This window comes from Amycolatopsis sp. NPDC058278, assembly GCF_042881395.1.
GTDB lineage: Bacteria > Actinomycetota > Actinomycetes > Mycobacteriales > Pseudonocardiaceae > Amycolatopsis.
The window spans coordinates 28,524-83,282 of sequence record NZ_JBHVXZ010000017.1 but is presented as its reverse complement, the minus strand read 5'-3'; the positions used below and the strand labels follow the sequence as shown (position 1 = coordinate 83,282).

Here is a 54,759-nt window from a genome sequence, read left to right as displayed (position 1 = left end):
GCGACGTTGTTCGCGGCGATGACCGCGCCCACCTACGCCACGCCCGGCAACGTGGACACCCCGGCGCTGTGGCCGGAGTTCACCGGCGAGGGCGTCCGGGTGCTCGACGGCGAGGTGGCGGAGATCGGCGGCCTGCGGTTCGGGTTCGTCGGCGGCGCGCTGCTGCCCGACGGCGTCGTCCCGCGGCCCCGCACGGGCGCCGTCTGGCGTCCCTACCTGCGGGATCGCGAGGACTACGACCGGAGCGTGGCCGCTCTCGAGCAGGTCGACGTGCTCTGCACGCACGGCCCGCCCGCGCTGCCGGAGCTGACCTACGACGTCGTCGCCCGCCGCAGCGAGATCGGGTCGACGGCGCTGCTGGAGCTGATCCGGGCCCAGCGGCCGCGCTGGTCGGTGTTCGGGCACGTGCACCAGCCCCTGGCGGCGCGCGCCCGGGTCGGCCTGACCGAGTGCCGTAACGTGGGTCACTTCAAGGAGACCGGGCAGCCCTACGTGCTGCGCTGGTGACCAACCGCGGCGGCTACGCTTCGACCCATGGCCGAGCAGTCCACACAGTCCATCGAGGTCGACGCCGAGCCCAGCCGGGTGATGGCCGTGATCGCCGACTTCCCCGCGTACCCGGAATGGGCCAAGGCCGTCCGGCAGACCGAGGTCCTCGACACCGACGGCGAGGGCCGGGCCAAGCAGGTCAAGCTGACCTTGGACGCGGGTCCGATCAAGGACGTCTACACCCTCGAGTACGACTGGGACGAAGACGGCCTCGGCGTCAGCTGGCACCTGGTCAAGGGCCAGATGCAGAAGGCGCAGAACGGCCGCTACGCGCTGGCCGACCTCGGCGGCCGCACGCGGGTCACCTACACGCTGTCGGTCGAGCTGGCGCTGCCGATGATCGGCCTGCTGCGCCGCAAGGCCGAGAAGATGGTCATGGACACCGCGCTGAAGGAGCTCAAGAAGCGGGCCGAGGGCTAGCGTGCGGATCCTGCTGTGCACCGGCAAGGGGGGTGTCGGGAAGACCACGCTGGCCGCGGCCACCGGCGCCGCCCTTGCCGCCCGCGGCAGGAAGACCCTCGTCGTGTCCACCGACCCGGCGCACTCGCTCGGGGACGCCTTCGCCCGTCCTCTCGGCGCCGAACCGTCCGAAGTGGACGCTCTGCTTTCCGCCGTGCAGGTGGATTCGCGCTCCCTGGTGGACTCCAGCTGGCAGCGGCTGCGCGGTGAGCTGCGGGCGGTGCTGGCCGGTGCGGGCCTGGACGCCCTCGACGCCGAAGAGCTCACCGTGCTGCCCGGCGTCGACGAGCTGCTCGCCCTCACCGAGGTCCGCCGGCTGGCCGAGGACGGGCCGTGGGAGACCGTCGTCGTCGACTGCGGGCCGACGGCCGAGACACTGCGGCTGCTCGCCCTGCCCGAGGCCGTCTCCGGCTACCTGACCCGCGTGTTCGGGCCGCGCGGCGGCGTCACGGACTCGGTGCGCCGCCTCGGCGCCCACCTCGACGGCCTGCGCGCGCTGCTCACCGACCCGTCGGTGACGACGGTCCGGCTGGTCCTGACGCCGGAGCGGGTGGTCGTCGCCGAGGCGCGGCGCACGCTCAGCTCCCTGGCCCTGCGCGGCATCGCCGTCGACGGGCTGATCGCCAACCGGCTGATGCCCGCGCCCGGCATCTGGCGCGGCGCCGCCGCGTCCTGGCTGCGCACGCGGCGGACGCAGCAGGATGCCGTGCTCGCCGAACTCGCCGCGGCCGGGATCGCGCCGGTCGCCCGGGTCGAGCACCGCGCCGTCGAGCCGGTCGGGCTGCCGGCGCTGCTGGAGATCGCCGCCGAGCTCTACCGCGGCGAAGACCCCCTCGCGGGCAACGGTGTCCCCGTCACCCCGCTGCTGCGCGTGCGGCCGGCCACCGGCGGGTACACCCTGCGCGTCGCGGTCCCGCTCGCGCGGGACGCCGAGGTCGACCTCGCCCGCGTCGACGACGACCTGGCGATCACCGTGGACGGCTTCCGCAGGCTCATCGCCTTGCCGGAGCCGCTGCGGCCGTGCCGGATCACCGGCGCGGAATCCGACGCCGACGGCCTGGTCGTGCACCTGGCCGGGAACCGGGGACGCGGGTGAGCGAAGAGGAACACGGGCCGCGCCTGGCGGAGGAGATCCGCCTGCTCGCCGAGATGGTCGCGGAGAAGGCGGCGCCGTGGCTCGAAGGCGTGCTCGCGGCCGGGCACGACACCTTCTTTTCGGGGGTTCCGGGTGGCGGAGCCCCCGGCTCGGGGCGAAGCCCCGGTGGTTACGGGACCCCTGACGAGGCGAAACCGGACGGTTCGGCGTGCGGCTGGTGCCCGCTCTGTGCGATCGTCGCGGTGGTGCGGGGGGAACGGCCCGAGCTGGTCGCGCGGCTGGCCGAGCAGCTCGCGCAGCTGATCGCCCTGCTGCGTGCGGTGCTCGCGGACCGGTGGGAGCCGCAGGAGGGCGTGCACATGCCCGGGTTCCGGCCCGCGCCGCGGCCCGCGGCGGACGCCACGGTGTCGGTCAGGGTGCAGCACATCGCCGTCCGCCGGCGCGACGAGTGGGAGAGCTGAGTGCGGACGATAGGGGTGGACGTCGGCGGGACGAGCATCCGGGCCGGCGTGGTGGACGAACGCGGCTCCCTGCTCGACACGGCCCGCGTCGCGACGCCGACCGAGGAAGGCGCCCTCGAGGACGCCATCGCCGGTGTGGTCGAGGACCTGCGCAACCGGCACGACGTGGCCGGGGTCGGCCTGGCGGTGGCGGGCTTCGTGGCGCGCGACCGCCGGTCGGTGATGTTCGCCCCGCACCTGGCCTGGCGCGGCGCGCCGGTCGCCGACCGGATCGAAAAGCGCGTCGGCCTGCCGGTGCTGCTGGAGCACGACGTCAATTCGGCGATCGTGGGCGAGCACCGCTTCGGCGCGGCCCGCGGCGCCCAGGTGGCCGCCCTGGTGGCCCTGGGCACGGGCATCGGCGCGGGGCTGCTGCTGGACGGCAAGCTCTACCGCGGCGCGTACGGCGTCGCGCCGGAGCTGGGCCACTTGACGGTGGTCCGCGGTGGCCGCCCCTGCCCGTGCGGCAAGTACGGCTGCTGGGAGCGTTACTGCAGCGGAACGGCCCTGGCGGCCACGGCGGTGGAGCTGCTGGCGCGGCACCCGGGCCGGTCGACGGTGCTGGCCCCCCAGGTCGCGGGCGACCCGGGCTCGGTGACGGGCCGCCGGGTGGCGGGCGCGGCGCGCGACGGCGACCCGATCGCCCAGCTGGCGATGGCGGAGCTGGCCAAGTGGCTGGGCGAGGGACTGGCGCTGGTGGCGGACGTGTTCGACCCGGAGATCATCGTGATCGGGGGCGGGGTGTCGGAGTCGGCGCCGCTGTTCCTGGACGAGGCCCGCGAGCACTACGCGGGCACGATCACCGGCGCCCGCCACCGCCCGCTGGCCCGCATCAGGACGGCCCACCTCGGCGACGACACGGCGATCGTCGGCGCGGCGGCCCTGGCCCTGGAAGCGGCGAAGACCCCGGTCTGACTGCCGCCGGCGTTCCGCGCAGTTGGGGATGGTGCCCCGGTGCGGCGGTCCGCTCGGGCGGAACTGTCGGTGCCTCCCGGTAGCGTGGAAAACGGGGGCTGCTCAGAACGGCCGCCCACGTTCGGCGATCATCACCTGGTTCCGTGGCCGACCCATCCGGCGGCCGGCCCGTCGGCGGCCGCTCCAGGCAGTAGTCGACCCATCGGCGGTCTTCCCCGCCACCCCGAAGCCCGATTGTGACTACGGCCGGCGACACCGCGTCAAGGCGGGAAAGCGTGCCTTGACCCGGCGCCGCCGGCCGTGTTTTGGCTTCGGATCGGGGTTGCGGGGGTGTGGGCCCCATCCACGTTCCGGTCCGTCTGCTGCCGTGGCCTTTCCCGCGAGCTGGACTCACCCCCCTTCGCCGGCGGCCAGCCCCGACTTCCGTGGAGAGGCGACCCGCCACCGACCTGTGCCACGCTGGACCGGTGAGTCACCTGTCCGCGAGCGTCTTCGTCCGCTGCTCTTGCGGGCACCTGCACTGGGGCCGCTACGGGGCCGCGGGCCTGCTGCTCGTCGACCGCGCCCGCGGTGTCCTCCTGCAGCGCCGCGCCTGGTGGGTGCACCACGGCCGCACCTGGGCGCTGCCCGGCGGAGCCATCGAAGCCGGCGAAACCGCCGTCGGAGCGGCCGCGCGGGAAGCCTTCGAAGAGGTCTCCGTCCCCGCCGACGCCTTCCGCGCGGTCTCCGCCTCCGTCGTCGACCACGGCGACTGGAGCTACACCACCGTCCTCGCCCTCGCCGACGGCGCCGAGGCGCGCGTCGCCAACACCGAAAGTGCGGAGGTGCGCTGGGTGGATCCCGACGACGTCCCCGGTTACCCCCTCCACCGCGACTTCGCCGCCGCGTGGCCGGACCTGCGCGACCGCGTCGGCCGCGAACTCGTCCTGGTCGTCGACGCGGCCAACGTCGTCGGCTCGCGCCCGGACGGCTGGTGGCGCGACCGGCACGGCGCCGCCGAGCGTCTCCGCGACCAGCTGGCCAAGCTCGCCGAAGCCGGCGTGCCGGACCCGGACGACCCGGCCGTGACGTGGTGGCCGCGGATCGTCCTGGTCGTCGAAGGCCAGGCCAAGCACGTCACCGGCACCGAAGGCGTCGAGGTGGTCGCCGCCGACACCGACGGCGACTCGAAGATCGTCGAGGTCGTCGGGCAGCAGAAGGCCAAGGTCCTGGTCGCGACGGCCGACCGGGAGCTGAAACGGCGCGTCGAGGCGCTCGGCGCGTCGATCGTCGGCCCCGGCACGCTGCGCCGTCAGCTCGACGAGCTCTAGTCCTTCGCGATCCCGTCGCGCATCTCGGCCACCAGCGACGCCGTCACGGCCTTGAGGCTGCCCTTGTGCTGCTCGGCCACGGCACGCTGACGCCGGTAGCTCGGCCCGTACCGCAGGATCGTCTCGACGTCGCGCAGCTCGGCCACGCAGTCCAGCCGCCGCGCCACCGGCTCCAGCCGGTTCAGCAGGTCGGCCACGTCGTCGGTGACCAGCCGCTCGCGGCCGGCCGCGTCCAGGATGACGATCGCGTCGGTGCCGTAGCGGGCCGCGCGCCACTTGTTCTCCTGGACGTGCCACGGCGGCAGTGTCGGCAGGATTTCGCCGTCTTCCAGGCGCTCGACGAAGTCGTCCACCAGGCACTGCGTCAGCGCCGCGATCGCGCCGACCTCCTCCAGCGTCGGCAGGCCGTCGCAGACGCGCATCTCGATCGTGCCGAGCTTCGGCGACGGCCGGATGTCCCAGCGGATCTCCGAGAAGCTGTCGATCACGCCGGTGGTGAACATGTCTTCGACGTAGTTCTCCAGCTCCGCCCACTTCCGGAACTGGAACGGCAGCCCGGCCGTCGGCAGCTGCTGGAACATCAGCGCCCGGTTCGACGCGTACCCGGTGTCCTCGGCGCCCCAGTACGGCGAAGACGCCGACAGCGCCTGCAGGTGCGGCGCGTAGTTGAGCAGCGCGTCGAGGACCGGCAGCACCTTCTCGCGGTGGTCGACCCCGACGTGGATGTGGACGCCGTAGATCAGCATCTGCCGTCCCCACCACTGGGTCCGGTCGATCAGCTTGGCGTAGCGCTCCTTGTCGGTGACCTTCTGCTGGTACCAGTTCGAGAACGGGTGCGTCCCCGCCGAGAACATCTCGACGCCGAGCGGGTCGGCGACGCCGTGCACGACGTCGAGCGAGTCGTTCAGGTCGGCCTTGACCTCGGCGATCGTGTCGCAGACGCCGGTGATGATCTCGATCGTGTTGAGCAGCAGCTCCTGCTTGATCTTCGGGTGCTCGGCCTGCCCGTCGGGCCGGACGGCCTCGAGGATCTGCTCGGCCACCGAGGACAGCTCGCCGCTGCGGCGGTCCACCAGGCCGAGCTCCCATTCCGCGCCGACGGTCGATCGCCGCGAAGGACTGAACTCGATGTGCATCGCCGTCCGTCAGACCTGGGCGCCCGTGCTGGGGTCCGCGCCGGGCGGCGGACCCTGGCGCACGCGGAGCAGCAGCAGCGCGATCGCCGTCGCGAGCGCGAGGATGCCCAGCGGCGTCGCCACCGTCGGGCCGACGCCGATCGCGCCGGGCAGGATCAGCAGGAACAGCCCGGCCAGGAACAGCAGCAGGATGAGGAACGCGCCCAGCTTCGGCCGGGGCAGCGGTGGCGGCTCGGGCGGGACGTAGTGCTCGTCGTCCTCCGCCGGGTCTTCGGAGAACATCGTGGTGTCCCACGACGTGCCCCCGGACCGCCAGCCGGGCTCGGGCGGGGCCTCCACGGCCGGCGGGTCGGCGGGCCGTTCGGGCGTCTTGCGCGACTCGGATTCCGCGCTCGCGGTGTCTCCGGTGTCCGCGGTCTCCTCTTCCGGGAGCCCGAACCCGGCGGCCCGCAGGTCGGCGACGATCTCGGCGAACGTCGCGTCGACGTCCTCCGGCCCGTCCTTCCCCCGGCTCATGCGGTCTCCTCGGGCTGGGCCGCGTGCGCCTTCGCGAACTCGACGCTGCGGGTGAAGATCACTTCGGCGTCGTTGTCCTGCGTCGCCACGTGGTAGCTGTTCTCCAGCACGACCTCGGTGACGTCGGTGCTCGAGACGCCGTCGAGCACCAGCTGCGAGTTCACCGGCTCGACGACGTGGTCGACCGACGAGTGCAGCAGCAGCACCGGCTGCGTGACCTTGGCCAGGTCGGCGCGCACGACCGCCCACAGCTTCGCGAGGCTCGCCGCCGCGCGCACCGGCGTGCGCGGGTAGGCCAGCTCCGTCTCGCCGGGCTTCTTGATGTCGTTCGCGATCGCCGGCACCGACGGCACGATCCGGCCCAGCACCGGCAGCAGCCGCGTGTCCCACTTCAGCCGCGTCACCGACGGGTTGACCAGGACGATCCCGGCGATCCGGTCGCCGAACTCCTCGGCCAGGCGCAGCGTGAGCGTGCCGCCCATCGAGAGGCCGCCGACGAACACGGTCTTGCAGGTGGCCAGCAGCGCGAGCAGGGCCTCGCGGACGGCGCCGTACCAGTCTTCCCACGTCGTGCGGTTGAGGTCCGGCCAGCGGGTGCCGTGGCCCGGCAGCAGCGGGCAGCGCACCGTGAACCCGGCCCCGGCCAGGTGGTCACCCCAGGCCCGCATGCTCGCCGGGGTACCGGTGAACCCGTGGCAGAGCAGGAACCCGGTATCGGCCGAACCGGTGTGGCCGAACGGTTCCGCGCCGGCGAGCACGCCCATGCGATCGCCTTCCGTGTGAGCGGGGCAGTCCCTCCATGCTCTCACGCCCGGCGGACCTTGTGGGGGTCCGCCCGGGCCCCGAATTCGCTGTGAGATCGATCGCTGCCGAAGTGGTAACCGGGTGGTCTGCGTTGTGCGGCGGCCACCCGGGTTCGTAGGCTGTTCGTCTCGGGTGCACAGGGGCTGCGGCTGCGATGGAGGACTGAGACACCGGTGCTGTACTGGCTCATGAAGTGGGTGTTCCTCGGACCGCTGCTCAAGACGCTCTGGCCGACCAAGGTCGTCGGCGCGGAGAACATCCCCGAGACGGGCGGCGCGATCCTGGCCGGCAACCACCTGGCGGTCGCGGACTCGTTCTTCATGCCGCTGCGGGTCAAGCGCAAGGTGACCTTCCCCGCCAAGTCCGAGTACTTCACCGAGCCCGGGTTCAAGGGCAAGCTCAAGAAGTGGTTCTTCACCGGGGTCGGCCAGTTCCCGATCGACCGCTCCGGCGGCAACGCCGCCCAGGCCGCGCTCGACACGGCGATCCGCCTGGTCCGCGAGGGGCACCTGCTGGGCATCTACCCGGAGGGCACCCGCTCCCCGGACGGACGGCTGTACAAGGGCAAGACCGGCGTGGCGCGGATCGCCCTGGAGTCCGGCGGGGTCGTGGTCCCGGTGGCGATGGTCGGCACGGACAAGGTCAACCCGATCGGCTCGAAGATGTGGTGGCCCCGCCGCCTCGAGGTCCGCTTCGGCAAGCCCCTGGACTTCTCCCGCTACGAGGGTCTCGCGGGTGACCGCTTCATCGAGCGATCGATCACCGACGAGATCATGTACGCCTTGATGGAGCTTTCGGGCCAGGAGTACGTCGACATCTACGCGGCGAAGGCGAAGGAACTCCTCGCGGCGGAGGCGGCCGGGGTCAAGCCCGCGGTGCCCGCCCAGCCCGGCGCGCGCGACGCGGCACGGGTGCCCGATTCCAAGGTCGGCTGAGCCACCACTACTGTTCACCAGTGCGTTTTTTCTACGACACCGAGTTCATCGAAGACGGCGTGACCATCGATTTGGTGTCGATCGGAGTGGTGGACGAGCAGGGCCGCGAGTTCTACGCGGTCTCGACGGAGTTCGACCCTTCGAAGGCGGGGCCGTGGGTCCGGGACAACGTCCTGGACAAGCTGCCCTCACCGGCCGACCGAGCGTGGCGGAGCAGGGAGAAGATCCGCAACGACCTGCTGGAGTTCTTCGGCAAGCCGCCGGGCGGGATCGAGCTGTGGGCCTGGTTCGCCGCGTACGACCACGTGGCGCTGGCCCAGCTGTGGGGTCCGATGCCGGCGTTGCCGCGGCAGCTGCCGCGGTTCACGCGTGATCTGCGCCAGCGGTGGGAGGACGCCGGGAAGCCGAAGCTCCCGGCGGCGCCGACCGACCAGCACGACGCCCTGGCGGACGCCAAGCACAACCTGGCCCGGTGGGAAGTGATCGAGAACTACTTCCCGCGCCGCTGACCCCCGGCTCCGCGATGGCTGATTCCCGGCGTCCGCCGCCGGAATCAGCCATTCAAGGCGTCTCAGCCCGGCGCTCGGCCGGAATTGTCGGGGGTCCCCGGTAACGTGAAAACCGGGGGACCCCCGGGCCGGGGACCTCTCAGCGGCGCGCCCGCACCGCCGAGGCCAGCTCGTCCAGCAGCGGCGCGGTGTCGTCCCAGGCCAGGCACGCGTCCGTGATCGACTGCCCGTAGGTCAGCTCCGAGGCGTGCCCCAGCGAAAGCTCCTGCCGCCCACCCGCCAGGAAGCTCTCCATCATCAGCCCGGCGATCCCGCGCTCGCCCGCCGCCAGGCGCGCGGCCAGCTCACGCACCACCGCACCCTGCCGCACGTGGTCCTTGCCGCTGTTCCCGTGTGACGCGTCGATGATCACCCGCTCCGGCAACCCCGACTTCGCCAGCCGGGCCAGCGTCTCCTCGACGGTCCGGGCGTCGTAGTTCGGGCCGGTGTTGTGGCCGCGCAGGATCACGTGGCAGTCCGGGTTGCCGGACGTCGTCAGCAGTGCCGCCAGGCCGTCGGTTTTGATGCCGGGGAACACGTGGCTGGCCGCCGCCGCGCGGGTGGCGTCGATCGCCACCTGGACGTCGCCCTCGGTCGAGTTCTTGATGCCCACCGGCATCGACAGCGCGCTGCACAGCTGGCGGTGGACCTGGCTGGCCGCCGTGCGGGCGCCGATCGACCCCCACGTCACGATGTCCGCGATGAACTGCGGCGTGATCGGGTCGAGGAACTCGCACCCGACCGGCAGGCCGAGCGCCGACACGTCGAGCAGCAGCTTGCGCGCCATCCGCAGGCCCTTGTTGACGGCGAACGTACCGTCGAGGTCCGGGTCGTTGATCAGGCCCTTCCAGCCCAGCGTCGTGCGCGGCTTCTCGAAGTACACGCGCATCACGACGTGCAGCTCGCCGCGCAGCTCCTCGGCCTTCGCCGCCAGCCGGCGGGCGTAGTCGAGCGCGGCTTCGGGGTCGTGCACCGAGCACGGGCCGACCACGACGAGCAGCCGGTCGTCGCGGCCTTCGAGGATGTCGACCGTCTCGGCGCGGCCGTGGCGCACCACCTTCGCGACCGCGGCGTCGACCGGATGGTCTTCGCGCAGCATCGCGGGCGAAATGAGCGGACTGATCGACGTGGTGCGCGCGGCGTCGAGGTCACCGATGGTGGCCGGTCCGGCGGAGAGCGTCATGGCGGGGGTGTTCCTTCCTGGTGGACACCGACCCGCGGGGGACTCGCCGAGCCGGTTGCGAAATCCGGCTCGGGGTGGGAGTCAGCGCAGGTTCACGCCGCCGCGCCCACCCGGGGCCGGCTTCGTAAACCAGAAATAGCGCTGCATGCGCGTCAACGTAGCACAGCCGTCACCGGGACCGATCCGGCAGGTGGTACGGCCTGCACCGATCAAGACGAGAGCCGCTACGCTGGCGTCTGACGAAATGTGACTGTCATCTCCCGAGAACAGACGGAGGCTTCTCATGCGTGTCGGTGTGCTGACCGGCGGCGGCGACTGCCCGGGACTCAACGCGGTGATCCGCGCGGTGGTGCGCAAGGGCATCGAGGTGCACGGCTGGGACTTCGTGGGCTTCCGCAACGGCTGGAACGGCCCCCTCACCGGCGACAGCCGCCCGCTGGGCCTGAACGACGTCGAGGACATCCTCACCCGCGGCGGCACCATCCTGCGGTCCTCGCGCACGAACCCCTACAAGGTCGAGGGCGGCGTCGACAAGATCAAGCAGGTCCTCGCCGACCAGGGCGTCGACGCGCTGATCGCGATCGGCGGTGAGGACACCCTCGGCGTCGCGAAGCGGCTGACCGACGACGGCGTCGGCGTCGTGGGCGTGCCCAAGACGATCGACAACGACCTGGGCGCCACCGACTACACCTTCGGCTTCGACACCGCGGTCTCCATCGCGACCGAGGCGATCGACCGGCTGCACACCACGGCCGAGTCGCACCACCGCGCGCTCGTGGTCGAGGTCATGGGCCGGCACGCCGGCTGGATCGCGCTGCACTCCGGCCTCGCCGGCGGCGCGAGCGTCATCCTGGTGCCGGAGCGGCACTTCAACGTCGACCAGGTCGTCTCCTGGGTCGAGCGCCGCTTCGAGAAGGAGTTCGCGCCGATCATCGTCGTCGCCGAGGGCGCGCTGCCCGAGGGCGGCGAGGAGAAGCTGCTGACCGGCGAGAAGGACGCCTTCGGGCACGTCCGCCTCGGCGGCATCGGCACCTGGCTGGCCGACGAGATCGCGCACCGCACCGGCAAGGAGTCCCGCGCGGTCGTGCTGGGCCACGTCCAGCGCGGCGGCACCCCGACGGCCTACGACCGCGTCCTGGCCACCCGCTTCGGCCTCAACGCGGTCGACGCGGTCGCGGACGGCGACTTCGGCGTGATGGTCGCCCTGAAGGGCACGGACATCGTCCGCGTGAAGCTGTCCGAGGCGACGGCCGAGCTGAAGACGGTCCCGGTCGAGCGCTACCAGGAAGCCGAAGTCTTCTTCGGCTGAGTTCCCCGTCGATGGGCCGCCCCGGGGTTCCGGGGCGGCCCTTCGCGCGTTCAGGGCCGTTGCCGCACCGCGTCGACGATGCCCTGGTTCACGACCACACCGGTCCCGGCGCCGAGGTAGGCGAAGGTGACCGGGTCGAACAGGAACTCGTTCTGGTTGCCGATGCCGGGCTCGTTCATGCCGGTCCAGCTGATGCCGAGGACGGTCCGGCCGGTGGCGTCCTTCGCGTCGGTGCGGGCGACCAGTCCGGGCACCTTCGCCACCGCCTCGAAGAGCGCGGCCCTGACCGCCGGGCGCAGGTAGCCCTCGGCCAGCTCGATGATCTCGTTGCCGAGGTCGTGCAGGGTGTCGCCTTCGCCGTAGGTGCTCCTGTGCAGGTAGGCGAGCATGGTGTCGGCGTCGGTGGGCAGGCCGGCGGGGGCGGCGGGGTGCGGCACGCACCGGTTTGTCACCGTCCGCCCGTGGCTCTCCTTCTGCACGCGCTTCCCGTCGCGGCAGCCCGCCAGCGAAGCTTCGTGACCGTAGAGGAACACCAGCCCGTCGTGGGTGCCGTCCACCGACGCCCACGTCTCGTTCTCCCGGCCGTCCGCGAGCCGGGTCTTCGTGTAGACGAACTGCTCCGGCCGCGGGGTGACGTCCGGCAGGGCGCGGGCCTTGGCGGCCGCGGTGTACAGGATCGACACCGGGTCGGTCGCCGGCCGGGGCGCGGGGCCCGGCGGCACGGTGGTGCCGCCGGGCGAGAGCGCGACGACGGCCGCCACGGCCGCGGCGAGCCCGGCCGCGCCCCACACCAGGCCGAGGCGGCGAGCCGGCCGCCGTGCGGTCGTCGCCGCGATCAGTTCGGCCCGCTTCCGGGCCAGATCACCGCTCGCCGGGAGCCCGGCCGGTCCGGCGAAATCGCGAAGCAGCTGCATCTCATCCATGGTTCGAGACCTCCTCGGCGGGCGCGTGCCCGAGTTCCGTCCGGACCTTCCGGCGAGCCCGGTTCAAGCGCGACCGGACCGTGCCGACCGGGATCCCCAGCGCGCCCGCGACCTCCTCGTACGTCAGGCCCTCCCAGGCGATCAGCACGAGCACGTCCCGGTCCCCCCTGGCCAGTCCGGCCAGGGCTCCGGCCAGCCGTTCGTTCATGGCCTGGGCGGTCACCCGCTCGGCGACGCGGTCCGCGTGACCGTCCTGCTCGGCGGGCGGGCCGAGGGCGGCTCGCAGCCGGTACTCGCGCGCTTCTTCGCGTCGGCGCTGGCCGACGAGATTGGTGGCGATGCCGTAGAGCCACGGCCGCGCGCTCGGGAACGCGGGGTCGTAGCGGCCGCGGCCGCCGAACGCGATCAGGAACGTCTCGCCCATCAGGTCGTCGGCGACCTGGCTGCCGAGCCGCCGGGCGAAATAGCGATGGATGTGCGGGGCGTGGCGGTCGAAGACCACCGCGAACCGCTCCGGATGTCGGAGCGACGCGGTGATGACGTCCGCGTCGTCCCCGGTTTCACCTGGTGAACTCATGAACCGCCTGCCTGTCGTGACGCTGTCTGCCCCGTTGTTGGCGGAACGGGCGGTTCGAGTTCACGCTAGATGCGGGCCAGCTCCTCCAGGACGCCGACGGCGGCGGCGATGTCCTCGGTCAGCGGCCGGTCGTCGAGGCTCTCGTCCAGCACGGCCGACGCCGCGGCGAAGGCGTCCCGCACCGGCAGCGCCACCAGGTCCGCCTCCCGCATCCGCAGCGCCCGGACCGCCGCCACCAGCTCGCAGGCCAGCACCTGCTGGTAGGCCGAGCACGCCGCCGTCGCCGCGCGGGCCGCCTGGGTCGAGAAGCTCGCGTGGTCCTCGATGCCGCGGGACACCACCGCCGTGCCGAGCGTGGCCGGGAGCGCCGCCTGCCGCAGCTCCGTCAGCGCGTCGTGCGCCACGTACTCCAGGATCATCACGCCCGAGCTGCCCGGCGGCCCCGCCGCCAGGAACGGCCGCAGGCCGGTGAACTCCGGCTCGACCAGGTCGCCCAGCCGCGCCACCGACAGCTCCGCCACCTGGTGCACGGTCGCCCGGGCCTGGTCCAGCGCCGTCGACACGTAGGCCGTGTGGAAGTGCGCGTGGTGGTAGGCGTCGTTGTGGACCGTCGAGATCATCGGGTTCTCCGTGCTCGCGTTGATCTCGACGGCGAGGACGTCCCGCAGGTAGTGGATCGCGTCCAGCGCCGGGCCCTGGACCTGCGGGAACGCGCGCAGCCCGAACGGGTCCTGGATCCGCCGCCCCGGCTTCGGCGTCTGGTGCATGCCCAGCAGCCGCCGCATCTCGGCCGCGCAGGCGACCTGCCCCGCGTGCGGACGCGCTTCGTGCACCGGCGTCGCGTACGCCTCGGGGTTGCCGTCGAGCGCGACGTAGGTCAGTGCCGCGACAGCGTGGCTCGCGCGGGTCAGCGTGTCCAGCCGCATGGCCGCCAGGGTCGCTTCGGCGAGCGTCGCGGCGTTGCTGCTCATGAAGGCCAGCGCGTCGCCCGCCCGCACGGGTACCGGCGGCACGTGCCCGGTGACCCACGGCCGTTCGCCGGCGAGCGCCAGCGCCGTCTCGGCGAGCGGCGCCAGGTCGCCGGTGCCGATCGCGCCGAGCCGGTGCACCAGCGGCAGCGCGCCGGTGCGGACCGCCTCGGCCAGCGCGCCGATCAGCTCGGGGCTGATCCCGGACCGTCCGGACAGCAGCTGGTTGAGCCGGATCAGCAGCATCGCGCGCACCTGACCGGGCGGCAGCTCGTCGCCACTGCCGCCCGCGTGGCTGCGCAGCAGCCGCAGGCCGTGCTCGACCGAGCTTTCGACGGTGTCGTCCTTGTTGGCCCCGACGCCGGTGGTCCGGCCGTAGACCACCCGGCGCGTGCTCAGTTCTTCGGCCAGCTTCCACGCGTGCTCGGCCGCCCGCAGCGCGGCGATCGAGACGTCGATACCCAGCGGGCCCCCGGTGCGTGCCGCGGTCACCACGTCCGCGCACCGCAGGGTCCGGCCGTCCACCCGGATCAAGGGCAGCCTCCTTTCGGCTGCCCTCACTATGCGGCTAGGCCGACGGCGGCTGCCAGGGCGGTAGCGGCCAGTCCCACCGCGGGACGGGCTCGTGGAGGTTCGGCTCGGCACCGGGCGCGGAGAAGACGACGGCGAGGCGGCTGCCCCACTCGAGGTAGCCGGCGAAGGCCGCGCGGAACTCGGGATCGCCGGGCAGGCCGGCCTCGTCGGCGGCGTCGAGCAGCAGGTTCACCCACCGGCGCCGCTGCTCTTCGGTGATGCCGCGGCCCAGGTGGCGGCCCACCATGTGGGCGTGCCCGCCGTGGCTCGCCGAGTACCCGGCCGGCCCGCCGAAGACCTCGCCGAGCCAGACCGCGACGTGCTTCGGGTGCTCCGGGTCCATGCCGCGGAAGACCGGCTCGAGCAGCGGGTCTTCCAGGACGTGGCCGTAGAAGATCGTCAGCAGCTTCACGAGGGCTTCGTGGCCGCCTGCCCAGTCGTAGAGGGTGGGGGGCGGCGGGGTTTCTGGCACGATCACGGGATCAGGCAACCAGGGGCGGCCCGGCCGGGCAACCACGTACTTTCCGGTGCGTAGGGGAGAGCGGGATGAAGCGGTACCACTGCGCGACGGAGCTGGCCGTCGACCTGATCGGCGGCAAGTGGAAGCCGGTGATCCTGGCCCACCTCAAGGAGGGCGCCCACCGCTACGGCGAGCTGCGGCGCCGGATGCCGGGCGTGAGCGAGAAGATGCTGACCCAGCAGCTGCGCGAGCTGGCCGCGGACGGCCTCGTCCGCCGCGAGGAGTTCGACGGCCGGGTCCCGCACGTCGAGTACCACCTGACCGAGGTGGGGGAGGAGCTCCGCCCGGCGCTGACGGCACTGTACGAGTGGGGCGAGCGCCGCGCGGCCGAGCGGGGGATCACCTTCGAGCCGGCGCCGCAGCAGTGACCCGCCGGGGTGCCGGTCAGGCCGGATCCGTCTCGTCCAGCCGCCGCTCCAGCGCGTCCAGCCGGTCCGCCCAGAAGCGGCGGTAGGGCGCCAGCCAGGCGTCGACCTCGGCCAAGGGCTCCGGGCGCAGCGCGTAGCACCGCCGCTGCGCCGCGACCCGCACGGTCACCAGCCCGGCTTCGCGCAGCACCCGCAGGTGCTTGGACACCGCGGGCTGGCTCAGCTCCAGCTGCTCGACCAGCTCGCCGACCGAGCGCTCGCCGTCGCGCAGCAGGTCGAGGATGGTCCGGCGCCGGGGTTCGGCGAGGACGTCGAAAGTCTGCATCACCCCTGAAATGTGCTCCGCCGGGCATATTCCTGTCAAGGAATGTGGACCTTGCATGGTCTGAACCATTGACCTAGTGGTCTAGTCCACTTACGGTGAGTGTGGTCCCCACCACTCCGGCACCGTGGCCGTGAGGAATTCCCCGGAGGGAGAACGCATGTCCCGTTTGCGCAGGAAGAGCTTCTCGGCCCTGCTGGCCGTGGCCGCCGCCGCGGGCCTCGTCGCGGGCGGCGCGACCGCCCCGGTGGCCGCCGCCGCGACCGACGCCTCCGTCGGCAAGGTGGTCGGCTACTTCACCGAATGGGGGGTCTACGACCGCAACTACCACGTCAAGAACATCGAGACGTCGGGCTCGGCGAGCAAGCTGACCCACATCAACTACGCGTTCGGCAACGTGACGAACGGCGGCTGCGCGATCGGCGACGCCTACGCCGACCACCAGAAGACCTACGACGCCGCGGGCAGCGTCGACGGCGTCGCCGACACCTGGGACCAGCCCCTCGCGGGCAGCTTCAACCAGCTCAAGAAGCTCAAGGCCAAGCACCCCGGCCTGAAGGTCATCTGGTCCTTCGGCGGCTGGACCTGGTCGGGCGGCTTCGCCCAGGCGGCGAAGAACCCGGCCGCGTTCGCGAACTCCTGCTACAACCTCGTCAACGACCCGCGCTGGGCCGGCGTCTTCGACGGCATCGACATCGACTGGGAGTACCCCAACGCCTGCGGCCTGTCGTGCGACACCAGCGGCGCGGCGGCGTTCAAGAGCCTCCTCCAGGCGCTGCGGGCGAAGTTCGGCTCGAAGCTGGTCACCGCGGCGATCACCGCCGACGGCACGAACGGCGGCAAGATCGACGCGGCCGACTACGGCGGCGCCGCGCAGTACGTCAACTGGTACAACGTGATGACCTACGACTACTTCGGCGCCTGGGCCGCGCAGGGCCCGACGGCTCCGCACTCGCCGCTGACGTCGTACTCGGGCATCCCGACCGCCGGCTTCTACTCCGACGCGGCGATCCAGAAGCTCAAGAGCAAGGGCGTCCCGGCGGGCAAGCTGTTGCTGGGCATCGGGTTCTACGGCCGCGGCTGGACCGGCGTCACGCAGGGCACCCCGGGCGGCAGCGCGACCGGCCCGGCGCCGGGCAAGTACGAGCAGGGCATCGAGGACTACAAGGTGCTCAAGGCGTCCTGCCCGGCGACCGGCACCGTCGCGGGCACCGCGTACGCCAAGTGCGGCAGCAACTGGTGGAGCTACGACACGCCCTCGACGATCGCCGGCAAGATCTCCTACGCCAAGACCCAGGGTCTGGGCGGCGCGATGTTCTGGGAGCTCTCCGGCGACACCACGAACGGCGAGCTGATCACGGCCGTCGCCAAGTAGCGGCCGCGGGGGCACCGGCAGATCTTGTCGGTGCCCCCGTTTATCGTCGCGGGCGTGAAGTTCAGCGGATTCGGCGAGTACGCAGTCGACTTCTTCGACGGCCTCGTCGAGGACAACTCCAAGCCCTACTGGGACGACCACGTCGAGACCTACAAGTCCGACGTCCGCGCCCCGATGGAAGCGCTGCTGGCCGAGCTGGCGCCCGAGTTCTCCGACGGCTTCGGCGAGCCCAAGGTGTTCCGCCCCTACCGGGACGTCCGGTTCGCCAAGGACAAGACGCCGTACAAGACCCACTGCGGCGCGGTGATCGAGCAGGGCCGCGGCGGCGGCGCCTACTACGTCGAGGTGGGCCCGGACGGCCTGCGCGTCGGCGGCGGCTGCTTCCACCTCGCGTCCGACCAGCTCGCCCGGTTCCGCACGGCCGTCGACACCGAACTGCACGGCGAGGCGCTGCGGAAGATCCTCGCCAAGCTCGAACGCGCCGGCTGGGAGGTCAAGGGCGACCGGCTCAAGTCCAAGCCCCGCGGCTTCGACGCCGGCCACCCGCGCCTCGACCTGCTGCGCCACCGCTCGGTGTACGCCGTGCGCGGCTGGGAGCCCGACGACGTCCTGCACGAGCGGGGTGCCCTCGACCGCGTCCGGAAGGCCTGGCGGCAGCTGCGCGAGTTCAACGAGTGGGCCCGCGACCGGGTCGGCCCAAGTGAACAACCGCGTCGCTAGCGTGACCTGACCAGGCAGGTTTCTGAACACTTTCTTGAACATTCGGGATCGGTACAGACGAACGCGCGAAGAGGGTCTACGCTATGTGGACGTGAGCCGACGCGCGAAGATCGTTTGTACCCTGGGCCCTGCCACCGCGACCCCGGAGAAGATGCGGGCCCTGGTGGATGCCGGCATGGACGTGGCCAGAATGAACTTCAGCCACGGCAGCCACAGCGACCACAAGCAGGTCTACGACCTGATCCGGGCCGCGGCCGCCGACAGCGGCCGCGCGGTCGGCATCCTCGCCGACCTGCAGGGCCCCAAGATCCGCCTGGGCACGTTCGCCGGCGGGCCGGTCGAGTGGCACAACGGCGACATCGTCCGGATCACCGTCGAGGACGTCGCCGGCACCCACGACCGGGTCTCGACCACCTACAAGGGCCTGGCGAGGGACGCCAAGCCCGGCGACCGCCTGCTCGTCGACGACGGCAAGGTCGGCCTGGTGGTCCGCGAGGTCGAGGGCCAGGACGTGGTCTGCGAGGTCACCGAGGGCGGCCCGGTCAGCAACAACAAGGGCGTCTCGCTGCCCGGCATGGACGTCTCCGTGCCGGCGCTGTCCGAGAAGGACATCGAGGACCTCGAGTTCGCGCTCGAGCTGGGCGTCGACTTCATCGCCCTGTCCTTCGTCCGCTCGCCGGCCGACATCGACCTGGTCCACCAGGTGATGGACCGGGTCGGCAAGGGCCGGCTGCCGGTCGTCGCCAAGATCGAGAAGCCCGAAGCCGTCTACAACCTCGAAGCCATCGTGCTGGCCTTCGACGCGGTGATGGTCGCCCGCGGCGACCTCGGCGTCGAGCTGCCGCTGGAGCAGGTCCCGCTGGTGCAGAAACGCGCCATCCAGATCTGCCGCGAGAACGCCAAGCCGGTCATCGTCGCGACGCAGATGCTCGAGTCGATGATCAACAACTCCCGGCCGACCCGCGCCGAGGCCTCCGACGTCGCGAACGCGGTGCTCGACGGCGCCGACGCGCTGATGCTGTCCGGCGAGACCTCGGTCGGCCGGTACGCGATCGAGGTCGTCGAGACGATGGGCCGGATCATCGAGGCGGTCGAGACCGACTCGCCGATCGTGCCGCCGCTGACCCACGTCCCGCGCACCAAGCGCGGCGTGATCTCCTACGCCGCCCGCGACATCGGCGAGCGGCTCAACGCGAAGGCGCTGGTCGCGTTCACGCAGTCCGGCGACACCGTGCGCCGCCTGGCGCGGCTGCACACGCGGCTGCCGCTGCTGGCGTTCACGCCCGAGGACTGCGTCCGCAGCCAGCTGTCGATGACCTGGGGCACGAACACCCACATCGTGCCGCGGGTGGAGTCCACCGACCAGATGATCCAGCAGGTCGACCACGCGATGCTCGACATGGGCAAGTACCAGAAGGGCGATCTGGTCGTCATCGTCGCCGGTTCGCCGCCGGGCACCGTCGGGTCGACCAACCTGATCCACGTCCACCGGCTTGGTGAAGACGACCACGCTTGAGAGACCGACCGCCCGGTATGCACATAGGCTCCTGCCATGACTGAATTGGCCAGGACGGCCGCCACCGAACCGGAGATCCCCGGTGGCGGCCAGCCGGTGCTCGACCGCCTGATCGCGCTGCTCGACCTGGAGAAGATCGAAGAAAACATCTTCCGCGGCGTCTCGCCCGCCCACTCGCCGGTGCGGGTGTTCGGCGGGCAGGTCGCCGGCCAGGCGCTGGTCGCGGCCGGGCGCACCGTCCCCGAGGAACGCCGGGTGCACTCGCTGCACGCGTACTTCATCCGCGGGGGCGACCCGAGCGTGCCGATCGTGTACGAAGTCGACCGGATCCGGGACGGCCGGTCGTTCACCACCCGCCGGGTCGTGGCGATCCAGCACGGCAAGGCGATCTTCTCCCTTTCGGCCTCGTTCCAGACCGACGAACCGGGCATCGAACACGCCGAGGTCATGCCCGAGGGCGTCCCGGCGCCGGAGACGCTGCCGACGCTGATGGAACGCGCCGAGGGCTACGCGATCGGCGCGCACGCCCGGCCGCGGCCGATCGACCTGCGGTACGTCAACGAGCCGCCGTGGGTCACCCGCGAGACCGGTGAGCGGCCCGCGCGCAACCAGGTGTGGATGCGCGCCGACGGGAAACTGCCCGACCAGCAGCTGCTGCACGTCTGCGTGCTCACCTACGCCTCGGACATGACGCTGCTGGACTCGGTGCTCGCCCGCCACGGCGTCTACTGGGACACCGACAAGGTGCTCGGGGCCAGCCTCGACCACGCACTGTGGTTCCACCGGCCGTTCCGCGCGGACGAGTGGTTCCTCTACGACAGCGCCTCGCCGACGGCGTCCGGCGCCCGCGGTCTGGCCACCGGCCGGTTCTTCGCCGAGGACGGCACGCTGATCGCGACGGTCGTCCAAGAAGGACTCTTGCGCGTCTTGTGAAGTTCGCCGGGAAATCACCCGCACGGGCGACGAATAGTTCGAATATCCGTCGCGGGAAAAGGGCATTCGGCCCGGGTGAGGGGGCCGGGACCGACCGGGGGACGGCCCCGGACCCCTCCGCGTGATGATCGCGCGGCACTCCGCGCGGTCATCGTCTACCCTGCTCAGAGGCCAGTCGAAGCCACGGCTGGCCGACTGTCAGGCGCCCGACGCAGTGCAGGGTGCGAGGATACAAGAGCATTCTGCAAATTGCAGATCCGGTGCCGGAATCGACTCACGTTAATGCTCCACCAACTCCGCGCCCGGCTGGTTAGATACAGGAAGCACGTCGACATCCGGAGGTACCGCGATGGCCAGGGGACAGAGCCCCACCGTTCGCCGGCGGCGGCTCTCGGGCGAACTGCGCCGGCTCCGCGAGGCCGCGGACCTCACCATCGACGAGGTGGGCGAGAAGCTCGAGTGCTCGGCCTCGAAGATCAGCCGCATCGAGACCGGCCACGTCGGGGTCACCCCGCGTGACGCCCGGGACATGCTGGCCCTCTACGGGATCACCGGCGACGAGCAGGAGGCGCTCGTCCAGCTGGCCAGGGAGGCCCGCAAGCGCGGCTGGTGGCACGCGTACAACGAGGTCTTCACGGGCACCTTCGTCGGGCTCGAAGCCGACGCCAGCTCACTGCGCGCGTTCCAGGCCCTCCTGGTGCCCGGACTGCTGCAGACCGAGCGGTACGCCCGCGCGGTGATCCGCGCGCTGCGCCCGGACGCCGACGACGCCGAGATCCGCCGCCGCGTCGCCGCCCGGATGGCCCGCCAGGAACTGCTGTCCGAAACCCCGCCACCCGAGTACTGGGCCGTGATGGACGAAGCCGTGCTGCGCCGCGTGGTCGACGGGCCCGAGGTGATGGCCGAACAGCTCTACCGGATGGTCGCCGTCGCCGAAAAACCGAACGTGACCGTCCAGGTCGTGCCGTTCGGTGCCGGCGCGCACCCCGGCATGGAAGGTCCCTTCCTCATCATGGGCTTCCCCGAACAGGCCGACCCGGACGTCGTCTACGTCGACGACAGCACGTCCAGCGGCCTCTACCTGGAGGAACCCACAGACGTGCGGCGCTACGGGCTGATGTTCGACCATCTGCGCGCGGCCGCACTGAAGCCGGACGACTCGGTGGAGCTGATCGCCGAGGCGGCCGGACGATTCGCCGAACAGGCGGCCGTACCGGCTCCGGTGCACCATTCGGAACCGAGGACACAGTAAGGAGTGGGGACCATGGAAGCAGAACTCTCCGGGGCGCGGTGGCGCAAGAGCAGCCACAGCGGCGGCGGCAACGACTGCGTCGAGGTCGCGTTCGTCGCCGGCGGTGCCGCGGTGCGCGACTCGAAGGACCCCGAAGGAGGTGCGTTCCGCCTGCCCGCGTCGGGTTGGCGGGGGCTGCTGGCCGCGGTGCGGACCGGTGGCCCGGCGCACGACTGAGGCGCTTGGGAGAAGACCCCTTACCCCCGCCGAGCTGGGCTCGGCCGGGAGTAAGGGGTCTTTTTGCGCGATGCCTACGTGATCACCCGATGCCCGGGGTGTCCCCTCAGGACGAATCTGAGTGCTACCAACCGGAGAGCCCAGGAACAGGGGAACACGATGCACAGCGATCTCATGCTCGACGCGGTCCGAGCCGAAGCGGCCTACCGGGCCGAGGAACTGCGGAAGGCCGGGCGCAGCGCCTGGGCCGTCCGCGCCCGCCGCGTCGTCCGCCACTTGCGGGCCGCGCACGCCGACGTCGAGGTACCGGCGCAGGAGCGCCGGGAGGCCTCGCGGGAGACCGCCGGCGCCGCCAAGACCGCCCGGTAAGGGGCCGGTGATGGTGGCGAAGGCGATAAGCGGTCGGAAACTGTCGGTGGGGTAGGCCAGAATGCTCCTCGTGCCCCGACTCGGCTCCGGAATCCCGCTCGTCGCCCGTACCCACGAGATGCGGCGGCTCCGCGCCGCCTTCGCCAGGGCCGAACGTGGCGAAGCCGGCGCGGCGCTGCTCTCGGGGGACGCCGGGGTCGGCAAGACCCGGCTGCTGACCGCGCTCGGCGAGCACGTCGAAGCGTGCGGTGCGCTGCTGCTCACCGGCCGCTGCATCGACGTCCGCGAGGGCGGTCTTCCTTATCTTCCGTTCGCCGAGGCGCTCGCCCCGCTGGGCAGCGCGACGGACCCGGCGGTCGCCGCCGCGGTGCGGGCCCGGCCCGCCCTCGGGCGGCTGCTGCCGCAGGGGCAGGGCCTGGAAGAACCGCGCCCGGCCGAACACCCGCCGATGACCTCGAACGACCGGGAAACCATGGTGCGTCCCCGGCCGGAGCAGGATCTCGGTCAGCTGCAGTTGTTCGACGCGGTACTGGGGGTGCTGACCGAGATCGCCGAGTCGCGGCCCGTGGTGATCCTCCTGGAGGATCTCCACTGGGCCGACGCCTCGACCCGCAACCTGCTGTCCTTCCTGCTCAGCCGGCTGCGGGCACAGCGGCTGCTGGTCGTGGGCAGCTACCGCGAAGAGGACGTCCACCGGCGGCACCCGCTGCGCGGCCTGCTGTCCGAGCTGGTCCGGCTCGCCACCGTCGAGCGCGTCGACCTGCAGCCCTTCGGCGCGGTCGACGCCCGCAAGTTCGTCGAGGCGCTGGCCGACGAGCCGCTGCCGTCGGACGTCGTGGCCGACATCGTCACCCGTTCCGAGGGCAACCCGTTCTTCGCCGAGGAGCTGCTCGCCACCAAGACCGAGTGCAACGACCTGCCCGCCGGGCTGGCCGAGGTGCTGCTGTCCCGGCTCGAGCGGCTCTCGCCGGACGCCCGCCGGGTCGCGCGGGTCATCTCGGTGGCCAACGAACCGGTCATGCACGGCGCGCTCGCCGAGGTCTCCGGGCTGGGCGAGCTGGAGCTCGACGAGGCACTGCGGGAAGCCGTCCAGCACCACGTGCTGGTGGTGGTTTCGGACGGCTCGTACACGTTCCGGCACGCGTTGCTGCAGGAAGCGGTGTACGGCGACCTGCTGCCGGGGGAGCGGTCGCGCACGCACGCGGCGTACGCGGCACGGATCAAGGCGCGGCCGCAGGGCCGCGGCCACGACGCGAAGCTGGCCTACCACTCGATGCAGAGCAGCGATCTCGCCACCGCGCTGCCGGCGTTGCTGCGCGCGATGGACGAGGCCGAGAAGCTCGGCGCCCCCGGGTCCGCGCTGCAGCACGTCGAACAGGCACTGTCCATCTGGGACGCCGTCACCCCGGCGGACCGGCCGGACGGGGTCGACGAGCTGAAGCTGCTGTACGAAGCGTCGTACTTCGCGGGGACGTCCGGCGAGCCCGAGCGGGCCGCGGCGTTCGCCCGCTCGGCCACCCAGGCACTGACCGCCGACGTCCCGAACGACCGGGCCGCGAAGGTGTGGCGGCGGCTGGCGGACGCGCTGCTCGCGCTGGAGGGCACCCTGGACGAGGCGGTCGCCGCCATCGACCGGGCCTGGGACCTGGTCGAGGACACCGATCCCAGCTCGGCGCGCGCCTGGGTGCTGGCCAGCCGGGCCGGGTTCCTGCGGATCCTCGACCAGCCCGAGGCGGCGCTCGACAGCGCGCTCGCCGCGGTCGCCGACGCGCAGGCGGTCGGCGCGGCCGGTGCGGAGGCCTCGGCGCTGGTCACCCTGGGCACGCTGGCCGACTCACGCGGCGACGCCGCCGAGGCCCGGGAGCGGCTGAGGCAGGCCCAGCGCAAGGCGCGCGACGTGGGTGCGTACAACACCGAGATCCGCGCGACCTACTTCCTGGCGCTGAGCCACGACGACCAAGGCGAGTTCGCCGAAGCGCTGGAACACGCTTCGCACGGCGTCGCGCGCGCCGAGGAAACCGGGCTGAGCTGGAGCGTCTACGGGCTCGAACTGCGGGCGCGGCAGCTGATGCTGCGTTACCTGATGGGCGACTGGCCGGACGAGAGCGCCGGCCGCGCCGGGCGCGGGGTGTCCAGCGCGGTCGCCGCGCGGATCCTGGCCATCTGGTCGCTGTTCGTCGTCTCCCGGGGCCGGTTCGACGAGGGCGCGAAGCTCCTTTCCGGCCTGCGGCAGCACTGGACGGCGGACATGCAGATCCCGCTGTCGGCCGGCGGCGCCGGCATCGAGCTGGCCTACTGGCGCGGCGCTCACGCCGAAGCCGTGCGCCAGGCCGAAGACCTGATCGGCTGGCTGGAGCGGATCGAACCCGGTCTGCTGGCCGGCATCCGGGTCGCCGCGCTCGGCGTGTCCGCCGCGGCCCGGCTGGCCGCCGAGGCCCGCGTCCACGGCGACCAGGCCACGGCCGAAGCCGCCGTGGCGGCCGGCGAGCGGCTGCTGGCGCACGGCCGGATGTGCTCGGTGGTCGGCCAGCCGCGTTCGGGAACGCTCGGTCCGGAGGGCCGCGCGTGGCTGGCCCGCCTGGAGGCGGCGGCGACCTGCCTGTCCGGCCGGGGCGACGCCCGGAAGTGGGCGGCCGCGGTGGCGGCGTTCGGCTACGGCGCCGTCTACGAACAGGCGGTCTGCCACTGGCACGAAGCCGAAGCCTTGCTGGCCACGGACGCCGACGCGGGCGAGGCGCTCGAAGCGGCCCACGCGGTGGCGGTCCGGCTCGGGGCGATCCCGCTGCGCGACGCCGTCCGCGACCTGGCGCACCGGGCCCGCGTCGAGCTGGCGGGCGTCGAGCCGGCGGCCCCGGCCCGCACGGTCACCGACCCCCTGACCGACCGCGAGCGCGACGTCCTCGAGCGCGTCGCGCTGGGCCGCACGAACCGCCAGGTCGGCGAAGAGCTCTACATCAGCGAAAAAACGGTGAGCGTCCACCTTTCCCGCGTGATGGCCAAACTGGGCGCCAGCCGCCGCGCGGAAGCGGTGGCGATCGCCTACGACCGCGGCCTCCTCACCGCCCCCACCGCGTGATCGGGCCCGTAACTCGCGTGATTGCCGCCGTAACTCGCGTGATCGGAGCCGTTACGGCTTCAATCACGCGAGTTACGGCTCTGATCACGCGAGTTACGGGTCAGCGGGGGAGGCGGCGGAGGGCTTTGAGGCCGAATGTCATGCCGCGGGACCACAGCGAGCCCGAAATCGCGCGCGGCGGGCGCAGGGCCAGGCCGCGCTGGAGCGCGATCGACTGGGACTCCGTGTACTTCAGCAGGCCTTCGGCGCCGTTGCGGCGGCCGACGCCGGAGTCCTTCATCCCGCCCATCGGGACGCCGACGCTGCCGAACGTCGCCGCGTAGCCCTCGTTCACGTTGACCGTCCCGGCCTTCAGCCGCGCCGCGACCTCCCAGCCCGCGCGGCCGTTGCGGGACCAGACGCTGGCGTTGAGCCCGAACGGCGTGTCGTTGGCCCGCTCGATGGCGTCGGTGACGTCGGTGTAGCCGTAGATCGACACGACCGGCCCGAACGTCTCCTCCGCGAACGGCAGCATGTCCGGGGTGACGCCGGTCAGCACCGTCGGCTCGTAGAACAGCGGCCCGAGGTCCGGCCGCGCGCGGCCGCCGGTGAGCACCGAAGCGCCCTTCGCACGGGCGTCCTCGACGTGCGCCGACACCGTCGCGAGCTGGTCTTCCGACGTCAGCGAGCCCATCTGGGCGTGGTAGTCCAGCGAGCCGCCGAGCCTCAGGGCGGCGGTGCGCGCGACGAACGCGCGGGTGAACTCCTCGCGGATGTCCTCGTGGACGTAGATCCGCTCGACCGACACGCACAGCTGCCCCGCCGAGGAGAAGCACGCCGTCACCGCGCCCGTCGCGGCCTTCGCGACGTCGGCGTCGGGCAGCACGACCATCGGATTCTTGCCGCCGAGCTCCAGCGAATACGACGTCAGCCGCTTCGCCACCTGGCCGGCCAGCTCCTTGCCGGTCGGCGTGGAGCCGGTGAAGCACAGGTAGTCCGACTCCTCGACCAGCGCGGTGCCGATCTTCGAGCCGCGGCCGAGCACGATCTGCCAGGTCCCGGCGGGCAGCCCGGCCTCCTCGGCGAGCTCGTGCAGCCACAGCGCCGAAAGCGCGGTCTGGTTGTCCGGCTTCTGCACGACGGCGTTCCCCGCGGCCAGCGCCGGCAGGACGTCCATCGCGGTCAGGGCCAGCGGGTAGTTCCACGGCGAGATGATCCCGACGACGCCCTTGGGGTGGCGGAGCTCGCCCGCGCGGGTCAGGCCGGGGATGACGCCGGCGACCCGGCGGGGCGCGAGGAGCTTCGCCGCGTGCCTGCCGTAGTAGGCCGCCACCAGCGCGGTCGCGCTGACCTCGTCGAACGCGTCGAGCCGCGCCTTGCCGGCTTCGACCTGGACCAGGTCGAGCACCTCGTCCTGCCGGGCGAGCACCAGGTCGTGCAGGCGGGTGAGGACGCGGGCGCGCTCGGCGGGGGAGCGGTCCGCCCACGCCGTCTGGGCCGTGCGCGCACCGGCGAACACCGCCCGGACGTCGGCGTCGGTGGCCTGCGGCAGGGTCGCGATCGGCAGCCCGGTGAAGGGCGCCCGCATCCGGACCGGCGCGGAGTCCGCACCACCCGTCACCCGGGCGACGAGCTGGGCCGCCCGCGCCGAGCCCGGCGCCCCGGCGACGCCGCCGACGGTGGGCGGCAGCGAGGTGTCTTCGACCGCGTTCGCGGGGGTCGTGCTGGTCATGACGTCTCCGTTCCGGCGGAGTCCGCGCGACGTCGCGCAGGGGTTACCGACGAGTGCACCATACCGTCGGTACGTCAGATGTCCAGCGTGATGTGAATAAGATTCACGTCTTGGGTGGGTGCAGCGGCGGCAGCTGGTAGTTCGGTTCCGTCGGTTCCTGCTGGGCCGGGTGCTGCTGGGCCTGCGTGACGCCGCCGTAGGGGTCGTCGGGCTGCTGCGCCGGGAACGGCTGCGACGCCGGGCCGCCGTAGGGAGGCGGCTGCGGGCCGGTCTGCGGCGGCGGGGCCTGAGCGGGGAACGGCTGCGACGGCGGATAACCCGGGTACGGCTGCCCGTACTGCTGGGGCGGCACCGGGTACGGCCGTGACTGCTGCTGGTACGGCCCGGGTGGCGGTCCGGCCGGTGCCGCGCCGGGCGCCCGCCGCCCGGCCAGTACCGCGGCCACCAGTGCCATCAGGGCGACGATCCCGCCGCCGATCAGCAACCAGAACCCGATCCCGGTCGTGTAGTGCGACGTGAACGTCCCTTCGTCGCTCTCGTAGCTCAAGGTCGCCGAGACGTCCATGCCGAGCATCCACACCGCCGCGGTCGTTCCGGCCGCTCCGGCCACCAGCGCGGTCCGGGCGCCCGCACGCACGCCGGGGCCCGCCGAGCGGCGAGCGCCGGCGAGCGCCAGCCCGGCTCCGGCCAGCAGCACCACCGCGGCGGCGCTGAGCGGGATCCCGTACCGGGCGACGTGGGTGTTCTCGTAGAACTTCTTCGCCTGCTCGTCGGGCTCGACGTCGAACGTGCGTGACCAGGCGCTGATCTTCTGGCTGCTCACGGGCTTGCCGTCCGCCACCTGCTCGAACGACGTCTGGGGCAGGAACGACCCGGCGATCACCAGGACCGCGGCGAGCGCGCCGAGGATCCCGGCGAACAGCCGGAAGACGGCACCCGGGTCGGCCGGCGGCTGGGTGGGTGGCTGGCCGTACGGGTACGGGTACGGGGCGGCGGTCATCGGAACTCCCCTCGTTCGGAGGGGATTGGACCACGAAATCCGCCTGCGGATAAGGGGCAAAGCACCCTGGTGGTGGCGCGCTGGTCAGCTCGGCGCAGCGGTGGCGTCCTCGTAGAGCAGGACGGCGATGCGCTTCCACTCCTCGAGGAGCTGCCGGCGCCGGTTCGGGTCGCCGCCGAGTTCGGCGTCCAGCGCCAGTCCGCGGGTGAGGTTCACGGTGAGCCAGAACAGCATCTCCGCCCGCTCCGGCGGGAGTTCGCCGGCGACCTGCGTGACGTGCTCGAGCGTGGCGCGGCCGAGCGCGCGGTCGACCGGGCGGATGGCCGCGCGCAGCTCGGGGTCGGTGCGGGCGGCGACCCACAGTTCGGTGACGGCGGTCGAGAGCGTGCCGGAGTAGCCGGCCCACAGCAGGTCGATCGCCGCGGCCACGCCGCTGCCGCCGCCGGGCAGCTCGTCCAGCGACTCCGCGAGCCGGCGGCGCAGCTTCGTCGTCAGGTGCTCGACCGCGGCCGCCATCAGCTCGGCCTTCGCGGTGAAGTGGTGCTGCACGGCACCCTTCGACACGCCCGCGCGGGCGCAGATCTCCTGCACCGACGTGCGCGCGTAGCCGACCTCGACCAGGCAGTCGATGGTGGCGTCGAGCAGCGCCGTGCGGGTCTGCTCGCGCCGCTGCGCCTGGGTCCGGTGCGTCGTCTCGGTCACGGCGGCCTCCCTGCTTTACCTACAGGCCGGTACGGATGTACATTCCGAACAGAACTTACATGCTGCTCGTCATGTTTTCCAGCAGGAGGGTCCCCGTGCCACTGCAACTGCCGAAGAGCTCGTGGAGCACGACCGAGCTCGATGACCTCCGTGAACTCGCGCGGTCGTTCCTGCAGAAGGAAGCCGTCCCGCACCAGGAGCGCTGGGCGGCGGAGAAGAAGGTCGACCGCGAGCTGTGGACGAAGGCGGGCGACGTCGGCCTGCTGTGCCTGTCCATCCCCGAGGAGTACGGCGGGGGCGGCGGCACCTTCGCCCACGAAGCCGTCCTCTACGAAGAGCAGGCGCGCGCCGGCGACAGCGCGTGGGGCGTCACCGTCCACAATGGAATCGTCGCGCACTACCTGCTCGCCTACGCTTCGGAAGACAAGAAGCGCGCGTGGCTGCCGAAGCTGGCCAGCGGCGAGATGGTCGGCGCGATCGCGATGACCGAGCCCGGCACCGGCTCCGACCTGCAGGGCATCAAGACGCGCGCGGTCCGCGACGGCGACCACTACGTCCTCAACGGCGCGAAGACCTTCATCACCAACGGCCTGCACGCCGACCTCGTGGTCGTCGCGTGCAAGACCGACCCGGACGCGGGCGCGCAGGGCGTTTCGCTGATCGTGGTCGAGACCGACACGCCGGGCTTCCGCCGCGGCCGCGTCCTCGACAAGGTCGGGCTCAAGGGCCAGGACACCGCCGAGCTGTTCTTCGACGACGTCCGCGTGCCGGCCGGGAACCTGCTCGGCGACGCCGAGGGCCAGGGCTTCGTCCAGCTGATGCTGCAGCTGCCGCAGGAACGGCTGATCATCGCCGTCACCGCGGTGGCCGGGCTGGAGGCGGCGGTCGATCTCACGCTCGAGTACACCAAGGAGCGCACGGCGTTCGGCCGGCCGATCTTTTCCTTCCAGAACACCAAGTTCAAGCTCGCCGAGGCCGCGACCGAGGCCGCTGTCGCGCGGGCGTTCCTCGACCAGTGCATCGAACGGCACCTCAAGGGCGAGCTCGACGTCCAAGGCGCGGCGATGGCGAAGCTGTGGACCACCGAGCGCGTCAACAAGGTGATCGACGACTGCGTGCAGCTGTTCGGCGGCTACGGCTACATGTCCGAGTACCCGATCGCCCGCGCCTGGGCCGACGTCCGGATTTCCCGGATCTTCGGCGGCACCAGCGAAATCATGAAGGAAATCATCTCCCGCTCGCTCTGAAAGGGACCGACTATGAAGGCAGGTCCGCTCGGCGGCCTGAAGGTGGTGGAGCTCGCCGGTCTCGCGCCCGGGCCGTTCGCCACGATGATCCTCGCCGACCTCGGCGCCGACGTCGTCCGCGTCGACCGCGCGCAGCCGGGGGAGGACGTGCTCGGCATCCCGGCCGACCCGCTCGCCCGCGGCCGCCGGTCCGTCGGCATCAACACCAAGACGCCCGAAGGCGTCGAGCTGGTGCTGAAGCTGTGCGACACCGCCGACGTCCTCATCGAGGGCTTCCGCCCGGGTGTCGCCGAGCGGATCGGGCTCGGCCCGGACGTCGTGCACGCGCGCAACCCGCGGCTGGTCTACGGCCGGATGACCGGCTGGGGCCAGGACGGTCCCCTGGCTTCGGCCGCCGGGCACGACATCAACTACATCGGCATCGCCGGCGCCCTCGAACCGATCGGGCGCGCGGGCGAGCGGCCGGTGCCGCCGCTGAACCTCGTCGGCGACTTCGGCGGCGGCGGGCTGCTGCTGGCGATGGGCGTCCTGGCCGCGCTGTACGAACGGACCACGTCCGGGCGCGGCCAGGTCGTCGACGCGTCGATGGTCGACGGGGCCGCGCTGCTCACCACGAGCCTCCACGGCATCAAGGCGGCCGGCCTCTGGGCCGGGGAGCGCGGCGAGAACATGCTCGACGGCGGCGCGCCGTTCTACGACACCTACGAGACGGCGGACGGCAAGTACGTCGCCGTCGGCGCGATCGAGATGCGGTTCTGGAGTGCGCTGGTGCAGGTGCTCGAGCTCGACCCGGCGGAGCTGCCGCTGCACGTCGACAAGACGCAGTGGCCGCGGCTGCGCGAGATCGTGGCGGGGGCGATCGCCAAGCACCCGCGCGACGAGCTCGTCGCGCGCGCCGAGGGCACCGACGCGTGCCTGACGCCGGTGCTGTCGCCGGCCGAAGCGGCGTCACACCCGCACAACGCGGCGCGGGGCACGTTCGTCGAGATCGGCGGCATGGTGCAGCCGGCGCCGGCGCCGCGGTTCGACCGGACACCGCCTTCGACACCGGAAGCACCGCGTGCCAAGGGATCCGACACCGAAGCGGTGCTCGCCGAACTGGGTGTCACGGACCTCGACGCGCTGCGTTCGGCGGGCGTGATCGCCTAGCTCTTCGCCAGATCGGAGCGCACGACCGAGTAGACGACGTGGTCGCGCCACTCGCCGTCCCGGAAGCCGTACCCGCGAAGCACTCCTTCGCGGGTGAAGCCGGCTTTCTCGAGCGAGCGTTGCTCGGCGCGGTTGCCGGCCTCGGTCGTCGCTTCGACCCGGTTGAGCTGGGTGTGGGCGAAGAGGTAGTCGACGAGCAGGCGCTGGGCTTCGGTGCCGTAGCCGTGGCCACGCGCTTCCGGGACGAGCACGAGGCCCATGTTCCAGCAGTAGGACGTCGGCCCGGTCCGGGTGCGGTGCCAGGAGACGACCCCGAGGACGCGGCCGCCGAGCGTCGGCACGAGCATGCCGGTTTCGGCGGTGAGCATCCCGGTTTCCAGCCACCGGCGGCGCAGGTAGCCGGGATCGTGCCAGCCGAACCACTGGTGCTCGCCGGCGGCGACGGGATCGTTGGTCAGCCGTTCCAGGAGGCCGAGATCGCTTTCGGCCACCGGCCGGAGCTCCACTCTGACACCGTCGTCGTCCATCCGGAGACCTTATCGGCCGCTTGACCGGAACCGGGACGGCCGCGCGCCCGGATCGCCCGGTCGAGGCACGCCCGTGACCGAGCGCGCACCTCGCGTGACGGAAACGCCGACACGCGTGATCCAGAAGTCGACACGCGTGATTGAGAGGTCGACACGGCGAAGCCGGCATGTCCCGGCCGTGTCGACCCTTCAATCACGCGAGTCGGCTCCGCAATCACGCGAGTCGACCCTTCAATCACGCGAGTTGACCTTCCAATCACGCGAGTCGACCTTCCGGACACGTGGGTCAGGTGAAGGTGCCGTGGCGGCCTTCGCCGCCGGCGAAGCGGGCCGCGCCGTCGACCGCCTCCGCCGCCAAGACACCCGGGCCCATCGCCGCGGCGAACTCCGCGGCCAGCGCGTCCTCTTCGGACTCGCCCCACTGGGCCAGCGCCGAGCGCCGGTCGCCGCGCAGGCACGCCTGCGGGAACGCCGCGAGCTGCCGGGCGAGCTCCTGGGCCGCCGTCACCGCCTCACCCGCCGGCACCAGCCGGTTGGCCAAGCCGATCTCGACGGCTTCGGCGGCGTCGACCGCGCGGCCGGTGAGGATCAGGTCCATGGCGCGGGACTGGCCGATCAGGCGCGGCAGCCGCACCGTCCCGCCGTCGATCAGCGGGACGCCCCAGCGGCGGCAGAACACCCCGAACACCGCCGTGGCGTCCGCGACGCGCAGGTCGCACCACAGCGCCAGCTCGAGCCCGCCCGCGACGGCCGGCCCGTGGACCGCCGCGATCACCGGCTTGCCGAGGGTCATCCGGGTGGGCCCCATCGGGCCGTCCCCGTCCGGGTGCGTGCGGTTCATCCGGTCGGTGCCGATCGCCTTGAGATCGGCCCCCGCGCAGAACGCGCCACCCGCTCCGGTCAGCACCGCGACGGCCGCGTCCGGGTCGGCGTCGAAGGCGCGGAAGGCGTTCGCCAGCTCCGCCGCCGTGGGCCCGTCGACGGCGTTGCGCGCGGCCGGGCGGTCGATGGTGATCGTCGTCACCGCGCCGTCCCGCTGGACCAGCACGTTCCGGGACATGGCCGCTCCTGGGGTGATCGAGGTGTCTTCCGCGCACGCCTTCCCTACAGTATTGGGATGGCCACTCCCAGGACGGGAACGGCGAGCCGGGGAGGAAGCACATGTCGGGCGGCGTGAAGAAGATTCTGATCGTGGGCGTGGTCGCGCTCGTGCTCTTCCTCCTGATCACCCAGCCCACCCAGTCCGCCGACTTCGTGCACCGCGTGCTCGGCTGGCTCAAGGACGGCGCCGAAGCGATCGTCACGTTCTTCCGCGCCCTCTTCTCCTGACCTGGTGCTTCTCCGTACCGGCGCCGCCACGGGCGGTGCCGGTGGCTACCGTGCGTGTTAACGGACGGTAAATCACCCAGTGTCACCAATCCCGGATTTCGGACTCCGACGCTCGACCATCCGGGTGGATTGCGGCCGAAAACGCGCAGGTCGTCGAATTCATGGCACCCGGGGTCTGGCGAAGACGACCACCCCGGCCCTACGGTGCTCACATTGCGTGATCGGGTGGTTCGCCATCCCCCCGGAGAACCCCGGTACGCAGGCAGTTTCCACTCAGCAAGGTGCAGGTTGGTGCGTGCGGCACCACCGCGTGGGACAGGCGTCAGGGCCTGTCCGTCGGGGACCTACAAGGAGGCAGGGATGACCGGAGATCCCGGAGTGGACGCGTTGATCCGGCAGTGGGCCGCCGAGCGCGAGAGGACTCCCGAGGAGCAGGAGGTCGACCGCATCGCTTCCGCGTGGCTGGCCGACGCACCCGCGCAGGCCCCGGGCATCCCCGGCCAGCGTGCCCGGACCGGACAGTCGCGGTTCGTCCCCGTCGAGTCGGCGGATCCCGGCTACCTCGCCGCGATGCGCAGCCGGCTGCCGGAGGTGCCCGAAGAGCTCCTCACCGCCGCCGCGGGCTGGTGGCAGATGGTCGGCGGCGTCGCCGAAGCCGAGGAGTGGTGGGACGCCGGCATCAGCCCGCTCGACCAGCGGGCCCTCGACTACCGGGCGGCCGGGCTCGCGCCGTCCGACCTGAGCCGCCGGCTCGGGCCGATGACGGTCCTGCAGCACCTGCGCCGCGGCAGTGCCCCGGCCTGGTGCGTGGCGCGGCTCGCGCGTCAGCAGAAATCCGCCTGACGAGACGTTTTCCACTCGGCCGGGTGACCCGGTGTGGTGAGACGATCGGGACGGCCCGCGTAACGCTAACCTGCGCGGGCTCGTTGACAGTTCGTCGACACACGCTGGAGGACCGGAGTTTCGTGCGCACCAGGACCGGAAAGACCGAGGACGACCCGATCGGCCCCAGCGCCGAGGAAGCCGCCCCCGCCGCACCGGCACCGCGCTCTCCGGGCGTCGCCGTGCTCACCCGGCTGCTCGTGGTCCTCGCCGTGCTGGCGGTGGCCGGCGGCGGGATCTGGCTCGTCACTCGCGCCGCGACGCCGGAGGCGAGCCCGACCACCACCGAAATCCCCGCCTTGCAGGTCAAGGCGGCCGACGTCCGCCCGGGCTCGGTCGCCCCGGCCGGTGGTGCGGTGGCGGGCGGGGCCGAGCAGCAGACGTCTCCCCAGCAGGCCCGCAGCACGGGGCCGGCGACGCTGTCCCAGTGGGCGGCCCAGGTCGCGGCGGCCACCGGTGTCCCGGCGCGGGCCCTGCAGGCCTACGGCAACGCGGAATTGGCGATGCGCGCGGACCAGCCGGGCTGCAAGATCTCCTGGGCCACGCTCGCGGGCATCGGCCGCATCGAGTCCAACCACGGTCAGTACGCGGGCGCGGTCCTCGGCGCCGACGGCCGCCCGTCCAAGCCGATCGTCGGCGTCCCGCTCGACGGATCGGCCGGAGTCCGGGCGATCGGCGACACCGACGGCGGCCGCTACGACGGCGACGCCGGGGTGGACCGGGCGGTGGGCCCGATGCAGTTCATCCCGGGCACCTGGCGCAAGTGGGCCGCCGACGGCAACGGCGACGGCCTCGGCGACCCCCAGCAGATCGACGACGCGGCCCTGGCGGCGGCGCGGTACCTGTGCGCGGGCGGGCGGGACATGGCCAGTCCCAGCGGGTGGTGGGCCGGGATCCTGTCGTACAACAACTCGACGGAGTACGCGCAGAAGGTGTTCGGCTTGGCGGACGGCTACGCGAAGGGCGCCCAGTCGGTGCGCAAGCAGGGCTGAGAGCCCGGCCACCTCGTCCGCGACCGCGCGTCGTGCCTCAGCTCACCAGTGCTAGCGTCGACTTCGTGCCAGACCCCCACCCGCCAGCCGCTTCCCCCTGGGGACGGCGGATCGCGATCGTCGCGACCTGCCTGCTGAGCCTGCTCGTCTGCTGCGGGCTCGCCTGGTGGCAGTGGGACCGTTTCACCTCCGCGAACGGCACCTTCCAGAACCTCGGCTACGTTCTGCAGTGGCCGCTGTTCGGGCTCTTCCCGGCCTTCATGTTCTGGCGGATCCGCAAACTCCGGCAGAAGGCCGAAGCCGAAGCGACCGAAACGCCCGAGCGGCAGGAAGCCGAGCCCGCGGTGCCCGCCCCCCGCCCCCGTCCGGACGTCGCCGAGGCGAACACCGACGAGGACGAGGAGCTGGCCGCCTACAACCGTTACCTGCGCGAACTGAACGCCCGCGATCAGCAGGCCGCAGAGTGAAGAGTGAGGACGACGAACCGATGACCACCAGCACCGAAGGCGCCCGGACCGCCGCGCCGCTCGCCGGCCCCCTGGTCCGGTTCCGCACCGCCGCCTACGTCACCGGTGTCGGCCTGCTGGGCCTGTGCTTCGTGATGGTGCTGCGGTACGGCTTCGACAACCCGACGCCGTCGGCGGTCTACTCGCCGATCCACGGCGTCCTCTACATGATCTACCTGGTGCTGACCATCGACCTGGCGATCAAGGCCCGCTGGTCGATCAAGGGCACCGTGCTCGTGCTGCTGGCGGGCTGCGTCCCGTTCGTCTCGTTCCTCGTCGAGCGCCGGGTGACGCGCAAGGTCAAGGCCGGGCAGAAGCTGTAACCGCGACCTGACGGCGGAAGGTCAGCGCCACCAGCACCGTGCAGGCGGCGAACACCGCGGCGGTCGTGAACGCCGCGGTCATGCCGTCGACCGTCAGCTGCGCGCCGGTCGTGCCCGCCGAGCGGGTGACCGAGCCGAACACCGTGACCAGGACGGCCAGCCCGAGCGTGCTGCCGACCTGCTGCATCGTCTGCAGCACGCCGCCCGCCGCGCCCGCGTCCTCGTTCGGCACGGTGGCCATCACGATCACGTTCAGCGGTGCGAACGACAGCCCGCCGCCGAGGCCCATCAGCAGCAGCGGCCCGAGCAGCGCCGGGAAGTACGTGCTTTCGGTGGTGAGCAGCGTGAGCCAGCCGACGCCGGTGACCATCAGGATCGAGCCGGTGACGGCCAGGGGCTTCGGGCCGTAGCGGGGGAGCAGCCGCGGCACGAGCCGGCTCATGGTGAAGATCAGCGCCGCCATCGGGAGGAACGCGAACCCGGTCGCCAGCGCCGCGAAGTGCCGGATGTCCTGCATGAACTGGGTCAGGAAGAAGAACATCGACATCATCGCCATCGGCCCGAGGAAGAAGTTGACGTAGGCCGCGCTGCGGTTGCGGTCGGCGAACAGCCGCAGCGGGACCAGCGGCAGCGCGGTGCGCGCTTCGATGGCGACGAAGCCGGCGAGCAGGGCCAGGCCGCCGGCGAGTGAGCCGAGTGTCACCGGGTTGCCCCAGCCGTCGGACGCGGCGTGGGTGAAGGCGAACACGAGCGCGCCGACGCCGAGGGTGCCGGTGACCGCGCCGGGCAGGTCCAGGTGGGCGCGGCGGCGTTCGGGCTCGGCCACGAACCGCGGGGCGAGCAGGGCGATCGCCACGCCGAACGGGACGTTGATGAACAGCGCGGCGCGCCACGAGATCCACTCGGTGAGCAGGCCGCCGACGATCAGGCCGATCGCGAAGCCGCCGCTGGACATCGCGGAGAACAGCGCCAGCGCCCGGACCCGGGCCTTGGGTTCGGTGAACGTCGTCGTGACCAGCGCCAGGGTGCTCGGCCCCGCCATCGCGGCGCCGACGCCCTGCAGGACGCGGGCGGTGATGAGGAGCGTGGCCGAATCGGCGAGCCCGCCGGCCAGTGAGGCGAGGGTGAACAGGGCGGTGCCGGCGACGAACATGCGCCGCCGTCCGAACAGGTCGCCTGCCCGGCCGCCGAGCAGCAGCAGACCACCGAAGACGAGGCTGTAGGCCGTCATCACCCAGGACAGGCCGGTGGCGGAAAACCCCAGGTCGGACTGGATGCGCGGGAGCGCGACGTTCATCACCGTCGCGTCGAGGACGAGCATGAGCTGGCAGGTCAGGATGATCGCGAGGACCAGCCCGCTGCGCCGGGGGCGGACCGGTGCGGGCGCACGGTCGACCGTCTGGTGGGACAAGGGATACTCCCCCAAGGAGTAAGAGAGGAAGCGGAGACTTTCTCCGCTTGGCTGTGATCCGATAATATGGAGAGCGTCTCCGGATGCGCAAGTGAATTCGGAGAATCTCTCCGGTTAAGTGGCGAGGAGGCCGGGATGCCCGAGGTGGGCGAGCGTCCGATGCGCGCGGACGCGCGGCGCAACTACGAGCGCATCGTCGCGACGGCGAAGGACCTCTTCACCGCCCACGGCGCCGACGTGCCGCTGGACGACGTCGCCAAGAAGGCCGGCGTCGGCGCGGGCACCCTCTACCGGCACTTCCCGACCCGGGAGAAGCTGTTCGAAGCGGTCTACCGCGAGGAGATCACGGTGCTCGCCGACCGCGCGTTCGTCCTGCACGACGAGCTGCCGCCGTGGGAGGCCCTGGAAGCGTGGCTGCTCGCCCAGGTCACCTGGGTCGTCGAGCGGCACAAGCTGGCGACGATCCTCAAGGAGTCCATCGATTCCGGCTCGGAGACCTTCCTGTACTGCCAGAAGCGGCTTCGCGAAGCGACCGGAGTGCTCGTCGAAGCGGCGCAGGAGGCCGGGCTGCTCCGCAGGGACGTCGTCGGTGCGGACGTCCTCCGGCTGGGCCACGGCGCCGGGATGGCCGTGCGCAACTGCAGTCCGGACGACGGCAGGCGCGTGCTGAACGTGATCCTGGACGGCCTGCGCGCGTGACGCGGGCCGGCCGGGGGATCAGCTCCCGATGCCGGTCATCGAGCGGACCTCCATCTCCGCCTGCTTCTCGGCGTCGGCCTTCGGCCGGCCCACCAGCGTTCCGGCGAACCCGCACAGGAACGAGAACGGGATCGACACCAGGCCCGGGTTCTTCAGCGGGAACCAGGCGAAGTCGATGCTCTTGAAGATCGAGTCCGGAGCGCCCGAGACCACCGGCGAGAACAGCACCAGCAGCAGGCACGCGATCAGGCCGCCGTACATGCCCCACAGCGTGCCCGTGGTGTTGAACCGCTTCCAGAACAACGAGTACAGCAGCGTCGACAGGTTCGCCGAGGCCGCCACCGCGAACGCCAGTGCCACCAGGAACGCGACGTTCTGCCCGTTCGCCAGCACGCCGCCGACGATCGCCAGCGCGCCCACCACGATCGCGGTCATCCGCGCCACCCGGACCTCGTCCGCCGGCTCGGCCTTGCCGCGCTTGAAGATGTTCGCGTAGACGTCGTGGGCGAACGAGGCCGACGCGGTGATCGTCAGCCCGGCCACCACCGCGAGGATCGTCGCGAACGCCACCGCGGCGATCACGCCCAGCAGCAGCGTCCCGCCGATGTGCAGCGCCAGCAGCGGTGCCGCCGAGTTCTCCCCGCCCGGGGCGCTCTTGATCTCGTCCGAGCCGACCAGCGCGGCCGCGCCGAAGCCGATCACCAGCGTGCACACGTAGAAGATGAGCATGCAGACGGTGGCCCAGACCACCGAGCGGCGCGCTTCCAGGGAGTTCGGCACCGTGTAGAAGCGCATCAGCAGGTGGGGCAGCGACGACAGGCCGAGCACCAGGGCCAGTGCGAGCGACACGAAGTCGAGCTTCGTGGTGTTGTCCTTGCCGTAGGAGCCGCCCGGTTCCAGGAGGTGCTCGCCCAGCGGGCTCTTCTCGGTGGCCGCCGAAAGCAGGTTCGAGAAGCTGAAGCCGTACTTGCCGAAGAGGAACACCGCGATCAGCACCACGGCCAGCATCAGCACGCCGGCCTTGATGATCTGCACCCACGTGGTGCCCTTCATCCCGCCGACCAGCACGTACAGGACCATGACCAGGCCGACCACGCCGATCACCAGCGCCTGCCCGAGCCGGGTGTGGATGTTCAGCAGCAGGGCGACCAGGCCGCCGGCCCCCGCCATCTGCGCCAGCATGTAGAACAGCGAGATCACCAGGGTCGACGTCGCCGCCGCGGCCCGGACCGGGCGCTGGTTCATCCGGAAGCTGACGACGTCGCCCATCGTGAACCGGCCGGTGTTGCGCAGCAGCTCGGCGATCAGCAGCAGGTCGACCAGCCAGGCGACCAGGAAGCCGATGGAGTAGAGGAAACCGTCGTAACCGTGGACGGCGATCGCGCCCGCGATGCCGAGGAACGACGCCGCCGAGAGGAAGTCCCCGGACAGCGCGATGCCGTTCTGGCGGCCGGTGAAGGCGCTGCCCGCGGCGTAGTAGTCCGACGTCGAGGAGTTCCGGCTGCCGGCCCGGTAGACGACGTACAGGGTGATCGCCACGAACAGGGCGAACACGACGGTGTTGACGATGGGGTCGCTGGCGGGCTGCCCCGCGGCGAGCGCGGTCATCGGCGCTTCTCTTCCGCCAGGCCCGCCCGCGCCCGCAGTTCGGCGACGCGCGGATCGAGCCGTCGGCGCGCGTACCGCAGGTAGAGCCAGGTGATCAGCGCGGTGCTCACGAACTGGCCCAGGCCGAGCAGGATGGCGACGTTCACCTGGCCGAACACCTTGCGGCTCATGAAGTCGTGCGCGTACGCGGCCAGCAGGACGTACGTCATGTACCAGGCGAAGAAGGCGAAGCTCAGCGGGAAGACGAAGCCGCGGAACCGGCGGCGCAGCGCGACGAACTCGGGACTGGCCTGGATCGCGGTGTAGTCGGGGCCGGCGGGCCGGCGCGGTGGGACCCCGGCCGGTTCGGGCCCGGCGGGCAGGACCGGGATCCGGCTCGTCTCCTCGAGGGCGTTGGCCGGCGTGGGCCGCGCTACGTCGTACATGGTGCCTCCGGCAGAGTGCCTCCGTGGCGGCGGGCCCGGGCGCCGGTGGACCGGGCGCCGGGCCGCCCTTGCGGACTGCGAGGGCACATCGTAACTACGCCATCCGGCGGCGGCCGAAGGCGGCCGACCGTCCGGTCGGTTCGCGAGCCGGTATTCGTTTCCCGCGGTGGGCGTCTAATGGGTGACCGGCGACAACGCCGGTCAGAACACCGGCGACAACGCAGTGCGGAGAACGTCCGTAATGCGGAAAAGAATTGTGACTGGACGTTGCGGAAGCGGCAGTGCGCTACGGCGAACGGGTTAACGGCGCTGGACACTTCCCTAACCTGGTTACGGAAAGTAGCCGTTTCCCGGGCTTGATCCGGCGCGAGGGTGGCTCGGACGTCGGACGGGCGGCGAACATCCACTGGTCAGCGCCGGGTTCCGAAAGAAATCACCGGGTCGGGGCGGGGGAACGCGGAACGCCACAACATCGGGCGCATCTTGAGGCTTGACCCACCCGTTGGTGGTACGCAGTGTAGATCGACCGAGGGATGCTGCTACCCTGCCTGGGCTAATCGGGTGATGGCCGGATGCGACAGGCCCCCGCGTCCGGTAACCGGAATTCCCTCTTCGGGGGCGGTGAGGCGAAATGTCCTGCCCGGTGTCCGGTCGCGAAAGCGCTTTTCGCAGGTCAGCGCCCGAGTGGGGAACACAATTGACCGGCACGGCATCGGGGGTACGATTCTTTGGCCCAGCTGACCGCAGCGATCGATTGGCACCGATAAAGTTGATCTCGATCACCGTGCACAACGCAACTTGCGCCGTGCACGTGCAGAGTCCCGGGCACGGGACGACGGGGCGGTGCCTGCCCGGTGACGAGCGCGCGGACGCCCGCACGGCTGGGGACGAGCGAGGGCGCCGGGAAAGCGGCAGGGTGGGGACGGCACGGCCGTCCGGCGGCCCGTCGCGAGCCGGGACGCCGCGCCGCCGACGCGGATCCATGACGCCGGACAGGGAGTCACTCACGTGACCGTTGCAGGAGAAGGTCAGGTGCCCGTCGGGGAACTGCTCGGCCGAGCGCCCCGCCGGTCCAGGGGAAAGGCCGTGTGGCGCGCGCTCGTGCAGTGGCGCGACTGGAGCCTGCCCGTCAAGCTTTCGGCCGTCACGGTCGTGCCCATCGTCCTCGCGCTCGTGCTGGGCGTCGCGACGATCGCCGCGCAGGTCGGCCGCTCGGACGACTACCAGCGGCTCGACCGGCTCGTCGCGCTCGGCGGCGGGGTGCGCACGCTCACCGCCGCCCTCCAGCAGGAGCGCACGGTCACCTCGGCGATGCTGACCGAGGGCACCGTCGGCGGTACCCCCGAGCTGGCCGCGGCGCGCAAGGCCACCGACGCCGCGACCGGCCCGTTCACCGCGGAGCAGGCCCGCGCCGCCCGAGCCGAACCCGGCGTGTCCGGCGCCGCGGGCACGGCCGCCGCGCAGGTCGGCAACCTCGCCTTCCTGCGCCGCCAGGTCGACGGCGGTCAGCTCGACCCCGGCCAGGCCATCACGGCGTACTCCGCCCTCACCGGGTCGCTCATCAGCCTCGACACCGCGGCCACCGCGGGCGCCGGTGACGGCACCCTCGGCGGCCTGCCCGCCGGGCTGCACGAACTGCTGGTCGCCGGCGAGCAGGTGTCGCTCAGCCAGGCCCTCGTCTCCTACGGCATCGGCCGCGCGGGCCTGACGCCGAGCGAGCTGGCCACCCTGCGCGCCGCCGAGCTGCGGCTCGCCGACCGGCTCGTCGACTTCCGCTCCGCGGCGGGCGACACGCTGCAGCGCGACTTCGCGGCGATCGCCGAAGGCACGCAGGCGCAGAGCCGGGCCCGGATGGTCGAGACGGTGCTGAACGCGCAGAGCGGCGCGGTGGACGACGCGTTCCGCGCGCTGCCGTCCGCGGACTGGGTCGCCGCCTCCGCGGCGATGCGCACGCAGATCGGCACGATCGCCGACCGGCTCGGCGCGTCGGCGTCGCAGACGGCGGCGGACCTGGTCGACGAGTCCAGCAGCGGCGCCGGCCTGCTCGCGGTGCTGCTGTTCGCCGCGATGGTGCTGGCCGTCGCGGTCGTCTTCCTCATCACCCGGCAGCTGCTGCGCTCGCTGAAGGTGCTGCGCCGCAGCGCCCTCGACGTCGCCGAAACCGCGCTGCCGGAGGCGGTCCGCAACATCCAGGAAGGCCGTGCGCAGGGCACCGACGTCCGGCCGGTCCCGGTGCACACCGACGACGAGGTCGGCGAGGTGGCGCGGGCCTTCGACAAGGTGCACCACCAGGCGCTGCGGCTGGCCACCGAGCAGGCCGCGATGCGGACCGGCTACGGCAGCGTCTTCGTCAACCTCTCGCGGCGCAGCCAGAGCCTGGTGCAGCGGCAGCTGCAGCTGATCGAGCAGCTCGAGCGGGACGAAGAGGACGCCGACCAGCTGGCGACGCTGTTCCAGCTCGACCACCTCGCCACCCGGATGCGGCGCAACAACGAGAACCTGATGGTGCTCTCCGGCGCCGAGCCGGGCCGCCGGTCCGGGAAGCCGGTCGGCACCACCGACATGCTCCGCGCCGCGGTGTCGGAGATCGAGCAGTACCAGCGGGTCCAGGTGCAGCCGCCGCCCCCGGCCCGGATCGTCGGCTACGCCGCGAGCGATCTGATGCGCCTGGTCGCCGAGCTGCTGGACAACGCCACGGCGTTCTCCGCGCCGGAGACCACGGTGACCGTGGCGTCGCGGCTGGGCGAGAACGGCTCGCTCGACATCGACATCCTCGACAAGGGCATCGGCATGAACGAGTGCGAGGTCATCGAGGCGAACACCCGGCTGACCGAGGCCGGGTCGGTCGACCTGGTGACGTCGCGCCGGATGGGCCTGTTCGTCGTCGGCCGGCTCGCCAGCCGGCACCGGATCGGGGTGTCGCTGCACGGCGGCAAGGACATCGTCGGCGTCCGCGCCACCGTCGTGGTCCCGGCGGAGCTGGTGATGCCGGTGACCGACGGCCCGGCGACCGGCCCGATCGGCGCCCTGCAGCAGCACCCGGCGAGCCCGGCGGCGGGCAACCGGCTGCCGCGCCGCCCGGTCAACGGCGCGGCCCGCCCGCGGCCGGTGGTGCCGCAGCAGCCGGCGATGGGCGAGGAGCGCTGGCCGTCGGCGAGCGACCTGGCCGGGCTGTCCGGGGTGCGCCCGCCGTCGGACCTGGAGATTTCCGGCACGGCGCTGTTCGCCCCGATCGAGAAGGACGGCGACGTCCCGCCGCCGCGCCCGGCCCTGCCGCAGCTGCCCGCGGTGCTGCCGCTGCCGCCGGGACAGCCGCCGCGCGGCGACGACCTCCCGGCGGGCAAGGACCTGTTCACGGCCAACGAGACGACACTCAGCGACTGGTGGCAGGAGGCGACGGCGGGGTCGGAGCCGCCCCCGCCGGCCCCGGCGCCGGACCGGTCGGAGACGACGCCGATCTTCGACGAGATGCTGTCGGCGTGGTTCCGCGAGGACAAGCCGGCCGCGGAGGAGGAACCGGCCGCCGCTTCCCCGGAGGCGCCGCCGGAGGAGCGCCGCAGCTGGGACTTCGCGAGCGACGAGAACTTCCGCACGGTCCAGGAGCGGACGAAGGCCGAGCCGACGGCGTTCACCGACGCGGGCCTCCCGCGCCGCCGCCGCGGCGAGCAGCTCCTCCCGGGCAGCGCGACTGCATCGGGCCCGGCGGCGACCCCGAAGCCGGCCCCGGCCCGCCCGGACCTCCCGGTCCGCGACCCGGCGGAAGTGCGAGGGCGGCTGAGCAGCTTCCAGCAGGGCGTTTCCCGTGGCCGCCGCCAGGCCGCGGCCCAAAGGCCGCGAGCGGGCCAGCAGCGAGCGGCGCAGCCGGCCCAGCCTTCCCCGGCGGTGCCGGGCTTGGGAACGGCCCAGGACGCGGCCCAGCAGGCAGCGGCGGCAGCCCAGCAGGCGGCGGGGCAGAGCTCCGGCCCGGCGCAAGGCACGCCGGAAGCGGCCGGTCAGGCGGGCACGGCTCAGCAGGCCGGTTCGCAAGGGCCGGCTGGGCAGAGTGCGGATTCGGCGCAGGTGTTCGGGCAGCCGGGCGCAGCTCAGCAGGCCGGTTCGCCGGGTGCCGCCGGGCCGGATGCGGATTCCGCGCGGGCCACACCGGGGATGTTCGAGCAGGCGGGTGCAGCTCAGCAGGCCGGTTCGCCGGGTGCCGCCCGGTCGGGTGCGGATTCCGCCCAGGCCACGCCGGAGTCGTTCGCGCAGCCGGGGCAGCAGTCCGGGGCAGCGCAGCAGCCGAGCGGTGCACCGGACCCGGCGGCGCAGCAAGTCTCGCCCCCGGCCGGTTCGCGGCCGGCGGCACCCGAGCCGTCCGACGAGGCGTCGCGGCCGAAGCTGCAAGGGGACATCTTCGCGGACGGGTCGCAGCCCGACCGCCGGCCGCCCGCAGAAGACTCGCGACCGGCGGCACCGGACCACGGTGCCCTTCCGCAGCCCGGCCGGGCCGCGCCCAAGCCGGGCGGTCTCCCGCGGCGTTCCGTGCCCCTGCCGCAGCCGAGCCGTCCTCGTCCGGGGCCCGAACCGGCCGTCTTCCAGGACTCCGGGCAGCTGCCGATCGCCAACGGCCGTCCCGCCGTCCCGCCGTCCTCGCTGCCCAGCCGGAAGGCCCCGGAGACGCCGGCTCCGCGCGGTGAAGAGACCGCGGTCGAAGCCACCGCCGAATGGAATTTCGGCACCGACGACGGCTGGCGCGCGGTGCAAGCGGTGTCCCAGTCGACACCTCCCACCTTCACTTCGGCAGGATTGCCCCGGCGCCGTCGCGGGGAGCAGCTGCTCCCGGGCAGCGCCGGACCGTCCACCGGGGCCTCGGCCCCCCGACCACAACGGGACGCACACGACGTGCGCGGCCGCCTGCGGAGTTTCCAGCAGGGCATCGAGCGCGGACGCCACCGCACCGCACAGGCGGCCGAGACCAACCACGAGACCTTGGAGGGTGAATGACCTCGCCGAGTAGCGCTCAGCCGACGCAGAACCAGTTCGGCTGGCTGGTGAACGACTTCGCGGAGCGGGTGCCCGGTGTGGCCCACGCCGTGGTCGTCTCGGCGGACGGCTTGCTGCTGACCGCGTCGAACCGGCTTCCGCTCGACCGGGCCGACCAGCTCGCCGCGGTCGCCTCCGGGCTGGTCAGCCTCACCCAGGGCGCGGCCCGCTGCTTCGAAGCCGGCGCGGTCAACGAGACCGTCGTCGAGATGGAGCTGGGGATCATGGTGCTGATGTCGATCAGCGACGGCTCGTGCCTGGCCGTGCTCGCCGCCCCCAACTGCGACATCGGGCAGGTCGCCTACGAGATGACGATGCTCGTCGACCGGGTCGGCCAGATCCTCACCCCGGAGCTGCGCGCTCAGCTTCAGGGCTCCGGGGGGTCGCTGATCGGCGAACCGGTGGGATGATGGCGCGATGAGCACGGGGTCCGGATTCGACGGCGAACCACCCGCGGGGCACGGCCCCGCCGGGCGTGGGGACGACGGCACGTTCGCCGACGTCCTCAACGGGTTCACGCTGGATTCCGGCCGTGCCCGCCGGAAGCGCAAGAAGAGCAAGGAGTCCCCGCCACCCCCGGCCGCCGGTGCGCACGCGGCCGCGGATCCGCCGGCGCCCACGCCGTCGGCCGACCAAGGAGATCGTGTGACCTCTTTAGTCTCTCCACCCGGCAGTACCGACGGGGACAGCCCCCGACCAGGCGGTTTGTTCGACCCGGGCCCGCCCAGCGGCGAATTCGTCATGCCCGCGGTGTTCGAACAGCCGCCCGCGCCCGAGGAGCTGACGGCGATCGTCCGGCCCTACGCGCTGACCGGAGGCCGCACCCGGGCGAACTACGCCCTGGAGCTGGAGACACTGATCTCCGCGAAGGACTACGCTGCCACCGGTGGCTTCCCCGAAGTGGCCGCGGAGCAGATCGAGTGCATCTCGATCATGGAAGAGTGCCGGACCCCCCGTTCGGTCGCCGAGATCGTTTCGGCGCTGCGGGTGCCTTTGGGCGTGGCCCGGGTGCTGATCAGCGACGCGGCGGACGCAGGGCTGGTCACGGTGCACAAGACGATAACGGGCAATGACGGCGCCGAGGCACATCTGGTGTTGATGGAAAGGGTTTTGAGTGGACTCCGTCGGCTTTAAGGCACCGCGGGACACCGCGCCCCCGACCATGACATCCGCCAAGATCGTGGTGGCTGGCGGCTTCGGTGCGGGGAAGACGACCTTCGTCGGGTCGGTCTCGGAGATCGTGCCGCTGACCACCGAGGCGATGATGACCGACGCCAGCGTCGGCGTCGACAACCTCGACCACACCCCGAACAAGTCGACGACCACGGTGGCGATGGACTTCGGCCGGGTGTCGCTGGACGCGGACCTGATCCTGTACCTGTTCGGCACGCCCGGGCAGCAGCGGTTCTGGTTCATGTGGGACGACCTGGTCCGCGGCGCCATCGGCGCGGTGGTGCTGGCCGACACGCGCCGGCTGGCCGACTCGTTCGCCCCGATCGACTTCTTCGAAGACCGGGGCCTGCCGTACATCGTCGGCGTCAACACGTTCGACGGCGTGCTGGAGCACGACATCAACGACGTCCGCGAGGCGCTGTCGATCGACCCGAACATCCCGATCGTCCGCTGCGACGCGCGGGATCGCGAGTCGACCAAGCAGACGCTGATCACGCTGGTCGAGTACGCCATGCGGCAGTGGATCGCGCTGCGGGCGGCCAACGCGCGCTGACGCCGCCGGGGCCCGGGACACGCCCGGGCCCGGCACCGGCTACGCGCGGCGGAAGCGCAGCAGCACGACCTGGCCGTCGAAGGTGCGCGACTCCACCAGCTCCAGGCCGAGCCGCGCGGTGTCCTCGGCGAACGGGCGCTTGCCGCCGCCGAGGACGACCGGGTGCACGAACACCTGGTACTCGTCGATCAGGCCGCGCGCGGTGAGCTCGGCGGCCAGCTCCGCGCCGCCCATGAGCAGCAGGTCCTCGCCCGGTTCGGCCTTCAGGGACGCCACGACCGTGCCCAGGTCGCCGCCGAAGACCCGGGTGTTCCAGTCCGCCTTCTCCAGCGTCCGCGAGAACACGACCTTCGGCGTCTCCCGCCAGACGGGCGCGAACGCGATGTCGTGCGGGTGGTCCGAGATCGACTCGGCGTCCGGCCAGTAGGCGGACATCATGTCCCAGACCTTCCGCCCGTAGGCGAACTCGCCGGCACGCGCGCTCAGCTCCCGCGAGTAGGCGGACAGCTCCGGGCCCATGACCGGCCAGTCGAATTCGCCGTTCGGGCCTTCGACGCAGCCGTCGAGCGACGTGTGGACCAGGTAGACGATCTCGCGCATTTCCATCTCCTCCGGTGGGGGTCTGACGCCAGGAGGTCGGAGCCGCGGCGGCCGACCGGACACGGCCGGCGGAAAAACTTTCAGTACTCGTCGTGACGGCGCCACCACGAGCTGGGTGCGTCGTCGCCGCGGCTCTCCTCTTCCCACGCCTCCTGGCGCCCCAGCGGCGTGATGTCGAGGTACCGGTGCGACGCCATGAACGTCTCGCCGCCCCGGCCGGAGGTGAAGTAGGTCCGGTACACGGCGTCGCCGTCGCGGAGGAAGACGCTGACGCCGAAGCCCCTTCCGACGCCGCAGTCGTCGGTGAAGCTGCTGCCGTGCGCGGATACCCACGGCACGTCCCAGCCCATGCGCGTCTTGTACCGCTCGATCTCGGCGAGCGTGGCGGGCGCGACGACGGTGAGCGTGACGTCCCGGGCGTGCAGGTGCGCCAGGTGCGGCAGGTTGTCGACGACGAGGGAACAGCCGGGGCAGCCCGCCTCGTCGCCCGGGTGCAGCATGAAGTGGTAGACGATCAGCTGGCGGCGGCCGTCGAACAGGTCGAGCAGGCTCTTCTTCCCCTCGGCCGACTCGAACTCGTAGGCCTCGGTGAAGGGCACCATCGGCAGCCGGCGGCGTTCGGCGGCCAGGTGGTCGGCCGCCTTCATGAGTTCCTTCTCCTTGACGAGTAGCGCGTCTCGTGCGGCCTGCCACTCTTCGGGCGAGACGATCCGGGGCAGGGTGGCGGTCATCGGGCGTCCTTTTCTCGGATGAAGCCGGTCAGGTCCTCGAAGCAGGAGGTCCAGCCCTCGTCGTGGCCGTCGCGGTCGGCGGCGGTCGGGAAGCCGGTCTGGACGAAGGTCATCTCGGTCTTGCTGTCGTGCTCGGCGAAGCCGATCGTCACGAGGGTCTCGGTGCGCAGGTCGCCTTCGGTGTCCCAGGCGAAGGTGAACACGAGCCGTTCGGGGGCGGTGATCTCGCGGTAGACGCCGTGCATCCAGTGCTCGTCGCCCTCGGGGGAGCGGATGCACGCCCGCCAGGCACCGCCGGGCCGGGTGGCGAGGGTGACGGCGGAGCCGGTGTAGCCGTGCGGCCCCAGCCAGCTCGCCAGCTGGTCCGGATCGGTCCACGCGGCGAAGACCAGCTCGCGCGGAGCGTCGAAGACGCGCGTGATGGTGAGGTCAGGCATCGCCGGGGCCGCCGGTCAGGGTCCGCAGGTGCTCTTCGAGGCGGTCGAACCCGCCGTCCCAGAACCGGCGGTAGGTCGCGACCCAGTCGGCGACGCCTTCCAGGGGCTTGGCCTCCAGCCGGCAGGGCCGCCACTGGCGGGTGCGGCCGCGGGTGATCAGCCCGGCCGCCTCCAGCACCTTCAGGTGCCGGGACACCGCGGGCAGGCTCATCGGGAGCGGTCCGGCGAGCTCGTTCACCGTCGCTTCGCCCGCCGACAGGCGCGCGAGGATGGCGCGCCGGGTCGGGTCGGCGAGGGCCGAGAACGTCCGGCTCAGCGTGTCGGTCATTTCACCATCCTGTTAATTAACGGACTCATTAAATATAGGCCCGAGCAGGCGCGTGTCAAGGTTCTCCCGGGCTGCCGTGAGAGCCGCGTCACCGGCCATCGGGTTTCCAATAGTAGGAAGTCAAAGTATTTTGGAGGGATGAGCAGCGAGCTGTACCGCCCCGCGCACCCCGTCCGGTTCGTCACGGCGTCGAGTCTCTTCGACGGCCACGACGCGTCGATCAACATCATGCGGCGGATCCTGCAGTCGCAGGGCGCGGAAGTCGTCCACCTCGGCCACAACCGGTCGGTCGACGAGGTCGCCACCGCGGCCATCGCCGAGGACGTCCAGGGGGTGGCCATCTCGGCCTACCAGGGCGGGCACGTCGAGTACTTCTCCTACCTGGTGGAGCTGCTGCGCGAGCGCGGCGCCGGCCACATCAAGGTCTTCGGCGGCGGGGGCGGGGTGATCGTGCGCGAGGAGATCGAGCTGCTGCACTCGCGCGGCGTCGCCCGCATCTTCTCGCCCGAAGACGGCTACGAGATGGGCCTGCCGGGCATGATCAACTTCATGATCAAGGCCTGCGACGTCGACCTCGCTGCCGAAGCCCCTTCGCTGGACAAGGTGCTCTCCGGTGACGTCGCCTCGCTCTCGCGCGTCATCACCCAGCTGCAGGCCGGGCAGCTGCCCGGTGACCTGCTGGGCGGCATCACCGAGGCCGCGGGCCGGCGCGAGGTGCCGGTGCTCGGCATCACCGGCACCGGCGGCTCCGGCAAGTCGTCGCTCACCGACGAGCTGATCCGCCGGTTCCGCCTCGACCAGGAGGACAAGCTGCGGATCGCGGTGCTCGCCGTCGACCCGTCGCGGCGCAAGGGCGGCGGCGCGCTGCTCGGCGACCGCATTCGGATGAACTGCCTCGACGGCTCACCGGTGTACTTCCGCTCGCTGGCCACGCGCACGACGTCCGGCGAGATCCCGGCCGGGCTGCGCGAGTCGATCCTGGCCTGCAAGGCCGCCGGCTTCGACCTCGTGATCGTCGAGACGCCGGGCATCGGCCAGGGCGACGCCGGGATCGTCGACTTCGTGGACGAGTCGCTGTACGTGATGACGCCGGAGTTCGGCGCCGCTTCGCAGCTGGAAAAGATCGACATGCTCGACTTCGCCGACGTCGTCGCGATCAACAAGTTCGAGCGCCGCGGCGCCGAGGACGCCCGCCGCGACGTCGCGCGCCAGCTGGTGCGCAACCGCGAGGCCTTCTCGTCGGGGCCGGAGGACATGCCGGTGTACGGCACGAGCGCGGCGAAGTTCAACGACGACGGCGTCACCGCGCTGTACCAGCACCTGCGGGGCATGCTCGCCGAGCGCGGCCTCGGCGTGTCCGCGGGGACGTTGCCGCGGGTCGAGGGCAAGGTCTCGACCGACGCCTCGACGATCATCCCGGGCAACCGGTCCCGGTACCTGGCCGAGATTTCCGAGACCGTTCGCGGTTACCACGCGAAGACCGCGCAGCAGGTCGCCGCGATCCGCAAGCGCGACGCGCTGGCACTGGCGCGTGCCGAGCTGTCCAAGGTGGACGCTTCCACCGACGCGCTCGACGGGCTGCTGGCCGCGGCCGAGTCCGATGTGGACGGCGAGTCGGCAAAACTCCTCGAGCGCTTCCAGGCGCTGTCGGCGGAGTACCGCCAGGACGAGCTGGTCGTGAAGATCCGCGACAAGGAGCTGCGCACGCAGCTGTGGCGCGACACGCTGTCCGGCAACCGGATCCCGCGCGTCGCCCTGCCCCGCTACGCCGAGTCCGGCGAGCTGCTGTCGTTCCTGCGCCGCGAGAACCTGCCGGGTTACTTCCCTTACACCGCGGGTGTTTTCCCGTTCAAGCGCGACGGCGAGGACCCGGCGCGGATGTTCGCCGGCGAGGGCGACGCGTTCCGCACCAACCGCCGGTTCAAGCTGCTCTCGGCGGACTCGGAGGCCAAGCGGCTCTCCACGGCGTTCGACTCGGTGACCCTCTACGGCCACGACCCCGGCACCCGCCCCGACATCTACGGCAAGGTCGGCACGTCGGGTGTGTCCATCGCGACGCTCGACGACATGAAGGTCCTCTACGACGGCTTCGACCTGACCGCGCCGAACACGTCGGTATCGATGACCATCAACGGCCCGGCGCCGACGATCCTCGCCTTCTTCCTCAACACGGCGATCGACCAGAAGCTGACGGAGTTCCGCGACGAGCACGGCCGTGAGCCCTCCGACACCGAAGCCGCCGAGCTGCGCGAGTGGGTGCTGCGCAACGTCCGGGGCACGGTGCAGGCCGACATCCTCAAGGAGGACCAGGGCCAGAACACCTGCATCTTCTCGACCGAGTTCAGCCTCCGGATGATGGCCGACATCCAGGAGTGGTTCATCGAGCACGGCGTGCGGAACTTCTACTCGGTGTCGATCTCCGGCTACCACATCGCCGAGGCCGGGGCGAACCCGATCTCGCAGCTGGCGTTCACGCTGTCCAACGGCTTCACCTACGTCGAGTCGTACCTGGCCCGCGGCATGGACATCGACGACTTCGCGCCGAACCTGTCGTTCTTCTTCTCCAACGGCATGGACGCGGAGTACTCGGTGCTCGGCCGGGTGGCGCGGCGGATCTGGGCGGTGGCGATGCGCGAGCGCTACGGCGCGAACGAGCGGTCGCAGAAGCTGAAGTACCACGTGCAGACGTCCGGGCGGTCGCTGCACGCGCAGGAGATGAGCTTCAACGACATCCGCACCACGCTGCAGGCGCTGTGCGCGCTGTACGACAACGCGAACTCCCTGCACACCAACGCGTTCGACGAGGCGATCACGACGCCGTCGGAGTCGTCGGTGCGCCGCGCGATGGCCATCCAGATGATCATCAACAAGGAGTGGGGCCTGTCGAAGAACGAGAACCCGCTGCAGGGCTCGTTCGTCATCGACGAGCTGACCGACCTGGTCGAGGAGGCGGTGCTGGCCGAGTTCGACCGGATCAGCGAGCGCGGCGGCGTCCTCGGCGCGATGGAGACGGGCTACCAGCGCGGCAAGATCCAGGACGAGTCGATCCTGTACGAGCGCAAGAAGCACGACGGCTCGCTGCCGATCATCGGCGTCAACACGTTCCGCAACCCGCGCTCGGCGGAGGACGAGGTCGAGGTCGAGCTGGCCCGCGCGACGGAGGACGAGAAGAAGTCCCAGCTGGACCGCCTCGCGGACTTCCAGCACCGTCACCACGAGGAGGCCCAGCAGGCGTTGAAGGCCCTGCGCGAGGCGGCCACCCGCGGCGCCAACTTGTTCGGGGTGCTGATGGACGCCGCGCGGGTGTGCTCGCTCGGCCAGATCACGGAAGCTTTCTTCGAGGTCGGCGGCCAGTACCGCCGCAACGTCTAGCGGCGGACCGCCTTCAGCTGCCAGACCGGGACGAGGACCCGGCCCTCGGCGTCGGTGCCCAGCCGCGCCAGCTCGGCCGGGTCCTGGTCCAGGATCGTCCGGACGCTCTGCCGCAGCTCCTCCGGCGTCATCGAGGTCGTGTAGAGGGTCGGTTCGAGGCGTTCGATCGTCCAATCCTTGCCGACGGTCTCCCGCAGGTCGGCTTCGGTGATCAGGTACGGCGCCGGGAAGCCGTCCGGGATTTCCGGCGAGAAGGCGAAGAGGTGCAGCGTCGCGCCGGGCCGTGCCGCGCGGGTCAGCGCGGCGAGGTACCGGCGGCGCTCGTCCTCGGACAGGCAGTGGTACAGCGCGCTGTCGAGGACCGTGTCGAAGCGGCCTTCGTGGCCTTCGAGCTTGGTCGCGTCGGCCACGGCGAACTCGATTTCGAGGCCCTTCTCCGCGGCGCGCGAGCGGGCCTGCTCGACCGCCGACGGTGCCCCGTCCAGCCCGGTGACCCGCAGGCCGCGCGAGGCGAGGAACGCCGAGTTGTCGCCGAGGCCGCACCCGATGTCGAGCACCTCGCCGGTGAACTCGCCGGCGTCGGCCAGCGCGACGACCGCGGGCTGCGGCGCGCCGAGGTCCCACGGCATCTTGCGGCCCATCGGGGTGGCGCCCTGGTACAGCTGTTCGAAGTCGACGTCTTGTACGTCCATGACTGCCCCCTTATTCAACGTGCGATGAGATGACTTCATCCTGCACCTCCTGTCAACCCGGTGGTAGTCCTGGAGCATGAAATTCGGTATTTCGACGTTCGTGACCGACGAGGGCATCCGGCCGGACGTGCTGGGCGCCGCGCTGGAAGAACGTGGCTTCGACTCGCTGTTCCTCGCCGAGCACTCGCACATCCCGGTGCGCCGGGAAAGCCCGTACCCGGGCGGCGGTGATCTCCCGCGCGTGTACTACCGCACGCTCGATCCCTTTGTGGCGCTCGCCGCCGCGGCCACCGCCACGTCGGAGCTGCTGCTCGGCACCGGGATCGCCCTGCTGGTCCAGCGCGACCTGATCCACACGGCCAAGGAGGTCGCGTCGCTGGACCTGATCTCCGACGGCCGCGCGCTGTTCGGCGTCGGCGTCGGCTGGAACCGGGAAGAGATGCGCAACCACGGCACCGACCCGAAGACCCGCGGTGCGCTGATCGACGAGCAGCTGGCCGCGCTCAAGGAGATCTGGACGAAGGACGAGGCCGAGTTCCACGGCGAGCACGTCGACCTCGACCCGATCTTCAGCTGGCCGAAGCCGGTGCAGAAGCCGCACGTCCCGATCTACATCGGCGGCGAGAGCGAAGCCGCCCTGAACCGGCTCGCCAAGTACGGCGACGGCTGGCTGCTCCGGGGCTACACGAAGTGCCAGGAGGCGCAGCGCGTCCGCGGCTGGCTGGCCGACCAGGGCCGCGAGGACGTGCAGTTCGCGGTCTTCGGCGGGCCGACGACGCCGAAGGTGATCGACGGCTTCCGCGAGGCCGGCGTCGAGCGGTACACGTTCCTGCTGGACACGCTGCCGGAAGCGGAGACGCTCAAGGCGCTGGACGAGCTGGCCGGGGTGGCCGAGGCGCACCGCTGACGCCCGGCCACGGACCCAGCTGCGGGAGGTCGCCGGCGAGGCCGTCGCCGGCGGTCCGGCCGGACAGCCAGGCGGCCACCTCCCGCACGGGCCCGGTGACTTCCGTGCCGCCGGAGCCCCAGCGGCGGTCACCGGCCCGGATCGCGACGCCGGCGGGCAGGCGCCCGGCGAGGAAATCGATCGCGTGGACGGCGAAGTCTTCGGGCCAGTCGGTGACGCCGATGCCGACGTCGAGGTCGACGGCGTGGATCCAGACCTCGCGCCAGCGCGCGAAGACGGTGCTGGACAGCTTGCCGTCGCGGTAGTCGACGTGCTGGTCCCAGTCCCGGACCCGGGCCCAGGCGTCTTCCAGGCGGACGGAGTGCCGGAGCAGGGCGCGCCGGTGCTCGTCGGCGGTCCGGCCCGCGGTCGCTTCGATGATGCCGTCCCGGTCGTGCGTCCGCGGATCGTAGAGCGGGACGAGCACGCCGAGCAGGGCGTTCTCGACCAGGTCGGCGAGCGCGCGGCCGGCGTCGGTGACGTGGGCCAGCACGTGGCCGCGCGTCCAGCCGGGCAGCGGCGACGGCTCGCGGACCTGCTCGTCGGTCAGCCCGTCCAGCGCGCCGTGTAGCCGGCGGTGCGCTTCGGCGACCGCCGCGGCCGGGATCACTTGTCGAGCAGCAGGTGCACCGACAGTTCGAGGCGGTTGGCGACGTCGGCCGCCGAGGCGCGGCGGGTCACCCACGCGACCAGGTTCGCCATCCAGACGTCCGCGACCACGTGGAAGATGTCGCGGTCGGCCTCGGTCGGCTCGGCGATGCCCATCGCCTTGGCGAACATGTTCTCCATCAGCCGCCCGACCTGCTCGACCTCGGCGGCGGCGGAGGTGTCGGCGAACATGAACGCGCGGACCATCGCCTCGGTCAGGTGCGGGTCGCGCTGCATCATGCGCGTGTTGCGGCCGAGCACGAACATCAGCCGCTCGGCGGGCGTGTCGCCCGGGATGGCCTGGCGCTCCAGCTTCTCCTGCGCGCGCTCGAACTCGCGGGCCAGCCCGGAGACGAGCAGGTGGATCTTCGAGGGGAAGTACCGGTACAGCGTGCCGAGGGCGACGTCGGCCTTCTCGGCGACGGCGCGCATCTGGACGGCGTCGTAGCCGCCCTTCGACGCGAGTGCGAGGGTGGCGTCGATGATCCGGCGGCGGCGGTCGCGCTGGGCGGCCGAGCCGAGCTCGTCCGCGCCGATCGCGCTCAGGCCGTTGCCGCGGGCCTTGGTCTTGCCTGGCATCGGCATTCCCCCGTCCTTCGGAACTTGTTCCAGTTCACGACGTAGATTACCTGTCCTGGCGAACCTCGCGACAGCTGACCCACTGGCCGAAAAACTGTAACACGTTCTACACTCGCGAGTAGTGTCGCTGCTACCGCGAGGAGGCCCCATGCCGGTCGCGCTCACCGAGGAACAGGCCGCGCTGGCCCAGGCGAACCACGCC

Annotated in this window: 56 protein-coding genes (1 of these 56 cut by a window edge); 32 read left to right on the top strand and 24 right to left on the bottom strand. The window is 71.8% G+C overall.

Features of this window, described 5'->3' with window-relative positions; translation table 11 throughout:
- From ACFVYA_RS11605 to ACFVYA_RS11580, 6 genes are all read left to right on the top strand, one after another.
- A protein-coding gene (locus ACFVYA_RS11605; protein WP_387044605.1) for a metallophosphoesterase crosses the window boundary here: on the top strand, positions 1–507 show its 3' portion. It extends 288 nt beyond the left edge of the window; only the last 507 of its 795 coding nucleotides appear in the window; its start codon lies beyond the left edge, outside the window; the stop codon is at positions 505–507.
- Positions 508–534: 27 nt separating this feature from the next.
- Positions 535–969 carry an SRPBCC family protein gene (locus ACFVYA_RS11600; protein WP_285989724.1) on the top strand — a complete coding sequence of 145 codons (435 nt, stop codon included), beginning with the start codon at positions 535–537 and terminating at the stop codon, positions 967–969.
- 1 nt (position 970) lies between these two features.
- Positions 971–2,104: an ArsA family ATPase gene (locus ACFVYA_RS11595; RefSeq protein ID WP_387044604.1), complete on the top strand. Its 1,134-nt coding sequence runs from the start codon at positions 971–973 to the stop codon at positions 2,102–2,104.
- Complete coding sequence (locus ACFVYA_RS11590) at positions 2,101–2,565, top strand: hypothetical protein (protein ID WP_387044603.1); 465 nt, start codon at positions 2,101–2,103, stop codon at positions 2,563–2,565. Before ACFVYA_RS11595 ends, ACFVYA_RS11590 begins: the two co-directional genes overlap by 4 nt.
- 15 nt (positions 2,566–2,580) lie before the next feature.
- Entirely contained in the window at positions 2,581–3,519 is a 939-nt protein-coding gene (locus tag ACFVYA_RS11585) for an ROK family protein (RefSeq protein ID WP_285993738.1), read from the top strand.
- A 467-nt stretch (positions 3,520–3,986) separates the two neighbouring features.
- Complete coding sequence (locus tag ACFVYA_RS11580; protein WP_387044602.1) at positions 3,987–4,829, top strand: NUDIX domain-containing protein; 843 nt, start codon at positions 3,987–3,989, stop codon at positions 4,827–4,829.
- Here ACFVYA_RS11580 and ACFVYA_RS11575 read toward each other — a convergent pair.
- The 3 genes from ACFVYA_RS11575 to ACFVYA_RS11565 are packed head-to-tail and all read right to left on the bottom strand — an operon-like array spanning position 4,826 to position 7,245.
- Entirely contained in the window at positions 4,826–5,965 is a 1,140-nt protein-coding gene (locus tag ACFVYA_RS11575) for a glutamate--cysteine ligase (protein WP_387044601.1), read from the bottom strand. The two genes, ACFVYA_RS11580 and ACFVYA_RS11575, sit on opposite strands and share 4 nt — an antisense overlap.
- 9 nt (positions 5,966–5,974) lie before the next feature.
- Positions 5,975–6,481: a hypothetical protein gene (locus tag ACFVYA_RS11570; RefSeq protein WP_387044600.1), complete on the bottom strand. Its 507-nt coding sequence runs from the start codon at positions 6,479–6,481 to the stop codon at positions 5,975–5,977.
- Positions 6,478–7,245 (bottom strand): carboxylesterase, encoded by a 768-nt coding sequence (locus tag ACFVYA_RS11565; RefSeq protein ID WP_285989731.1) that lies wholly within the window; start codon positions 7,243–7,245, stop codon positions 6,478–6,480. Before ACFVYA_RS11565 ends, ACFVYA_RS11570 begins: the two co-directional genes overlap by 4 nt.
- A 213-nt stretch (positions 7,246–7,458) precedes the next feature.
- Here ACFVYA_RS11565 and ACFVYA_RS11560 point away from each other — a divergent pair, with 213 nt between their 5' ends.
- On the top strand, positions 7,459–8,220 hold the full coding sequence (locus ACFVYA_RS11560) for a lysophospholipid acyltransferase family protein (protein WP_387044599.1): 762 nt from the start codon (positions 7,459–7,461) through the stop codon (positions 8,218–8,220).
- A gap of 20 nt (positions 8,221–8,240) precedes the next feature.
- The gene (locus tag ACFVYA_RS11555) at positions 8,241–8,729 is read left to right on the top strand and encodes a polyadenylate-specific 3'-exoribonuclease AS (RefSeq protein ID WP_013224331.1); all 489 of its coding nucleotides are present in this window, start codon (positions 8,241–8,243) and stop codon (positions 8,727–8,729) included.
- A gap of 139 nt (positions 8,730–8,868) precedes the next feature.
- Here ACFVYA_RS11555 and ACFVYA_RS11550 read toward each other — a convergent pair whose 3' ends face one another.
- Positions 8,869–9,951 (bottom strand): 3-deoxy-7-phosphoheptulonate synthase, encoded by a 1,083-nt coding sequence (locus ACFVYA_RS11550; RefSeq protein WP_387044598.1) that lies wholly within the window; start codon positions 9,949–9,951, stop codon positions 8,869–8,871.
- A gap of 283 nt (positions 9,952–10,234) precedes the next feature.
- On the opposite strand from ACFVYA_RS11550, the gene ACFVYA_RS11545 reads away from it, so the two are divergent.
- Complete coding sequence (locus ACFVYA_RS11545) at positions 10,235–11,260, top strand: 6-phosphofructokinase (protein WP_086845267.1); 1,026 nt, start codon at positions 10,235–10,237, stop codon at positions 11,258–11,260.
- Positions 11,261–11,310: 50 nt separating this feature from the next.
- Here ACFVYA_RS11545 and ACFVYA_RS11540 read toward each other — a convergent pair whose 3' ends face one another.
- The 4 genes from ACFVYA_RS11540 to ACFVYA_RS11525 form a co-directional block, all read right to left on the bottom strand.
- Complete coding sequence (locus ACFVYA_RS11540) at positions 11,311–12,183, bottom strand: CU044_5270 family protein (protein ID WP_387044597.1); 873 nt, start codon at positions 12,181–12,183, stop codon at positions 11,311–11,313.
- Positions 12,176–12,760, bottom strand: a complete 585-nt coding sequence (locus ACFVYA_RS11535) for an RNA polymerase sigma factor (RefSeq protein WP_387044596.1) — start codon at positions 12,758–12,760, stop codon at positions 12,176–12,178. Before ACFVYA_RS11535 ends, ACFVYA_RS11540 begins: the two co-directional genes overlap by 8 nt.
- 65 nt (positions 12,761–12,825) lie before the next feature.
- Positions 12,826–14,262 (bottom strand): aromatic amino acid ammonia-lyase, encoded by a 1,437-nt coding sequence (locus ACFVYA_RS11530; RefSeq protein ID WP_387044595.1) that lies wholly within the window; start codon positions 14,260–14,262, stop codon positions 12,826–12,828.
- A gap of 34 nt (positions 14,263–14,296) precedes the next feature.
- Positions 14,297–14,779: a group II truncated hemoglobin gene (locus ACFVYA_RS11525; RefSeq protein WP_387044594.1), complete on the bottom strand. Its 483-nt coding sequence runs from the start codon at positions 14,777–14,779 to the stop codon at positions 14,297–14,299.
- 68 nt (positions 14,780–14,847) lie between these two features.
- On the opposite strand from ACFVYA_RS11525, the gene ACFVYA_RS11520 reads away from it, so the two are divergent.
- On the top strand, positions 14,848–15,189 hold the full coding sequence (locus tag ACFVYA_RS11520) for a winged helix-turn-helix transcriptional regulator (RefSeq protein ID WP_387044593.1): 342 nt from the start codon (positions 14,848–14,850) through the stop codon (positions 15,187–15,189).
- Positions 15,190–15,205: 16 nt separating this feature from the next.
- Here the strand turns inward: ACFVYA_RS11520 and ACFVYA_RS11515 are convergent, their stop codons facing one another.
- Positions 15,206–15,514 carry an ArsR/SmtB family transcription factor gene (locus tag ACFVYA_RS11515; protein WP_387044628.1) on the bottom strand — a complete coding sequence of 103 codons (309 nt, stop codon included), beginning with the start codon at positions 15,512–15,514 and terminating at the stop codon, positions 15,206–15,208.
- 157 nt (positions 15,515–15,671) lie between these two features.
- Here ACFVYA_RS11515 and ACFVYA_RS11510 point away from each other — a divergent pair, with 157 nt between their 5' ends.
- The 8 genes from ACFVYA_RS11510 (at position 15,672) to ACFVYA_RS11475 (ending at position 24,968) form a co-directional block, all read left to right on the top strand.
- Positions 15,672–16,886, top strand: coding sequence for a glycoside hydrolase family 18 protein (locus tag ACFVYA_RS11510; protein ID WP_387044592.1), 1,215 nt, complete (start codon positions 15,672–15,674; stop codon positions 16,884–16,886).
- A 54-nt stretch (positions 16,887–16,940) separates the two neighbouring features.
- Complete coding sequence (locus ACFVYA_RS11505; RefSeq protein WP_387044591.1) at positions 16,941–17,606, top strand: DUF2461 domain-containing protein; 666 nt, start codon at positions 16,941–16,943, stop codon at positions 17,604–17,606.
- A 91-nt stretch (positions 17,607–17,697) separates the two neighbouring features.
- Positions 17,698–19,122 carry a pyruvate kinase gene (pyk, locus tag ACFVYA_RS11500; protein WP_387044590.1) on the top strand — a complete coding sequence of 475 codons (1,425 nt, stop codon included), beginning with the start codon at positions 17,698–17,700 and terminating at the stop codon, positions 19,120–19,122.
- Between the two features lie 36 nt (positions 19,123–19,158).
- A complete protein-coding gene (locus ACFVYA_RS11495; protein ID WP_387044589.1) occupies positions 19,159–20,055 on the top strand; it encodes an acyl-CoA thioesterase in 897 nt (298 codons plus the stop codon).
- Between the two features lie 349 nt (positions 20,056–20,404).
- Positions 20,405–21,307 carry a helix-turn-helix domain-containing protein gene (locus tag ACFVYA_RS11490; protein ID WP_387044588.1) on the top strand — a complete coding sequence of 301 codons (903 nt, stop codon included), beginning with the start codon at positions 20,405–20,407 and terminating at the stop codon, positions 21,305–21,307.
- A 12-nt stretch (positions 21,308–21,319) separates the two neighbouring features.
- Complete coding sequence (locus ACFVYA_RS11485) at positions 21,320–21,523, top strand: DUF397 domain-containing protein (protein WP_285989744.1); 204 nt, start codon at positions 21,320–21,322, stop codon at positions 21,521–21,523.
- Positions 21,524–21,682: 159 nt separating this feature from the next.
- On the top strand, positions 21,683–21,892 hold the full coding sequence (locus tag ACFVYA_RS11480) for a hypothetical protein (RefSeq protein WP_387044587.1): 210 nt from the start codon (positions 21,683–21,685) through the stop codon (positions 21,890–21,892).
- A gap of 61 nt (positions 21,893–21,953) precedes the next feature.
- A complete protein-coding gene (locus ACFVYA_RS11475; RefSeq protein WP_387044586.1) occupies positions 21,954–24,968 on the top strand; it encodes an AAA family ATPase in 3,015 nt (1,004 codons plus the stop codon).
- 100 nt (positions 24,969–25,068) lie between these two features.
- On the opposite strand, the gene ACFVYA_RS11470 is transcribed toward ACFVYA_RS11475, so the two are convergent.
- The 3 genes from ACFVYA_RS11470 to ACFVYA_RS11460 all read right to left on the bottom strand — a co-directional run bounded on the left by ACFVYA_RS11470 (position 25,069) and on the right by ACFVYA_RS11460 (position 28,381).
- On the bottom strand, positions 25,069–26,679 hold the full coding sequence (locus ACFVYA_RS11470) for a succinic semialdehyde dehydrogenase (protein WP_387044585.1): 1,611 nt from the start codon (positions 26,677–26,679) through the stop codon (positions 25,069–25,071).
- A 103-nt stretch (positions 26,680–26,782) separates the two neighbouring features.
- Positions 26,783–27,679, bottom strand: a complete 897-nt coding sequence (locus tag ACFVYA_RS11465) for a hypothetical protein (RefSeq protein ID WP_387044584.1) — start codon at positions 27,677–27,679, stop codon at positions 26,783–26,785.
- Between the two features lie 84 nt (positions 27,680–27,763).
- Positions 27,764–28,381, bottom strand: a complete 618-nt coding sequence (locus ACFVYA_RS11460; protein WP_285989749.1) for a TetR/AcrR family transcriptional regulator — start codon at positions 28,379–28,381, stop codon at positions 27,764–27,766.
- Positions 28,382–28,476: 95 nt separating this feature from the next.
- Here ACFVYA_RS11460 and ACFVYA_RS11455 point away from each other — a divergent pair, with 95 nt between their 5' ends.
- Positions 28,477–29,628, top strand: a complete 1,152-nt coding sequence (locus ACFVYA_RS11455) for an acyl-CoA dehydrogenase family protein (RefSeq protein ID WP_387044583.1) — start codon at positions 28,477–28,479, stop codon at positions 29,626–29,628.
- 12 nt (positions 29,629–29,640) lie between these two features.
- Positions 29,641–30,777, top strand: a complete 1,137-nt coding sequence (locus ACFVYA_RS11450; RefSeq protein WP_285989751.1) for a CaiB/BaiF CoA-transferase family protein — start codon at positions 29,641–29,643, stop codon at positions 30,775–30,777.
- Here ACFVYA_RS11450 and ACFVYA_RS11445 read toward each other — a convergent pair.
- Positions 30,774–31,304, bottom strand: coding sequence for a GNAT family N-acetyltransferase (locus tag ACFVYA_RS11445; RefSeq protein WP_387044582.1), 531 nt, complete (start codon positions 31,302–31,304; stop codon positions 30,774–30,776). The two genes, ACFVYA_RS11450 and ACFVYA_RS11445, sit on opposite strands and share 4 nt — an antisense overlap.
- 286 nt (positions 31,305–31,590) lie before the next feature.
- Positions 31,591–32,364, bottom strand: a complete 774-nt coding sequence (locus ACFVYA_RS11440; protein ID WP_387044581.1) for a crotonase/enoyl-CoA hydratase family protein — start codon at positions 32,362–32,364, stop codon at positions 31,591–31,593.
- 113 nt (positions 32,365–32,477) lie between these two features.
- On the opposite strand from ACFVYA_RS11440, the gene ACFVYA_RS11435 reads away from it, so the two are divergent.
- The 5 genes from ACFVYA_RS11435 (at position 32,478) to ACFVYA_RS11415 (ending at position 35,336) form a co-directional block, all read left to right on the top strand.
- Positions 32,478–32,633: a hypothetical protein gene (locus ACFVYA_RS11435; RefSeq protein ID WP_176742160.1), complete on the top strand. Its 156-nt coding sequence runs from the start codon at positions 32,478–32,480 to the stop codon at positions 32,631–32,633.
- A 360-nt stretch (positions 32,634–32,993) separates the two neighbouring features.
- Complete coding sequence (locus ACFVYA_RS11430; protein ID WP_013224355.1) at positions 32,994–33,476, top strand: hypothetical protein; 483 nt, start codon at positions 32,994–32,996, stop codon at positions 33,474–33,476.
- 122 nt (positions 33,477–33,598) lie between these two features.
- Positions 33,599–34,507, top strand: a complete 909-nt coding sequence (locus ACFVYA_RS11425) for a lytic transglycosylase domain-containing protein (protein WP_387044580.1) — start codon at positions 33,599–33,601, stop codon at positions 34,505–34,507.
- Positions 34,508–34,572: 65 nt separating this feature from the next.
- The gene (locus tag ACFVYA_RS11420) at positions 34,573–34,974 is read left to right on the top strand and encodes a hypothetical protein (protein ID WP_387044579.1); all 402 of its coding nucleotides are present in this window, start codon (positions 34,573–34,575) and stop codon (positions 34,972–34,974) included.
- A 20-nt stretch (positions 34,975–34,994) separates the two neighbouring features.
- Entirely contained in the window at positions 34,995–35,336 is a 342-nt protein-coding gene (locus ACFVYA_RS11415) for a DUF3817 domain-containing protein (protein WP_387044578.1), read from the top strand.
- Here ACFVYA_RS11415 and ACFVYA_RS11410 read toward each other — a convergent pair.
- On the bottom strand, positions 35,314–36,747 hold the full coding sequence (locus tag ACFVYA_RS11410; protein ID WP_285989756.1) for an MFS transporter: 1,434 nt from the start codon (positions 36,745–36,747) through the stop codon (positions 35,314–35,316). The two genes, ACFVYA_RS11415 and ACFVYA_RS11410, sit on opposite strands and share 23 nt — an antisense overlap.
- A 135-nt stretch (positions 36,748–36,882) precedes the next feature.
- Between ACFVYA_RS11410 and ACFVYA_RS11405 the strand changes: the two genes are divergently transcribed.
- Entirely contained in the window at positions 36,883–37,446 is a 564-nt protein-coding gene (locus tag ACFVYA_RS11405; protein ID WP_387044577.1) for a TetR/AcrR family transcriptional regulator, read from the top strand.
- 18 nt (positions 37,447–37,464) lie between these two features.
- Here ACFVYA_RS11405 and ACFVYA_RS11400 read toward each other — a convergent pair whose 3' ends face one another.
- Positions 37,465–39,054 carry a cation acetate symporter gene (locus ACFVYA_RS11400; protein WP_387044576.1) on the bottom strand — a complete coding sequence of 530 codons (1,590 nt, stop codon included), beginning with the start codon at positions 39,052–39,054 and terminating at the stop codon, positions 37,465–37,467.
- The gene (locus ACFVYA_RS11395) at positions 39,051–39,479 is read right to left on the bottom strand and encodes a DUF485 domain-containing protein (RefSeq protein WP_285989759.1); all 429 of its coding nucleotides are present in this window, start codon (positions 39,477–39,479) and stop codon (positions 39,051–39,053) included. Before ACFVYA_RS11395 ends, ACFVYA_RS11400 begins: the two co-directional genes overlap by 4 nt.
- A gap of 1,032 nt (positions 39,480–40,511) precedes the next feature.
- On the opposite strand from ACFVYA_RS11395, the gene ACFVYA_RS11390 reads away from it, so the two are divergent.
- The 4 genes from ACFVYA_RS11390 to ACFVYA_RS11375 are packed head-to-tail and all read left to right on the top strand — an operon-like array spanning position 40,512 to position 46,224.
- The gene (locus ACFVYA_RS11390) at positions 40,512–44,459 is read left to right on the top strand and encodes a nitrate- and nitrite sensing domain-containing protein (protein WP_387044627.1); all 3,948 of its coding nucleotides are present in this window, start codon (positions 40,512–40,514) and stop codon (positions 44,457–44,459) included.
- The gene (locus tag ACFVYA_RS11385; protein WP_004561253.1) at positions 44,456–44,908 is read left to right on the top strand and encodes a roadblock/LC7 domain-containing protein; all 453 of its coding nucleotides are present in this window, start codon (positions 44,456–44,458) and stop codon (positions 44,906–44,908) included. Before ACFVYA_RS11390 ends, ACFVYA_RS11385 begins: the two co-directional genes overlap by 4 nt.
- A 7-nt stretch (positions 44,909–44,915) precedes the next feature.
- Entirely contained in the window at positions 44,916–45,632 is a 717-nt protein-coding gene (locus ACFVYA_RS11380) for a DUF742 domain-containing protein (RefSeq protein ID WP_285989760.1), read from the top strand.
- 28 nt (positions 45,633–45,660) lie between these two features.
- Positions 45,661–46,224: an ATP/GTP-binding protein gene (locus tag ACFVYA_RS11375; RefSeq protein ID WP_013224365.1), complete on the top strand. Its 564-nt coding sequence runs from the start codon at positions 45,661–45,663 to the stop codon at positions 46,222–46,224.
- 39 nt (positions 46,225–46,263) lie between these two features.
- On the opposite strand, the gene ACFVYA_RS11370 is transcribed toward ACFVYA_RS11375, so the two are convergent.
- The 4 genes from ACFVYA_RS11370 to ACFVYA_RS11355 all read right to left on the bottom strand — a co-directional run bounded on the left by ACFVYA_RS11370 (position 46,264) and on the right by ACFVYA_RS11355 (position 48,320).
- Entirely contained in the window at positions 46,264–46,824 is a 561-nt protein-coding gene (locus ACFVYA_RS11370; RefSeq protein WP_387044575.1) for a dihydrofolate reductase family protein, read from the bottom strand.
- A gap of 80 nt (positions 46,825–46,904) precedes the next feature.
- Positions 46,905–47,555, bottom strand: coding sequence for a DUF899 domain-containing protein (locus ACFVYA_RS11365; RefSeq protein WP_387044574.1), 651 nt, complete (start codon positions 47,553–47,555; stop codon positions 46,905–46,907).
- Complete coding sequence (locus ACFVYA_RS11360) at positions 47,552–47,992, bottom strand: SRPBCC domain-containing protein (RefSeq protein ID WP_387044573.1); 441 nt, start codon at positions 47,990–47,992, stop codon at positions 47,552–47,554. The genes ACFVYA_RS11365 and ACFVYA_RS11360 overlap by 4 nt, the downstream gene beginning before the upstream one ends.
- Complete coding sequence (locus tag ACFVYA_RS11355) at positions 47,985–48,320, bottom strand: helix-turn-helix transcriptional regulator (protein ID WP_285989764.1); 336 nt, start codon at positions 48,318–48,320, stop codon at positions 47,985–47,987. Before ACFVYA_RS11355 ends, ACFVYA_RS11360 begins: the two co-directional genes overlap by 8 nt.
- Before the next feature lie 138 nt (positions 48,321–48,458).
- On the opposite strand from ACFVYA_RS11355, the gene icmF reads away from it, so the two are divergent.
- Complete coding sequence (gene icmF, locus ACFVYA_RS11350; protein WP_387044572.1) at positions 48,459–51,692, top strand: fused isobutyryl-CoA mutase/GTPase IcmF; 3,234 nt, start codon at positions 48,459–48,461, stop codon at positions 51,690–51,692.
- Here icmF and ACFVYA_RS11345 read toward each other — a convergent pair.
- Positions 51,689–52,384, bottom strand: coding sequence for a class I SAM-dependent methyltransferase (locus tag ACFVYA_RS11345; protein WP_285989769.1), 696 nt, complete (start codon positions 52,382–52,384; stop codon positions 51,689–51,691). The genes icmF and ACFVYA_RS11345 overlap by 4 nt on opposite strands.
- Before the next feature lie 76 nt (positions 52,385–52,460).
- Here ACFVYA_RS11345 and ACFVYA_RS11340 point away from each other — a divergent pair, with 76 nt between their 5' ends.
- Entirely contained in the window at positions 52,461–53,291 is an 831-nt protein-coding gene (locus ACFVYA_RS11340; RefSeq protein WP_387044571.1) for an LLM class F420-dependent oxidoreductase, read from the top strand.
- Here ACFVYA_RS11340 and ACFVYA_RS11335 read toward each other — a convergent pair.
- Both ACFVYA_RS11335 and kstR read right to left on the bottom strand, forming a co-directional pair.
- Positions 53,245–53,940, bottom strand: coding sequence for a maleylpyruvate isomerase family mycothiol-dependent enzyme (locus ACFVYA_RS11335; protein WP_387044570.1), 696 nt, complete (start codon positions 53,938–53,940; stop codon positions 53,245–53,247). The genes ACFVYA_RS11340 and ACFVYA_RS11335 overlap by 47 nt on opposite strands.
- On the bottom strand, positions 53,937–54,563 hold the full coding sequence (gene kstR, locus ACFVYA_RS11330; protein WP_086849903.1) for a cholesterol catabolism transcriptional regulator KstR: 627 nt from the start codon (positions 54,561–54,563) through the stop codon (positions 53,937–53,939). The genes ACFVYA_RS11335 and kstR overlap by 4 nt, the downstream gene beginning before the upstream one ends.
- Positions 54,564–54,759: the final 196 nt, after the last annotated feature.

What these genes read in the sequence shown, in the direction of transcription:
- ACFVYA_RS11600 (WP_285989724.1), top strand. Translation starts at nt 535, where the DNA reads ATGGCCGAGCAGTCCACACAGTCCATCGAGGTCGACGCCGAGCCCAGC.
- ACFVYA_RS11575 (WP_387044601.1), bottom strand. Translation starts at nt 5,965, where the DNA reads ATGCACATCGAGTTCAGTCCTTCGCGGCGATCGACCGTCGGCGCGGAA.
- ACFVYA_RS11570 (WP_387044600.1), bottom strand. Translation starts at nt 6,481, where the DNA reads ATGAGCCGGGGGAAGGACGGGCCGGAGGACGTCGACGCGACGTTCGCC.
- ACFVYA_RS11565 (WP_285989731.1), bottom strand. Translation starts at nt 7,245, where the DNA reads ATGGGCGTGCTCGCCGGCGCGGAACCGTTCGGCCACACCGGTTCGGCC.
- ACFVYA_RS11550 (WP_387044598.1), bottom strand. Translation starts at nt 9,951, where the DNA reads ATGACGCTCTCCGCCGGACCGGCCACCATCGGTGACCTCGACGCCGCG.
- ACFVYA_RS11545 (WP_086845267.1), top strand. Translation starts at nt 10,235, where the DNA reads ATGCGTGTCGGTGTGCTGACCGGCGGCGGCGACTGCCCGGGACTCAAC.
- ACFVYA_RS11540 (WP_387044597.1), bottom strand. Translation starts at nt 12,183, where the DNA reads ATGGATGAGATGCAGCTGCTTCGCGATTTCGCCGGACCGGCCGGGCTC.
- ACFVYA_RS11535 (WP_387044596.1), bottom strand. Translation starts at nt 12,760, where the DNA reads ATGAGTTCACCAGGTGAAACCGGGGACGACGCGGACGTCATCACCGCG.
- ACFVYA_RS11520 (WP_387044593.1), top strand. Translation starts at nt 14,848, where the DNA reads ATGAAGCGGTACCACTGCGCGACGGAGCTGGCCGTCGACCTGATCGGC.
- ACFVYA_RS11515 (WP_387044628.1), bottom strand. Translation starts at nt 15,514, where the DNA reads ATGCAGACTTTCGACGTCCTCGCCGAACCCCGGCGCCGGACCATCCTC.
- ACFVYA_RS11510 (WP_387044592.1), top strand. Translation starts at nt 15,672, where the DNA reads ATGTCCCGTTTGCGCAGGAAGAGCTTCTCGGCCCTGCTGGCCGTGGCC.
- ACFVYA_RS11495 (WP_387044589.1), top strand. Translation starts at nt 19,159, where the DNA reads ATGACTGAATTGGCCAGGACGGCCGCCACCGAACCGGAGATCCCCGGT.
- ACFVYA_RS11490 (WP_387044588.1), top strand. Translation starts at nt 20,405, where the DNA reads ATGGCCAGGGGACAGAGCCCCACCGTTCGCCGGCGGCGGCTCTCGGGC.
- ACFVYA_RS11485 (WP_285989744.1), top strand. Translation starts at nt 21,320, where the DNA reads ATGGAAGCAGAACTCTCCGGGGCGCGGTGGCGCAAGAGCAGCCACAGC.
- ACFVYA_RS11480 (WP_387044587.1), top strand. Translation starts at nt 21,683, where the DNA reads ATGCACAGCGATCTCATGCTCGACGCGGTCCGAGCCGAAGCGGCCTAC.
- ACFVYA_RS11475 (WP_387044586.1), top strand. Translation starts at nt 21,954, where the DNA reads ATGCTCCTCGTGCCCCGACTCGGCTCCGGAATCCCGCTCGTCGCCCGT.
- ACFVYA_RS11470 (WP_387044585.1), bottom strand. Translation starts at nt 26,679, where the DNA reads ATGACCAGCACGACCCCCGCGAACGCGGTCGAAGACACCTCGCTGCCG.
- ACFVYA_RS11465 (WP_387044584.1), bottom strand. Translation starts at nt 27,679, where the DNA reads ATGACCGCCGCCCCGTACCCGTACCCGTACGGCCAGCCACCCACCCAG.
- ACFVYA_RS11450 (WP_285989751.1), top strand. Translation starts at nt 29,641, where the DNA reads ATGAAGGCAGGTCCGCTCGGCGGCCTGAAGGTGGTGGAGCTCGCCGGT.
- ACFVYA_RS11445 (WP_387044582.1), bottom strand. Translation starts at nt 31,304, where the DNA reads ATGGACGACGACGGTGTCAGAGTGGAGCTCCGGCCGGTGGCCGAAAGC.
- ACFVYA_RS11440 (WP_387044581.1), bottom strand. Translation starts at nt 32,364, where the DNA reads ATGTCCCGGAACGTGCTGGTCCAGCGGGACGGCGCGGTGACGACGATC.
- ACFVYA_RS11430 (WP_013224355.1), top strand. Translation starts at nt 32,994, where the DNA reads ATGACCGGAGATCCCGGAGTGGACGCGTTGATCCGGCAGTGGGCCGCC.
- ACFVYA_RS11415 (WP_387044578.1), top strand. Translation starts at nt 34,995, where the DNA reads ATGACCACCAGCACCGAAGGCGCCCGGACCGCCGCGCCGCTCGCCGGC.
- ACFVYA_RS11405 (WP_387044577.1), top strand. Translation starts at nt 36,883, where the DNA reads ATGCCCGAGGTGGGCGAGCGTCCGATGCGCGCGGACGCGCGGCGCAAC.
- ACFVYA_RS11400 (WP_387044576.1), bottom strand. Translation starts at nt 39,054, where the DNA reads ATGACCGCGCTCGCCGCGGGGCAGCCCGCCAGCGACCCCATCGTCAAC.
- ACFVYA_RS11395 (WP_285989759.1), bottom strand. Translation starts at nt 39,479, where the DNA reads ATGTACGACGTAGCGCGGCCCACGCCGGCCAACGCCCTCGAGGAGACG.
- ACFVYA_RS11385 (WP_004561253.1), top strand. Translation starts at nt 44,456, where the DNA reads ATGACCTCGCCGAGTAGCGCTCAGCCGACGCAGAACCAGTTCGGCTGG.
- ACFVYA_RS11380 (WP_285989760.1), top strand. Translation starts at nt 44,916, where the DNA reads ATGAGCACGGGGTCCGGATTCGACGGCGAACCACCCGCGGGGCACGGC.
- ACFVYA_RS11375 (WP_013224365.1), top strand. Translation starts at nt 45,661, where the DNA reads ATGACATCCGCCAAGATCGTGGTGGCTGGCGGCTTCGGTGCGGGGAAG.
- ACFVYA_RS11370 (WP_387044575.1), bottom strand. Translation starts at nt 46,824, where the DNA reads ATGCGCGAGATCGTCTACCTGGTCCACACGTCGCTCGACGGCTGCGTC.
- ACFVYA_RS11365 (WP_387044574.1), bottom strand. Translation starts at nt 47,555, where the DNA reads ATGACCGCCACCCTGCCCCGGATCGTCTCGCCCGAAGAGTGGCAGGCC.
- ACFVYA_RS11360 (WP_387044573.1), bottom strand. Translation starts at nt 47,992, where the DNA reads ATGCCTGACCTCACCATCACGCGCGTCTTCGACGCTCCGCGCGAGCTG.
- ACFVYA_RS11355 (WP_285989764.1), bottom strand. Translation starts at nt 48,320, where the DNA reads ATGACCGACACGCTGAGCCGGACGTTCTCGGCCCTCGCCGACCCGACC.
- icmF (WP_387044572.1), top strand. Translation starts at nt 48,459, where the DNA reads ATGAGCAGCGAGCTGTACCGCCCCGCGCACCCCGTCCGGTTCGTCACG.
- ACFVYA_RS11345 (WP_285989769.1), bottom strand. Translation starts at nt 52,384, where the DNA reads ATGGACGTACAAGACGTCGACTTCGAACAGCTGTACCAGGGCGCCACC.
- ACFVYA_RS11340 (WP_387044571.1), top strand. Translation starts at nt 52,461, where the DNA reads ATGAAATTCGGTATTTCGACGTTCGTGACCGACGAGGGCATCCGGCCG.
- kstR (WP_086849903.1), bottom strand. Translation starts at nt 54,563, where the DNA reads ATGCCGATGCCAGGCAAGACCAAGGCCCGCGGCAACGGCCTGAGCGCG.